The 55,735-nt window shown below is 70.7% G+C and carries 53 protein-coding genes and 1 pseudogene (1 of these 54 cut by a window edge); 35 read left to right on the plus strand and 19 right to left on the minus strand.

Annotation, left to right across the window (positions count from 1 at the left end; all coding sequences use genetic code 11):
* The 5 genes in view from B085_RS0104985 to B085_RS0105005 are tightly spaced (at most 17 nt apart) and all read left to right on the plus strand, a layout consistent with a single transcriptional unit that may run on beyond the window.
* On the plus strand, positions 1-75 hold the 3' end of the coding sequence (locus B085_RS0104985; protein WP_018557461.1) for a 4Fe-4S dicluster domain-containing protein. 1,095 nt of this gene lie to the left of the window's left edge; the window shows 75 of its 1,170 coding nt (coding positions 1,096-1,170); its start codon lies beyond the left edge, outside the window; the stop codon is at positions 73-75.
* A 17-nt stretch (positions 76-92) separates the two neighbouring features.
* Entirely contained in the window at positions 93-548 is a 456-nt protein-coding gene (locus B085_RS0104990) for a cyclic nucleotide-binding domain-containing protein (protein ID WP_018557462.1), read from the plus strand.
* Entirely contained in the window at positions 545-1,354 is an 810-nt protein-coding gene (locus B085_RS0104995; protein ID WP_018557463.1) for an FAD/NAD(P)-binding protein, read from the plus strand. Before B085_RS0104990 ends, B085_RS0104995 begins: the two co-directional genes overlap by 4 nt.
* Position 1,355: 1 nt before the next feature.
* The gene (locus B085_RS0105000) at positions 1,356-2,147 is read left to right on the plus strand and encodes an oxidoreductase (RefSeq protein ID WP_026250689.1); all 792 of its coding nucleotides are present in this window, start codon (positions 1,356-1,358) and stop codon (positions 2,145-2,147) included.
* Positions 2,144-3,508 carry a Ni/Fe hydrogenase subunit alpha gene (locus tag B085_RS0105005; RefSeq protein ID WP_018557465.1) on the plus strand — a complete coding sequence of 455 codons (1,365 nt, stop codon included), beginning with the start codon at positions 2,144-2,146 and terminating at the stop codon, positions 3,506-3,508. Before B085_RS0105000 ends, B085_RS0105005 begins: the two co-directional genes overlap by 4 nt.
* A gap of 42 nt (positions 3,509-3,550) precedes the next feature.
* On the opposite strand, the gene B085_RS0105010 is transcribed toward B085_RS0105005, so the two are convergent.
* Both B085_RS0105010 and B085_RS0105015 read right to left on the minus strand, forming a co-directional pair.
* On the minus strand, positions 3,551-5,950 hold the full coding sequence (locus B085_RS0105010) for a glycoside hydrolase family 65 protein (RefSeq protein WP_018557466.1): 2,400 nt from the start codon (positions 5,948-5,950) through the stop codon (positions 3,551-3,553).
* Positions 5,951-6,094: 144 nt separating this feature from the next.
* Positions 6,095-6,976, minus strand: coding sequence for a universal stress protein (locus tag B085_RS0105015; RefSeq protein ID WP_026250690.1), 882 nt, complete (start codon positions 6,974-6,976; stop codon positions 6,095-6,097).
* A 226-nt stretch (positions 6,977-7,202) separates the two neighbouring features.
* Between B085_RS0105015 and B085_RS0105020 the strand changes: the two genes are divergently transcribed.
* Positions 7,203-7,880 (plus strand): CBS domain-containing protein, encoded by a 678-nt coding sequence (locus tag B085_RS0105020; RefSeq protein WP_018557468.1) that lies wholly within the window; start codon positions 7,203-7,205, stop codon positions 7,878-7,880.
* 31 nt (positions 7,881-7,911) lie between these two features.
* Positions 7,912-8,292, plus strand: coding sequence for an STAS domain-containing protein (locus B085_RS0105025; RefSeq protein WP_018557469.1), 381 nt, complete (start codon positions 7,912-7,914; stop codon positions 8,290-8,292).
* Between the two features lie 32 nt (positions 8,293-8,324).
* On the opposite strand, the gene B085_RS0105030 is transcribed toward B085_RS0105025, so the two are convergent.
* Entirely contained in the window at positions 8,325-9,383 is a 1,059-nt protein-coding gene (locus tag B085_RS0105030) for a TerC family protein (RefSeq protein WP_018557470.1), read from the minus strand.
* Positions 9,384-9,453: 70 nt separating this feature from the next.
* Entirely contained in the window at positions 9,454-9,948 is a 495-nt protein-coding gene (locus B085_RS0105035) for a hypothetical protein (RefSeq protein ID WP_018557471.1), read from the minus strand.
* Positions 9,949-10,098: 150 nt separating this feature from the next.
* Here B085_RS0105035 and B085_RS0105040 point away from each other — a divergent pair, with 150 nt between their 5' ends.
* From B085_RS0105040 to B085_RS0105075, 8 genes are all read left to right on the plus strand, one after another.
* Positions 10,099-10,440 (plus strand): helix-turn-helix transcriptional regulator, encoded by a 342-nt coding sequence (locus tag B085_RS0105040; protein WP_018557472.1) that lies wholly within the window; start codon positions 10,099-10,101, stop codon positions 10,438-10,440.
* Positions 10,437-10,589: a hypothetical protein gene (locus B085_RS49135; RefSeq protein WP_018557473.1), complete on the plus strand. Its 153-nt coding sequence runs from the start codon at positions 10,437-10,439 to the stop codon at positions 10,587-10,589. Before B085_RS0105040 ends, B085_RS49135 begins: the two co-directional genes overlap by 4 nt.
* Positions 10,590-11,126: 537 nt before the next feature.
* The gene (locus tag B085_RS0105050) at positions 11,127-13,826 is read left to right on the plus strand and encodes a bifunctional GNAT family N-acetyltransferase/acetate--CoA ligase family protein (RefSeq protein ID WP_018557474.1); all 2,700 of its coding nucleotides are present in this window, start codon (positions 11,127-11,129) and stop codon (positions 13,824-13,826) included.
* Between the two features lie 27 nt (positions 13,827-13,853).
* Positions 13,854-14,561: a CBS domain-containing protein gene (locus B085_RS0105055; RefSeq protein ID WP_018557475.1), complete on the plus strand. Its 708-nt coding sequence runs from the start codon at positions 13,854-13,856 to the stop codon at positions 14,559-14,561.
* A gap of 10 nt (positions 14,562-14,571) precedes the next feature.
* Positions 14,572-14,841: an SHOCT domain-containing protein gene (locus B085_RS0105060; RefSeq protein ID WP_018557476.1), complete on the plus strand. Its 270-nt coding sequence runs from the start codon at positions 14,572-14,574 to the stop codon at positions 14,839-14,841.
* Between the two features lie 85 nt (positions 14,842-14,926).
* The gene (locus tag B085_RS41295; RefSeq protein ID WP_078619792.1) at positions 14,927-17,749 is read left to right on the plus strand and encodes a cation-translocating P-type ATPase; all 2,823 of its coding nucleotides are present in this window, start codon (positions 14,927-14,929) and stop codon (positions 17,747-17,749) included.
* A complete protein-coding gene (locus B085_RS0105070) occupies positions 17,746-18,405 on the plus strand; it encodes a potassium channel family protein (RefSeq protein ID WP_018557478.1) in 660 nt (219 codons plus the stop codon). The genes B085_RS41295 and B085_RS0105070 overlap by 4 nt, the downstream gene beginning before the upstream one ends.
* Positions 18,402-19,058, plus strand: coding sequence for a potassium channel family protein (locus B085_RS0105075; RefSeq protein ID WP_018557479.1), 657 nt, complete (start codon positions 18,402-18,404; stop codon positions 19,056-19,058). Before B085_RS0105070 ends, B085_RS0105075 begins: the two co-directional genes overlap by 4 nt.
* A gap of 230 nt (positions 19,059-19,288) precedes the next feature.
* Here B085_RS0105075 and B085_RS0105080 read toward each other — a convergent pair whose 3' ends face one another.
* Both B085_RS0105080 and B085_RS0105085 read right to left on the minus strand, forming a co-directional pair.
* On the minus strand, positions 19,289-20,722 hold the full coding sequence (locus B085_RS0105080; RefSeq protein WP_018557480.1) for a sensor histidine kinase: 1,434 nt from the start codon (positions 20,720-20,722) through the stop codon (positions 19,289-19,291).
* Entirely contained in the window at positions 20,719-21,456 is a 738-nt protein-coding gene (locus tag B085_RS0105085; protein WP_018557481.1) for a response regulator transcription factor, read from the minus strand. Before B085_RS0105085 ends, B085_RS0105080 begins: the two co-directional genes overlap by 4 nt.
* A gap of 154 nt (positions 21,457-21,610) precedes the next feature.
* On the opposite strand from B085_RS0105085, the gene B085_RS0105090 reads away from it, so the two are divergent.
* Genes B085_RS0105090 through B085_RS0105100 form a run of 3 tightly spaced genes read left to right on the plus strand, consistent with a single transcriptional unit; the run spans position 21,611 to position 24,189 of the window.
* Positions 21,611-22,975 carry a ferric reductase-like transmembrane domain-containing protein gene (locus B085_RS0105090; RefSeq protein ID WP_018557482.1) on the plus strand — a complete coding sequence of 455 codons (1,365 nt, stop codon included), beginning with the start codon at positions 21,611-21,613 and terminating at the stop codon, positions 22,973-22,975.
* Between the two features lie 10 nt (positions 22,976-22,985).
* Entirely contained in the window at positions 22,986-23,429 is a 444-nt protein-coding gene (locus B085_RS0105095; protein WP_018557483.1) for an FMN-binding protein, read from the plus strand.
* Positions 23,422-24,189 (plus strand): FAD:protein FMN transferase, encoded by a 768-nt coding sequence (locus B085_RS0105100; protein ID WP_018557484.1) that lies wholly within the window; start codon positions 23,422-23,424, stop codon positions 24,187-24,189. The genes B085_RS0105095 and B085_RS0105100 overlap by 8 nt, the downstream gene beginning before the upstream one ends.
* Before the next feature lie 49 nt (positions 24,190-24,238).
* On the opposite strand, the gene B085_RS49140 is transcribed toward B085_RS0105100, so the two are convergent.
* The 3 genes from B085_RS49140 to B085_RS0105115 all read right to left on the minus strand — a co-directional run bounded on the left by B085_RS49140 (position 24,239) and on the right by B085_RS0105115 (position 25,606).
* A complete protein-coding gene (locus B085_RS49140) occupies positions 24,239-24,394 on the minus strand; it encodes a hypothetical protein (RefSeq protein WP_018557485.1) in 156 nt (51 codons plus the stop codon).
* A gap of 127 nt (positions 24,395-24,521) precedes the next feature.
* Entirely contained in the window at positions 24,522-24,977 is a 456-nt protein-coding gene (locus tag B085_RS0105110) for a CBS domain-containing protein (protein ID WP_202470439.1), read from the minus strand.
* Positions 24,978-24,991: 14 nt separating this feature from the next.
* Positions 24,992-25,606: an OsmC family protein gene (locus B085_RS0105115; RefSeq protein WP_018557487.1), complete on the minus strand. Its 615-nt coding sequence runs from the start codon at positions 25,604-25,606 to the stop codon at positions 24,992-24,994.
* A 237-nt stretch (positions 25,607-25,843) separates the two neighbouring features.
* Between B085_RS0105115 and B085_RS0105120 the strand changes: the two genes are divergently transcribed.
* From B085_RS0105120 to B085_RS0105145, 6 genes are all read left to right on the plus strand, one after another.
* Positions 25,844-26,485, plus strand: coding sequence for a CBS domain-containing protein (locus B085_RS0105120; RefSeq protein ID WP_018557488.1), 642 nt, complete (start codon positions 25,844-25,846; stop codon positions 26,483-26,485).
* Positions 26,486-26,720: 235 nt separating this feature from the next.
* Positions 26,721-27,788: a zinc-dependent alcohol dehydrogenase family protein gene (locus tag B085_RS0105125; RefSeq protein WP_018557489.1), complete on the plus strand. Its 1,068-nt coding sequence runs from the start codon at positions 26,721-26,723 to the stop codon at positions 27,786-27,788.
* 26 nt (positions 27,789-27,814) lie between these two features.
* Entirely contained in the window at positions 27,815-28,477 is a 663-nt protein-coding gene (locus B085_RS0105130; RefSeq protein WP_018557490.1) for a helix-turn-helix domain-containing protein, read from the plus strand.
* A gap of 24 nt (positions 28,478-28,501) precedes the next feature.
* Positions 28,502-29,425, plus strand: a complete 924-nt coding sequence (locus tag B085_RS0105135) for a universal stress protein (protein ID WP_018557491.1) — start codon at positions 28,502-28,504, stop codon at positions 29,423-29,425.
* Positions 29,426-29,608: 183 nt separating this feature from the next.
* Entirely contained in the window at positions 29,609-30,073 is a 465-nt protein-coding gene (locus B085_RS0105140) for a Crp/Fnr family transcriptional regulator (RefSeq protein ID WP_018557492.1), read from the plus strand.
* Positions 30,074-30,103: 30 nt separating this feature from the next.
* A complete protein-coding gene (locus tag B085_RS0105145) occupies positions 30,104-30,736 on the plus strand; it encodes a CBS domain-containing protein (RefSeq protein WP_018557493.1) in 633 nt (210 codons plus the stop codon).
* Between the two features lie 36 nt (positions 30,737-30,772).
* Here B085_RS0105145 and B085_RS0105150 read toward each other — a convergent pair whose 3' ends face one another.
* Entirely contained in the window at positions 30,773-31,345 is a 573-nt protein-coding gene (locus B085_RS0105150; protein ID WP_026250695.1) for a hypothetical protein, read from the minus strand.
* Positions 31,346-31,559: 214 nt separating this feature from the next.
* Between B085_RS0105150 and B085_RS0105155 the strand changes: the two genes are divergently transcribed.
* A complete protein-coding gene (locus tag B085_RS0105155; RefSeq protein WP_026250696.1) occupies positions 31,560-32,228 on the plus strand; it encodes a helix-turn-helix domain-containing protein in 669 nt (222 codons plus the stop codon).
* Positions 32,229-32,339: 111 nt separating this feature from the next.
* Positions 32,340-33,038: a response regulator gene (locus B085_RS0105160; protein ID WP_018557496.1), complete on the plus strand. Its 699-nt coding sequence runs from the start codon at positions 32,340-32,342 to the stop codon at positions 33,036-33,038.
* A 176-nt stretch (positions 33,039-33,214) separates the two neighbouring features.
* Here B085_RS0105160 and B085_RS0105165 read toward each other — a convergent pair whose 3' ends face one another.
* Positions 33,215-34,927, minus strand: coding sequence for a GAF domain-containing protein (locus B085_RS0105165; protein WP_018557497.1), 1,713 nt, complete (start codon positions 34,925-34,927; stop codon positions 33,215-33,217).
* A 568-nt stretch (positions 34,928-35,495) separates the two neighbouring features.
* Here B085_RS0105165 and B085_RS0105170 point away from each other — a divergent pair.
* The 3 genes from B085_RS0105170 (at position 35,496) to ppdK (ending at position 40,046) form a co-directional block, all read left to right on the plus strand.
* The gene (locus B085_RS0105170) at positions 35,496-36,119 is read left to right on the plus strand and encodes a hypothetical protein (RefSeq protein WP_018557498.1); all 624 of its coding nucleotides are present in this window, start codon (positions 35,496-35,498) and stop codon (positions 36,117-36,119) included.
* Between the two features lie 290 nt (positions 36,120-36,409).
* Complete coding sequence (locus B085_RS0105175; RefSeq protein WP_018557499.1) at positions 36,410-37,309, plus strand: universal stress protein; 900 nt, start codon at positions 36,410-36,412, stop codon at positions 37,307-37,309.
* 43 nt (positions 37,310-37,352) lie between these two features.
* Positions 37,353-40,046 (plus strand): pyruvate, phosphate dikinase, encoded by a 2,694-nt coding sequence (gene ppdK, locus B085_RS0105180; protein ID WP_018557500.1) that lies wholly within the window; start codon positions 37,353-37,355, stop codon positions 40,044-40,046.
* Here the strand turns inward: ppdK and B085_RS0105185 are convergent.
* Positions 40,000-42,765, minus strand: coding sequence for an ATP-binding protein (locus B085_RS0105185; RefSeq protein WP_199789150.1), 2,766 nt, complete (start codon positions 42,763-42,765; stop codon positions 40,000-40,002). The two genes, ppdK and B085_RS0105185, sit on opposite strands and share 47 nt — an antisense overlap.
* Before the next feature lie 524 nt (positions 42,766-43,289).
* On the opposite strand from B085_RS0105185, the gene B085_RS0105190 reads away from it, so the two are divergent.
* On the plus strand, positions 43,290-45,512 hold the full coding sequence (locus B085_RS0105190) for a SpoIIE family protein phosphatase (RefSeq protein ID WP_018557502.1): 2,223 nt from the start codon (positions 43,290-43,292) through the stop codon (positions 45,510-45,512).
* A 236-nt stretch (positions 45,513-45,748) separates the two neighbouring features.
* Here the strand turns inward: B085_RS0105190 and B085_RS0105195 are convergent, their stop codons facing one another.
* The 3 genes from B085_RS0105195 to B085_RS0105205 all read right to left on the minus strand — a co-directional run bounded on the left by B085_RS0105195 (position 45,749) and on the right by B085_RS0105205 (position 48,336).
* Positions 45,749-46,411, minus strand: a complete 663-nt coding sequence (locus B085_RS0105195) for a Type 1 glutamine amidotransferase-like domain-containing protein (protein WP_026250698.1) — start codon at positions 46,409-46,411, stop codon at positions 45,749-45,751.
* 572 nt (positions 46,412-46,983) lie between these two features.
* Positions 46,984-47,652 (minus strand): hemerythrin domain-containing protein, encoded by a 669-nt coding sequence (locus B085_RS0105200; RefSeq protein ID WP_018557504.1) that lies wholly within the window; start codon positions 47,650-47,652, stop codon positions 46,984-46,986.
* 210 nt (positions 47,653-47,862) lie between these two features.
* Positions 47,863-48,336 carry a nuclear transport factor 2 family protein gene (locus B085_RS0105205; protein WP_018557505.1) on the minus strand — a complete coding sequence of 158 codons (474 nt, stop codon included), beginning with the start codon at positions 48,334-48,336 and terminating at the stop codon, positions 47,863-47,865.
* A gap of 218 nt (positions 48,337-48,554) precedes the next feature.
* Here B085_RS0105205 and B085_RS0105210 point away from each other — a divergent pair, with 218 nt between their 5' ends.
* Positions 48,555-49,031, plus strand: a complete 477-nt coding sequence (locus tag B085_RS0105210) for an RrF2 family transcriptional regulator (protein WP_018557506.1) — start codon at positions 48,555-48,557, stop codon at positions 49,029-49,031.
* A 129-nt stretch (positions 49,032-49,160) separates the two neighbouring features.
* Here the strand turns inward: B085_RS0105210 and B085_RS49145 are convergent, their stop codons facing one another.
* Together B085_RS49145 and B085_RS0105215 are read right to left on the minus strand one after the other, a co-directional pair.
* The gene (locus tag B085_RS49145; RefSeq protein WP_158689660.1) at positions 49,161-49,517 is read right to left on the minus strand and encodes a hypothetical protein; all 357 of its coding nucleotides are present in this window, start codon (positions 49,515-49,517) and stop codon (positions 49,161-49,163) included.
* Between the two features lie 34 nt (positions 49,518-49,551).
* A complete protein-coding gene (locus tag B085_RS0105215; protein ID WP_018557507.1) occupies positions 49,552-49,854 on the minus strand; it encodes a hypothetical protein in 303 nt (100 codons plus the stop codon).
* Positions 49,855-50,703: 849 nt separating this feature from the next.
* Here B085_RS0105215 and B085_RS0105220 point away from each other — a divergent pair.
* The 4 genes and pseudogenes from B085_RS0105220 to B085_RS0105235 all read left to right on the plus strand — a co-directional run.
* Positions 50,704-50,910, plus strand: a pseudogene (locus B085_RS0105220) (NADP-dependent oxidoreductase); the annotation flags it as partial.
* A 107-nt stretch (positions 50,911-51,017) separates the two neighbouring features.
* The gene (locus B085_RS0105225; RefSeq protein WP_018557509.1) at positions 51,018-51,479 is read left to right on the plus strand and encodes a cupin domain-containing protein; all 462 of its coding nucleotides are present in this window, start codon (positions 51,018-51,020) and stop codon (positions 51,477-51,479) included.
* A 127-nt stretch (positions 51,480-51,606) separates the two neighbouring features.
* Positions 51,607-52,065 carry a carboxymuconolactone decarboxylase family protein gene (locus B085_RS0105230; protein ID WP_018557510.1) on the plus strand — a complete coding sequence of 153 codons (459 nt, stop codon included), beginning with the start codon at positions 51,607-51,609 and terminating at the stop codon, positions 52,063-52,065.
* A 418-nt stretch (positions 52,066-52,483) separates the two neighbouring features.
* Positions 52,484-52,702, plus strand: coding sequence for a hypothetical protein (locus tag B085_RS0105235; RefSeq protein WP_018557511.1), 219 nt, complete (start codon positions 52,484-52,486; stop codon positions 52,700-52,702).
* A gap of 196 nt (positions 52,703-52,898) precedes the next feature.
* On the opposite strand, the gene B085_RS0105240 is transcribed toward B085_RS0105235, so the two are convergent.
* Together B085_RS0105240 and B085_RS49150 are read right to left on the minus strand one after the other, a co-directional pair.
* Positions 52,899-53,615 (minus strand): PIG-L deacetylase family protein, encoded by a 717-nt coding sequence (locus tag B085_RS0105240; protein WP_037731341.1) that lies wholly within the window; start codon positions 53,613-53,615, stop codon positions 52,899-52,901.
* Positions 53,616-54,282: 667 nt separating this feature from the next.
* A complete protein-coding gene (locus B085_RS49150; RefSeq protein WP_158689661.1) occupies positions 54,283-54,528 on the minus strand; it encodes a hypothetical protein in 246 nt (81 codons plus the stop codon).
* Positions 54,529-55,735: the final 1,207 nt, after the last annotated feature.

The raw sequence follows: 55,735 nt of genomic DNA on the forward strand, positions 1-55,735 counted from the left end.
CCCACCGGAATCGACCTCACGGTGGAAGCACGCGCCCTGCACGAGGAGGCCACGGGCACGGAGAGCCTTCGGTGACCCCACAAGCGCGCCCCATGGAGACCAAGGGCATCCTCGCCGCCCTCCCGGCCGAGCACCGGGACCGGCTCATGGCCCTCGCCGAGGAGGTGGCCTTCCCGACGGCGGTGCGGATCTTCGAGGAGGACGAGCCGGCGGACCGCTTCTGGATCATCCGTACGGGCAGCGTCGCACTGGACGTGCAGAACCCCGGCCGCGGCCGGGACGTCGTCGAAACCCTGGACAGCGGATCACTTCTCGGCTGGTCGTGGCTGTGCCCGCCCCGTCGGTGGCATCTCGGTGCGGAGACCCGGGAGGCCGTTACGGCTTGGCAGTTCGACGCCGCGGCCGTCCGCGGATTGTGCGCCGAGCAGCCGGCTTTCGGAATGGCGCTGGTCACCCTGGTCGCCCAGACGATCGGGCACCGGCTGCGCGCGACGCGCGACCGGCTGCTCGACCTGTACGGCCCGCGGGGAAGCGGGCCGGGGACATGAGCGACGTCGTACCCCTCCCCCACCGTGTCGTCGGCCGGCGTCGCGACACCTGCGACACGGTCACCGTCGAACTGGCTCCGGTCTCGACGGCACTCCCGCCTTTCGCTCCCGGCCAGTTCGCCATGGTCTATGCGTTCGCCGTGGGTGAGATCCCCGTCTCGGTGTCACGCATGACCGCCGGAGGACGCCTCTCGCTCACCGTCCGGTCCGTCGGGGCGGTGTCCGCCGCACTGTGCCGTGCCACCGTGGGGGCGACGGTCGGCCTGCGCGGACCATTCGGCACCGGCTGGGACACGACGGCCGCGCTCGGCCACGACCTGCTCGTCGTGGCCGGGGGGATCGGACTGGCCCCCCTGCGTCCACTGGTCCACACCGTCCTGTCCCGCCCGCAGGCCTACGGCCGGCTGAACGTCCTGATGGGTGCCCGGACCCCGCAGGATCTGCTCTACCAGGACGAGCTACCCGAGTGGCAGCAGCCTTTCGCAGCGGTCACCGTCGACCGGCCCACTCCGGACTGGAGAGGCCGGGTCGGGTTCGTCACCCGACTGCTCGGTGAGGCCCGGTTCACGCCGGATGACACCGCGGCGTTCGTCTGCGGCCCCGAGGTCATGATCCGCGCCACCGCCCGCCGGCTGATCCACCTCGGCGTACGTCCCGACCGCGTACAGATCTCCCTGGAGCGGAACATGCGATGCGCCACCGGTCACTGCGGTCATTGCCAACTCGGCCCCCTGCTGCTCTGCCGTGACGGACCCGTCGTTTCGTACGACCTGGCCCGACCGCTGCTCGCCGTACGGGAACTGTGACATGACCTCCTCCACCGCCCCGGAAAGGCCCTCCCGCCCACGACTGGGAGTGTTCAAGTTCGCCTCCTGCGACGGCTGTCAGCTGACACTCCTGGACTGCGAGGACGAACTTCTGGGCCTGGCCCACGAAATGGAGATCGCCCACTTCCTGGAAGCCTCCGGTGACGTCGGGCCGGGGCCGTACGACCTCGCACTGGTCGAAGGATCGGTGAGCACCCCCGAGGACGCGGCCCGCATCCGGCGTGTCCGTGCCGAATCGCGTCACCTCGTCACCATCGGCGCCTGCGCCACCGCGGGCGGCGTCCAGGCGCTGCGGAACTACGCGGACGCCACGGAGTACCTGACAGCGGTCTACGCCCGCCCCGACTACATCGCCACCCTCGCCACCTCCACTGCGATCTCCGCTCATGTGAGGGTCGACTTCGAGCTGCGCGGGTGCCCCATCGACCGTGGTCAGCTTCTCGAGGTCATCACCGCCTTCCTCTCCGGCCGCAAGCCGGACATCCCCAACCACAGCGTGTGCTTCTCGTGCAAGAGGCGTGGCACCGTGTGCGTCGTAGTCGCCCACGGCACGCCCTGTCTGGGTCCCGCCACCCACGCCGGTTGCGGCGCCCTCTGCCCGGCCTACGGACGTGGCTGCTACGGGTGCTTCGGTCCCGCCGGCACGACGAACCTCCCCGCGCTCATCCCGCTCCTGCGGCGCGACGGCCTGAGCGACGAGGACGCCGGACGCCTCCTGCACACCTTCAACGTCACCGCGTTCGCCAAGGTCCAAGAGGAGGACCAGCGATGAACGTGAGCGATGCCGGCGACGGGTCACGCGTCCTGCGGCTTCCCGCGCTCGCGCGCATCGAAGGCCAGGCAGCCCTGCGCCTCCTGCTCCGCCAGGGCACGGTCGCCCGAGCCCAGCTCGCGATCTACGAACCGCCACGGTTCTTCGAGGCCTTCCTGCGGGGCCGCGCGCACACCGAGCCGCCCGACCTCACCTCCCGCATCTGCGGGATCTGTCCCGTCGCCTACCAACTGACGGCGTGCAGGGCCGTCGAGGACGCGTGCGGGGTGACCGTCGACGGCCAGTTGGCCGCACTCAGACGTCTGCTCTACTGCGGTGAGTGGATCGAGAGCCAGACCCTGCACATCCATCTCCTGCACGCACCGGACTTCCTCGGCCATGACGACGTCATCGGCCTGGCCCGCGACCACCGGCAGCACGTCGAGCGCGGCCTGCGGCTGAAGCAGACCGGCAACGCCGTGATGGAGCTGCTCGGCGGGCGCTCCATCCATCCCGTCAACGTCCGGCTCGGCGGTTTCCACCGCACCCCCACGCGTGCCGAACTCCGCCCCCTCGCGGAAAGGCTGCGGGTCGCCCTCGACGACGCGTGGGACACCGTGCGATGGGTGGCGGGCTTCGACTTCCCCGACGCCGAATGCGACGCCGACCTGTTCGCCCTCGCCGAACCTGACACGTACGCCATCGAGTCCGGAGTGCCCACCGTCATGCGCTCCGGCGCGGCGGCGACGCGTGACTTCCCCGTCGCCGACTTCTGCACCCACGTCGTCGAGGAGCAGGTCCCGCACTCCACGGCGCTCCATTCACGGCTGGACGGCCGCCGGCAACTCACCGGCTCCTTGGCCCGCTACGCCGTCAGCGGCCACCTTCTGTCGCCCCTGGCCCTTCAGGCGACCCGGGAGGCCGGGCTGGCGGAACCACCTCTGCTCACCGGCGCCGGCTCCCCTCCGAACCCGTACCGCAGCATCATCGTGCGCGCCGTGGAGGTCCTGTACGCCGTGGAGGAGGCCCTGCGCATCATCGACGGCTACGAACCACCCCCGCGGCCCTGCGAGGATGTGCCGCCACGACCCGCGGTGGGGCACGGCGCCACCGAAGCACCCCGCGGACTGCTGTACCACCGCTATGCGATCGACGGCGATGGTCGTGTCACGGACGCACGTATCGTGCCGCCGACCGCCCAGAACCAAGGAGCCATCGAGGACGACCTCCGCCGCCTCGTGGAGAGGGAACTGGAACGCGGCGATGTCCCTGACGACGCGCTGGCCCGTCTGTGCGAACGCGTCATCCGCAACCACGATCCGTGCATCTCCTGCTCGGCACACTTCCTGGACGTGGACATCGCTCGCTCCTGCGGCCCGTGAAGAGGGTTTCGCGCCTTCCCGGCCTCTTGTCGCCTCGCCGTTTCATCGGGCCGGCAGGTCGAGCAGCCGGAAGCGGCCCGGTGGGATGGACCAGGTCCGGCCGTCCAGGTGGACGCGGACGGGTGCCGCGTCGGAGGCAGGGACGGTGATGCTGACATGGGTGGCGTCGACGTGGATGCGTACGCCCCAGTGGCCGCGGTAGCGGACCGTCAGGGCGAAGCGCGACAGCTGCGGCAGCGGCGCCGGATCGAGCCACAGGGCGTCCTCGCGGGCTTCCAGGCCGGTCAGGCCGCGCTGGACGAGGTCGAGGGTGCCGGCCATGGCGCCCAGATGGATGCCTTCCCCGGTGGTGCCTCCCTGGAGGTCGGTGACGTCGCCCAGCAGGGCCTCCTGCGCATACGCCCAGGCGTCGGCCCGGTGGGCCCGGGCCAGTACCCAGGCGTGCACCACTTTGCTGAGGGTGGATCCGTGGCTGGTGCGCCGCAGGTAGTAGTCGACTGTCGAGCGCCAGGTGCCCTCGTCAAGCCCGTACCCCAGCCGTTCGAAGAGGCCGCGCAGTTCGGTGGGCGGGAAGAGGTAGCCCAGCATGAGGACGTCGGCCTGTTTGGACGCCTGGTAGCGGTTGACGGAGTCCCCCTCGGCCTCCAGGATCCGGTCCAGCCGGCGGATGTCCCCGTACCGTGCGCGATAGCCCGCCCAGTCCAGTTCGTCGAGCTCGTCGTACCCGGCGAACTGGCTGATCACACCGGCGTGGCGGGGGACGTACAGCTTGCGTGAGACGTCCTCCCAGCGGTCGGTCTCCTCCGCGCCCAGGCCCGTGCGCTCGCTCAGTTCCTCGCGACGCGGGGCGGGCAGCATGCGCCATAGGTGCACGGCCCGGGTGAGCACCCACGCGGCGGTGACGTTGGTGTACGCGTTGTCGTCGACGCCGGGCGTCGCGGAGCCGGGGTAGGCGTCGTGGTACTCGTCGGGCCCGACGACACCGCGGATGCGGTACCGGCCGGTGCCATCGCACTGCGGATCCCAGGTGGCGGAGGATGCCCAGAAGCGGGCGATCTGCAGCAGCATCTCGGCGCCCTTGGTGTACAGGAACTCCGTGTCGCCGGTGGCCTGCCCGTACCGCCAGATGTTGTAGGCAACGGCGGAGCCGACGTGGTGCTGGAGCCTGGTGTGATCGGGCAGCCAGCGTCCCGAGCGCGGGTTGAGGTGGAGCGTCTGGGTCTCCTCGCGTCCGTCGCTGCCGCTCTGCCAGGGGTACATCGCCCCGGCGTACCCGGCCTGTTCCGCCGCCCGGCACGCCTCCTCCAGGCGGCGGTGGCGGTACTCCAGCAGTGACCGGGACACCTCGGGGAAGTGCAGGTCGAGGTAGGGCAGGACGAACAGTTCGTCCCAGAACACGTGGCCGCGGTAGGCCTCGCCGTGCAGTCCCCTGGCAGGCACGCCCACGTCGAGTTCGGCGGAGTGCGGGGAGAGGGTCTGCAGAACGTGGAAGGCGTGCAGCCGCAGGATCCGGCCGGCTTCGCCGGGGACGTCCAGGCCGGCGCGGCGCCACAGCCGCTCCCAGGCGGCGGAGTGCGAGTCGAGGAGGCCGGCGAAGTCCGGGGCCCGTTCGACCCGGTCGAGGGCGGCGTGCAGCGGGTCGCTGATCGCCGGGTCCCGGGAGGTGTGCAGGGCGACCGTCTTCTCGACGACCGCCGGCCGGTCCGGCCGCACGGGGACGGTCAGCCGGTGGACCACGGTGCGCTCCCCCGTTTCCAGGGAGCGTGACGCCGCAGGGCCTGTCGTGGCACGGGTGCGGGCGGCGAGCGCGATGCGGATGTCGGAGGTGGTCGTACGGCACCGCAGCCAGACCGTGTCGGGTTCCGAGGTGCCGGTGTGCATCCGGGTGAGGTGACGGCCGTTCAGGTCCCGGTAGCGGGCGACACCCGCGTTGCACACGTCGCCGTCGAGCGCGGACTCCACCTCCACGTCCCCCGACCAGTCGCCCTCCGCGCGGAAGACGGTGCGCAATGCCGCGATGTGCGGGTCGTGCATGTGCACCAGCCGGGTCTGCTCGACGGCGAGGATCCGTCCGCGCGGGTCGCGCAGCCGGAACGTCCGGGTCAGGGTGGCGTGTCGGAGGTCGAGGTCCTGCCGGTGCTCCAGCAGCGAGCCGTCGTCGGGGGTGAACCACGCCCCGCCGTCCCGGAGCCTGAACCGCAGCAGCAGCCAGTTGGGCAGGTTGACCATGTCCTCGTTGGCGACCTTCCGCCCGGCGACGGCGGAGTGGAGCCGGTTGTAGCAGCCGGCCGCGTAGGTGCCGGGGTAGTGGTGGGGGCCGGCGACGGTCTCCGGGGCGGCGCCGCGGGTGGCGAAGTAGCCGTTGCCCAGGGTGCACAGTGCCTCGCGCAGACGCTCCTCGGCGGGGTCGTAGCCCTCGTACGACCAGGTCCACTCCCCCATCCGTCACCCTTTCTGGTACCCGGTGGCCGGGCAAGGTCGCTGCACGCCTTTCCTGCGCCGGGTCGGGCGGAATGTCTGCCACACGAGCCTTCCCCGGATGCGCTGCCCGGCCCCGGGGGGCGGGGCAGGCGCTCCCTCGCGGAATCAGGTGGGCTGAGGAACGACGGCCACCGGACACGGCGCGTGGTGCAGCATCGCGTGATTGACCGGGCCGAGCTGGAGACCGAACGGGTTGTTTCGGCGGCGGGCACCTACGACCAGCAGATCCGCGTCGTCCAGCGTGGCAAGCAGGACCTTTCTGGCGTGGCCCTCGCCTGCGTACCGTCGGTAGCGGACGCCGGGGCGGGCGGTCGCCGCGGCGCGCAGGGCCTGGTCGAGATGTTCTTCGGCACGGCGATGGTGTGCCTTGACGGCCTCGTCCTCGTAGCCGGTCCATTCGGCTCCTTCGCCCGGCGGCATACGCCAGGCGTGGACGGCCCGCACGCCGCATCCGCGCAGCTCCGCCTCGTGGAAGGCGAACTCGATAGCCGCAGCGGAGTTCTCGTCCGGTCCTACACCGAGAACGATCCATCCCTGCTCGTCCTTGGTTCCCTGTTCTTCGCGGTCGCCCCTCACCACGACCACCGGGCACTGCGCACGGCCGGCCAGGGTCAGGCTGACCGATCCCAGCAGCAGGCCCGCCATGTCGCCGCGGCCGCGGTGGCCCACCACCAGTGCGGTGGCGTGGTTTCCCTCACGCAGCAGCGCGTACTGAGTGTCCTCGGTGAGGACCTCGGCCGTCATCTCAAGGCCCGGCTGCCGCAAGCGGGCCCGCTCCTCCGCGGAGCTCGCGATGTGCTGGGCGAGGATCTGCCCTTCAGGAGGTTCCCGGGTGAAGGAGGGTGCCCGTCCCTCGTACCGCTCCCACAGGGAGGCGTACACGATCCGCAGCGGCACTCCCCGCACGGCAGCCTCATCCGCGGCCCAGTCGACCGCCTTCAGGGCGGCGTCCGATCCGTCGGTACCCACGACCAGGGGAAGCGTCATGGCCTCCACCGCCTCTCATTGTTGCGGCTGCTGTATTGACGACACTGCCGAGTGCAGACCCGTGCGCGCATGGGCCGATCGGCCCGACCAGAGGGACGCCCGGCCGTGGCGGTGGCCCCACCGGCCCATGCGGGTCAGGGTGGAATCGGCCGACAGTGGGACCGGACGAGGCGAAGCCCGCCGGCGGCGGGCATGGCCTGAGACAACCGTGCAGGAGGCGGGGACGATGTACCACCGCAACGTCGGCGATCTGATGACCAAGGCGGTCGTATCGGTACGGCCGGACACGCCGTTCAAGGAGATCGCGAAGCTGCTCGCCGAACACGACGTCACCGCCCTCCCCGTCGTGGACGAAGGGAACCGCCCGGTGGGCGTGGTGTCCGAGGCGGACCTGCTGCGCAAGGAAGCGGGGCAGCCGGACCCGACCGGCCTGCTGCAGGCCCGCCACCCGCGGCCGGACGACCGCGCCCGCATCACTGCCACCACCGCGGAGGGCCTGATGAGCAGCCCGCCGGTCGTTGCACGACCCGAGTGGTCCGTGGTCGAGGCGGCCAGGGTCATGGAGCGCCGAGGGGTCAAGCGGCTGCCCGTGGTCGACGAGACGGGCCGGCTGGTGGGGGTGGTCAGCCGCGCCGACCTGCTCCGGCTCTTCCTCCGCAGGGACCGCGCCATCCGTGAGGAGATCACCGGCGAGCTGCTGGTGAGGACACTCGGACTCGCCCCGGGCGCCGTCGCCGTCCAGGTGGCCGACGGGAAGGTCACCCTCGAGGGCGTGGTGGACCGCCGCAGCCTCGTGCCGGTCGTCACGGAGCTCTGCCGCGGCGTGGACGGCGTCGTCGGCGTCGAGGCCCACCTGGGCTACAAGGCCGACGACACCGTCCGGCCGGCCCCCGCGCACCGCTGACCCCTGCGGCCGTGGTGAGAGCGGTTCGGTCATGTGCGACCGCGGAGAGCATGAGGACGGACTGCGGGAGCAGGCCGTGGACGGTGTCCTCGTCCTGGAGGTATCCGGGGAAGTCGACGTCGTCACGGCACCGCTGCTGGTCACGCGGCTCGAAGCGCTGGCCGTGGGGCCGCATCCACATGTGGTCGTGGACCTGCGCAACGTCACCTTCATGGACTGCAGTGGGCTGAGTGCCCTGTGCCGGGCACGGCGCCTCGTCACAGAACGTGACGGAAGGCTGTCGCTCGTCACGGGCGAGGGGTGGATGCCGCGACTCCTGCGGCTGGCGAACCTGGCCCACGCCTTCGACCTTCACAACGATCTCGCCGGCGCTCTGCCCCTCTCCCGGGACCCCGAGTCCGGGTGCCGCTGACGCGATGATCGGTCGGGGGGTGTGGGACGTGGTCAGGGCGATTCCTTTTCGTGTGTGCCGCGGGTTGCGGGCTGATGGGGTGCGGGGGCCGTCTTGTCGCTGCCGTGGGCGGGACCGGCCCCGGTCCGGGTCGCGGCTGGCTGATCGTCGCCGTCCGCGGTGTGGTTTCGGGTGGCGATCAGCGACCAGGCGATGGAGACGCTGATCGTGACGGTGATGACGCCGAGGGTGAGCGGGATGGGGAGCTTGCCGACAGGGGTCTCGGACAGGATGAGCTTGACGCCGGCGAAGGCCAGGAGGACCGCCAGGCCGTAGTGGAGGTAGGCGAAACGGCGCAGCAGTCCGGCGAGGCAGAAGTAGAGGCTGCGCAGGCCGAGGACGGCGAAGGCGTTGGCGGTCCACACCAGGAAGGTGCTGGTGGTGATCGCCAGGACGGCAGCGACGGAGTCGACAGCGAAGATCAGGTCGGTGGCCTCGACAGCGACCAGGACCACGAAAAGCAGCGTGGCCACGCGCTTGCCGCTGACGCGGGTGAAGAACCTGTCGCCGTGGAACGTTGGGTCGGTGGGGATCAGCTTCTTGACCAGGCGGACGATCGGGTTGCGGTCGGGGTGGACTTCCTCGTCCTTGGAGACGGCCATCTTCCAGCCGGTCCAGATCAGGAACGCGCCGAAGAGGTAGGCGGTCCAGAAGAACACCTTGAGCAGTTCGGCGCCGACGAAGATGAACACCAGCCGGGCCACGAGTGCGCCGAGGACGCCCCAGAACAGGACTTTGTGCTGGTAGTCGTCTGGGACGGCGAAGAAGGAGAAGACCAGCGCGAAGACGAAGACGTTGTCGATCGACAGGGCCTTTTCAATCAGGTAGCCGGCGTAGTAGGTGGAAGACACCTCCCCGCCCTGCCACGCCCACAGGATGAGGCCGAATCCCAGGCCGATGGCGATCCAGATGCTGCTCCAGATCGCCGCCTCTTTGAAGCCGATGACGTGGTTGTCGCGGTGGGCGATCAGGTCGACGGCGAGCATCACGCAGATGCCGCCGGTGACGGCGGCCCACGCCCACAGTGGGACGGCGAACGACAGGTCATTCATCGCGAAGCGTTTCCTCTCCAAGGGCCGGACGGCAGGTCACCCGCGGGCGGCGCGGACACGGCGAGGGCGATCACAGAGGAACCCAGGCGGCTGGGGCGATGCCGTGGACGTAGGGGCCGCCGCGCAGGGCCGCGGCCTCGATCAAGGCGTGCGCGTCGAGCCCGTGGGGCGCGCGGCGGGCGGCCACCACGTCCGGGGCCCGGTGCCGGGTCGTCAGCGCCAGCAGCTCCTTCGCCGCCGCCAGCCGCGACCCGTTGCCTGGAGGCAGGTGGAACACCTCGGGGATGTAGCCGGTGGCGTGCAGGCCGACCTTGGGCATGACCCGGGCGAGGACCGCCTGCACCGACGCGGAGGCCGGACCGAGGGAGGAACGCCCGACGTGCGGGGGCATGACGGCGATCAGCAGCAACGGCACGCGGCGGGCCAGCGCCATCCGCGCTGCGGCCCCGGCCACCGCCACATCGTCGATGCGGTCGGTCAGCACGGCCGCCACCGGCTGGACCAGTCCCGCCCGACCGGGGCGGGGAGCGCTGTCGCGTACGGGGTGGGAGCGCAGTCCGGTCATGGCACTTACCCGCCTTCCTTACCGGGAGGAATCCCCTCCAGCGTCACTCGCGAACCGGACATGCGTCAACAGTTACGCGAAAAACTTTTCGCCAATAAAGGTTCGCGCGAGGGGATGAATATGCGAACCGGACTTCGTATGATTGAGGTCATGAGCAGCTCATCGGCACGCGGCGACCAGTGGACGTTCCTGACCAATCACGCAAGGGTGCTGCTGTGGCTGGCCCGCGACCCGGAGGTCCGGCTGCGGGACGTCGCCGCCGGGATCGGGATCACCGAGCGGGCGGTGCAGATCATCGTCGCGGACCTGGAGGCGGCCGGGTATCTGACCCGGACCCGGGTCGGGCGCCGCAACCGCTACACCATCGACCCGACCGTCGCGCTGCGCCACCCGTCCGAGGCCGACCATCCCGTGGGTGACCTCCTTGGCACCTTCCTGCGCCGCGAGGAGATCCCGGACGGGCCACCCGAGGCGGAGGCGGCGACGCGGTGACACGGGAGTCGCTGCCGCCTGGGGTACGCGAGGTCCTCGCGGGCGTCGTCGACACGGTGGGTGACGGGGGCGATGCCCGGATCGACGGGCTGCTGGAGCAGCCGGTCCGTATCGGCAGCCCCGATGTCCTCTGTGAGCTGCGCGGGTAGCTTGCCCAGGGGGCGTGATCGCCGTAGAGGGCGGCGACCGGCTCCCGGGCCCGGGCCTCGCCGTTCACGTCGTGCAGCACGAAGCATCCTCCCCGGAGGCGGTCGTTCCCGGCCCTGGGCGGGGTCGTTCCTGCGTGGCTGGGGCCGGGGCGGACCGTAACGTCGTGCGTATGCGCTCCCGCGTCCCACCTCGGCGGAGGAGATGCTGACGGCCGCGTACGCCGCCCCGCTGCCCCGGGTCTCGGAGCGCGCCCGGACCATCGAGAAGTACCGCCGCGGTGGTCACGCCGGGTCGCCGGGTACAACTCGACCGTCGACATCCGCGGCATGACCAGCACCTTTCACCAGGAGCGCCTCGATGCTGCCCTCGCAAGAACCCCAGCGCCTCCCAGACTCATCGACAAATGACTTCACTGCACTGCCCACTACCGCTCGACAAAATGAGGGCCCATCGGCCCTAGCCTGGCCCCGGCGGACCCCTGGGAGTGTCTCGGCGGCCGCCCGATCGTGGAGGTGAGCCAAGGAGAGGAAACAGCGATGACGGACACGGCGCTGCGCCACCCGCGACCGGCCCATGCACTGCTGGTGGACGGCAGGACCGTGGAGATCCGGGCCGCCGGGCCGGACGACCACGACCGGGTGCAGGACCTGTACGCGCACATGTCGGCGGACAACCTGCGGCTGCGGTTCTTCTGCGTGGGCCGGCGCTCAGGGCGGCTCGCCGCCGACCGTCTTCGCGAGCCGGCCCGGCCGGGCCGGCTGACCCTGCTCGCGATTCTCGGGGATCGGCTGGTCGGTGTCGCCGAGTACGCCACCGGTCAGGACCCCGCGGCGGCCGACGTAGCGCTGGCCGTCAGCGACGACGTCCACCACACGGGCATCGGGACTCTGCTGCTGGAACACCTGGTGCACGCGGCCCGCGCCGAGGGCATCAAGGTGTTCGACGCCGATGCTCTCGCAGAAAACCACACGATGCTCAAGGTCTTCGCTGATCTGGGGCTGCGGACCGCGCGCCACTTCGACGGCCCGGACGTGCACTGCACGATCCGCCTCGACCCCGACGAGCGGTACCTGGCAGCGTGCGACGAACGGGGCCGCGGCGCCGACACGGCCAGCATGCGGCCGCTCCTGCGCCCGCGCTCGGTGGTGGTCATCGGCGCCGGCACCAAACCGTCTTCGATCGGTCGGGCAATCCTGCGCAACATGCGCCGGGGCGGCTTCACCGGCCCCCTGTACGCGGTCAACCCGCACGCCGGCGCCATTGAGAACGTCCCCGCGTACCCGACCCTGGCCGAGCTGCCGCAGGTTCCCGAGCTGGCGGTTCTCGCCGTCCCGGCCGCCGCGGTACCCGAGGTGGCACGGCAGTGCGGTGCCGCGGGGGTGCGCGCACTGGTCGTCGTCACCTCGGGACTGGACTCGGGCGAGGCCGTGGCGCTGCTGGGCGCCTGCCGCCGTCACGGCATGCGTCTGGTGGGGCCGAACTGCCTGGGCATCGCCAACACCGCAGACGACGTACGGCTGGATGCCACCTTCGCCGCGCATCGGCCGCTGCCCGGCACGGCCGGGGTCGCCGTGCAGTCGGGCGGGGTGGGCATCGCGCTGCTCGGCGGGCTGACGCGGCTCGGCATCGGCGTATCGGAATTCGTCTCGCTCGGCGACAAGTACGACGTCAGCGGCAACGACCTGCTGCAGTGGTGGGAGGGCGACGGCCGGACCGACATGGCGCTGCTGCACCTGGAGTCCTTCGGCAACCCGCGGGCCTTCTCCCGCACCGCCCGCCGGGTGGCACGCGTCATGCCCGTCCTGACCGTCGACGCGGGCCGCTCCGCGGCCGGACGGCGTGCCGCGGCCTCGCACACGGCCGCCGCCGCGACACCGACGATGACCCGGCAGGCGCTGTTCGCCCAGGCAGGCATCATCGCGACACGCACGATCGGCGAACTCCTGGAGACCGCCGCGCTCCTGCACTCCCAACCTCTGCCGGCCGGCACCCGCGTCTCCGTGGTGTCCAACGCGGGCGGCGCCGGGGTGCTGGCGGCTGACGCCTGCCAGGAGGCGGGCCTGACGGTGCCGGTACTGCCGCACTCTCTGACCCGTGAACTGCTCGATCTGCTGCCCCCAGGGGCGAGCGCGGTCAATCCCGTGGACACGACCGCCGCGGTGAGTGAAAGCGCGCTGCGTGCCTGTGTGGACCGGCTCGCCGGCCACGCCGCTGTGGACGCCGTCCTGCTGGTCCTCGTCCCCACCGCCTTGGCGGCGGCGACCGGCGACGACCCGGTACGGGCCCTCACCCGCGCCGAGCCCGCCCAACGGTCGGGGACGGTCGCCGCGGTCCTGCTCGACCAGCCCGAGGGCGTACGCCTGCTGCACACCGCCGGCGGTCGGGTGGTGCCCGCCTACAGCGATCCGCGGGCCGCGGCGCAGGCACTGGCACACGCGGCAACGCGCGCCCGCCGACTGGCCCGGCCGCAGGGCACCGTCCCCGTCCTGAAGGGCACCGACCCGGCCGCCGCGCGGGCCCTGGTGGAGGCTTTCCTCGCCGAACGCCCCGACGGGGGCTGGCTCGACCCGCGCGCCTGCGGGGAGCTGCTCGATTGTTACGGGATCTTCCGCGTGCCGCAGGCCTGGGCGGAGCACGAGCAGGCGTCCGTGGACGCCGCGGCGCGGCTCGCCGGGCCCGGCGGACGGGTGGTACTGAAGGCCCACTGGCCGGGGCTGGTCCACAAGAGCGAGCACGGGGCGGTCCTGCTCGATCTCCAGGGCGAGGAGCAGGTCCGCGCCGGATACCGCGAGCTGACCGGACGTTTCGGCGAGGTGCTGACTGGCGTGCTGGTGCAGCCGATGGCGGCCCGGGGCACCGAGTTGTTCGCGGGCGTCGTACAGGACGAGGTGTTCGGGCCGCTGGTCCTGTTCGGCCTCGGTGGCACCGCCACCGAGGTCCTGGCCGACCACGCCGCGCGCCTGGCTCCGCTCACCGACCTCGACGTCCACGACCTGATCACCGCGCCGCGGTGCGCACCGCTGCTGTTCGGTCACCGCGGCGGCGCGGCGGTCGATTTGGAAGGGCTCGAGCAACTGCTGCTGCGGCTGTCGGCGATGGCGTCCGACCTGCCGCAGCTCGCCGAGGCCGACCTCAATCCCGTGGTCGCACGTCCGGACGGCGTGGAGGCCCTCGACATCCGCGTCCGCGTGCTGCCACGGCACGCCCACGACCCGTACCTGCGCCGGTTGCGGTAACGCGGCCTCGGCGAGGAGGAGACGACGATGAAGCACCGCCAGACCGGGCACGTGATGACGGCGGACGTCGTCAGCGTCCGTGAGGGAGTCCCGTTCAAGGACGTCGTCGCATTGTTCGCACGGCACCGGATCAGCGGTCTGCCCGTGGTCGACGACGATGACAAGGTCCTCGGGGTGGTCTCCGAGACCGACCTGATGCTGCGCCAGGCATCCCGGCAGGACGGCACGAGGCGGCGTCTGCCGGCGCTGTCCCCCACCGGCCGCCGGAACGCCGCCCGCGCCCGTGCTCGGACAGCGGCGCAGCTGATGTCCAGCCCGGCTGTCACCGTCAGCGCGGGCGAATCCATCGCCGTCGCCGGCCGCACCATGGCGGAACACCGCGTCAACCGGTTGCCGGTGGTCGACGACGAGGACCGTCTCGTCGGTATCGTCACCCGCGGCGACCTGCTGCAGGTGTTCCTCCGTCCGGACCCCGACATCCGCGCCGAGATCATCGACGATGTCGTCGTCCGCACGCTGTGGCTGGCCCCGCACGCGATGGGGGTGAGCGTCCACCACGGGGTGGTCACCCTTGAGGGCCGCCTGGAGCGTCGTAGTGAGATCTCGGTCGCCGAGGGGCTGACCCGCCGGATCGACGGCGTGGTCGCCGTGGTGAACCGGCTCACCTACCGGCTCGACGACACGCACCAGCGGCCCGTCGAGCCCGCGGCCGGCGACCGGCTGCACACCTTGTGAGGAGGACGCCATGTTCGTCTACGACCACATGAACGGCTGGGGCTGGGCTCTGATGTCGCTCGGCTGGCTGGTGCTGCTGGTCCTCGTCGGCCTGGCTGTGGCGGTGCTGCTACGGCGCACCGCCGACGGCGGTCCCGGCCGGGCTGCCGACCGGCGTGACCCGAGTCCGCGGGAGCTGCTTGCGGAGCGGTACGCCCGCGGCGAGATCGACGACGAGGAGTACCGGCGCAGGCTGCAGGTACTGGAACAGGCCACCGGGCACCGGCAGGGATCGCAGTGACCGAACAAGACCGGCGGGCGCGTTCTCGTGATGGGTCACGATGTGCCGCGTCCGGTCTGCCTCCCGCGAGGTGAAGCGGTTGAAGATGACCCCCGTCGCCCCCCAGCAGTTGCCGGTTGCCGCAAGCACACGCGGCGGCGCCCCTTCGGATGTGCCCGGTCTGCCTCCGGAACAGGTGTTCACAGCGCTGGGTAGCTCGGCGCGAGGTCTCACCTCCGCACGAGCCTCCACAGACCTGGCGCACTACGGCCCCAACGAGTTGCCGGCCTCGGCCGGGCGGGGCCTGTGGCGGCGGCTGCTGTCCCAGTTCACCGATCTGTTCGCGGTCGTGCTGCTGATCGCCTCCGGTATCACGTTCCTGGCCTACGGCCTGCAGGAGCCCCGGGACGAAGGGACGCTCCAGCTCGCGTTCGCGATCGCCGCGGTGGTTCTGCTCAACGCGGTGATCGGATTCACCCAGGAGTACTCGGCCGAGCGCACCGCCGAGTCCCTTCAGGCGATGGTGCCGCGCACCTGCACCGTGCTGCGCGACGGGGAGCGGGCCGTGCTGCCGGTACGGGAACTGGTACCCGGTGATCTGCTGGTCCTCGAGGCCGGTGACGCGGTGCCCGCCGACTGCCGGCTGGTCGAGGCACGAGCGGTCGCACTGAACAACGCCGCGCTCACCGGGGAGAGCGAACCCGCACGGCGGACGGCGGACGCGGTGCCGCCCGGCCCTCTGCTTCAAGCCCGCAACTGCCTGTTCATGGGCACGGACGTGGTGGCCGGGGCCGGAAAGGCCGTGGCCTTCGCGACCGGTTCGGCGACCGAGTTCGGCCGGATCTTCAAGATGACCGCACGGGCGCCGCGTCAGCGGACCCCGTTGCAGGTGCAGGTCGCGGTGATGGCACGCCGGGTCGCTTCGGCCGCCCTGGTGATCGGCGCGCTGCTGTTCGCGATCCGGATCCCGTCGGGGCAGCCGGTGGTGGCCTCGTTCGTCTTCGCGCTCGGGGTCATGGTCGCCCTGGTTCCCGAGGGACTCCCGGCGACGCTGTCGGTGTCGCTGGCCATCGGTGTGCGGCGGATGGCCCGGCGGCACGCGCTGGTCAAAAAGCTGCTGGCGGTGGAGGCACTCGGGTCGACGACGGTGATCTGCACCGACAAGACCGGCACGCTCACCCAGGCGGAGATGACCGTGACCCGGCTGTGGGCGCGGGGGGCCTGGCATGAGGTGTCCGGCGTCGGATACGAACCTGCCGGGGCAGTGGCCGATCCCGGCCCCGTACGCGAGCTGCTGCGGGTGGCGGCTTTGTGCTGCGACGCGCGGCTGCTGCCGCCGGATGCACGGGGCGGCTGGCGTGTCCTGGGCGACACCACGGAAGGCGCTCTGCTGGTGGCGGCCGCCAAGGCCGGGGTCGACATCGCTGGAGAAGAGCAGCGGGCACCGCGCGTCATGGAGTTCCCCTTCGACTCCGACCGCAAGCTGATGACCACCGTTCACGCCCTCGCGGACGGCGACAGCGTGGTCTGTGTGAAGGGGGCGTCGCAGGAACTGCTGGCGCGCTGTACCCACGTCGACAGCGAGGGCGGCCCAGAGCCGCTGACCACTGCGACCCGGAGCACGGTGATCGAGGCCAATGACGCGATGGCAGCTCAGGGCCTGCGTGTCCTGGGGGTGGCGCGGCGTGCGCTGCCGCCCGGGCAGGTGGCCGGATCGCAGGAGGAAACCGAGGCGCACCTGGTGTTCCTGGGCCTGGCGGGCATGCAGGACCCGCCACGGCCGGAGGTCACCGACGCCGTCGCTTCCTGCCGTCGGGCGGGGATCCGCATCGTGATGGTCACCGGAGACCACCCGCTCACCGCCGAGGCGGTCGCGCGGCGGGTGGGGATCGTCCGCGATCCGGCGCCCACGGTGGTGACGGGCACGGACCTGGACGCCATGGACACGGCGGCTCTGCGCGACCTGCTGGGGCGCCCCGCCGAGCTGCTGCTGTGCCGGGTCAGCCCCGAGCACAAGATGCGAGCCGTGGCGGCACTGCAGGAGCTCGGCCAGGTGGTGGCGGTGACCGGTGACGGCGCCAACGACGCCCCGGCGCTCAAGCACGCCGACATCGGGGTGGCCATGGGGGCCGGGGGCACCGACGTGGCACGTGAGGCCGCGGAGATGGTGCTGCTGGACGACTCCTTCGCGTCGATCGCCGCGGCGGTCCGGCTCGGCCGCTCGGTCTACCGCAACATCCGCAAGTTCTTGATCTACCTGTTCAGCCACAACATCGCCGAGCTGGTCCCGATCCTGGTCGCGACGTTCGTGGGCTTCCCGCTCGTTCCGATCACCGCCGTACAGATCCTGGCGATCGACCTGGGATCGGACGTGCTGCCCGCACTCGCTCTCGGCGCCGAGCCCCCGGAACCGGACGTGATGGATCGCCCGCCGCGTCCCCGGCGCGAACCGCTGTTCTCCGCGGCCGTGGTACGACGGTTCATGTTCCTCGGCAGCATCCAGGCAGTGGGCGTGTGCGCGGTCTTCTTCTGGCACATCGGCTCCGCCGGCATCCCCTACGCGGACTTCACAACCGACAACCCTGTCTACCGGGAGGCGATCACCATGGTCCAGGCGGGCATCGTGGTCAGCCAGTTCTTCAACGCCCAGGCGGTACGCACCGACCGCGAGAGCGTCTTCCGTATCGGCCTGTGGTCCAATCCCGCGCTGATCGCCGCAGGACTGCTCGGCGTCGCCATCATGGCGGCAATCTCTTATGTGCCGTTCCTGCAGGCCGTCTTCCACACCGCGCCGCTGGACGCCGCCGACTGGGCCGTGCTCGTGGCGTTCGGGGCGCTGCTGCTGGCCGCCGAGGAACTGCGCAAGTGGTGGCTGCGGCGGTTCAGGCCGCCTGCGGCGGCTCCGCTCGCGAAAGGAGCACGACGATGAGGGTGATCATCGTGGGCTGCGGCCGCGTCGGCTCCGCACTGGCGCTCCGGCTCACCGCAGAAGACCACGACACCTGGGTCATCGACCGCCGTGCACAGGCCCGGCAGGCCCTGCCCGACGGGTTCACCGGGCACTTCCTCGAGGGCAACGGCTACAACCGTGCGGTGCTGGACGCCGCCGGGATCGCGCACGCCGACGCCCTGGTGGCCGTCACCGACCGGGACAACGGCAACATCGTCACCGCCCGCGTGGCGAGACAGACCTACCGTGTGCCGGTCGTCCTGGCCCGGATCGACGACCCGCGCAGGGCGGAGATATACCGTGGCCTGGGCATCCGCACCATCAGCAGCGTCAGCTGGACCGTCCACCGGCTGCACCGGTTGCTGTTGCACCGGCACCTCGCGCCGGAACGGGGGTTCGGCAACGGCGAGACGCTGCTGATCCGCTCCAGCCTCCCCGACTACCTCACCGGCCGGCCCCTGTCGGCGTTCGAGGTCGACGGCGAGATCCGCGTCGCGGAGGTCACCCGCGGCGGGCACTCACTCGTTCCCTCACACCACACTCTGGCCGAGCGCGGGGATGTGGTCACCTTCACCGTGGCCGCCAGCGCCCTCGGCCGTCTGCGCGGTTTCCTCGACAAGGAGCTGGGGACGTGAGAGCCATCGTCGCCGGCGCCGGACGGCTCGGCGCCCAGGTAGCCCAGGTGCTGGCTGCCGCCCGGTACGACGTCACCGTCGTCGAACGCGACGAGGCACGCGCCGCCGAACTCGGCCGGCGGCTCGCCGTCCGGATGCTGACCGGTGACGCGAGCGATCCGGACCTGCTCGAGCACGCGGGCGCGCTCAACGCCGACCTTGTCATCGCCACCACCGGGGAGGACGAGGACAACCTCGTCGTCAGCCTCCTGGCCAAGCAGCACTTCGGCGTCCCGCGGGTGGCGGCCCGTGTCAACGACGAGGACAACGCCTGGCTGTTCGACGGCAAGTGGGGGGTGGACGCCGCGGTCCCCGCCGCCACACCGCTGATCTCGCTGATCGAGGAGGCGACGGGAGCCACCGACACGGTGGCCCTGCTGCGGCTGAGCAAGGCCGGGGTCAACGTCATCGAAACCACGATCAGCGCCGCGTCCCGCGTCGCGGGCCGTTCCCTGGCCGAGGTTCCCCTACCGGATGGCACGGTGATCGCCACCGTGGTCCGCGAGGGCCGGCCGAACGTGCCGACGCCGCAGATGGTGTTGCGGCCCGGCGACGAACTCCTCGTGGTCTCTCACACAGCGACCGAACAGGAGATCCACGCGGCCGTTCAGTGAGCTGCGGAAACCCCCGCTGGACCCGTCAGGCGGCGGAAAAACCCGGCGATTCGCGCGACGGCACGTCCGTCGGATTGGACAGACCATGGCTTTCGTCCGAGGCTCCATGAGACGGCTTCCACCCCCCGTCCTTGAGGGGGCGGCTCACCGGTCCTCGCCCTCCGGTCGTGGCGCGCGCGGCCTTCGGCGTGACCTCCGCAGCGGCGGAGGCAGCGGAGGGGGAAGGAAGGTCAGCCCGGTCGGCCCCGGAGCGTCACCCGGAACGCGGTGTGTCCCGGGCGGCTGGTGAGTTCGACGGTGCCGTGGTGGGCGGTGACGATCGCGTGGACGATGGCGAGTCCGAGGCCGGTGCTGCCGGTGCTGCGTGAACGGGCCTGGTCGGCACGGACGAAGCGGGTGAAGACCTCGGGCTGGAGTTCCACGGGGATCCCGGGGCCGTTGTCGCTGACGGTGAGGCGGGCGCCGTCGGCGTCCGGGGTGAGGGCGACCGTCACTTCCGTGCCCGCGGGAGTGTGGGTGCGGGCATTGGCGAGGAGGTTGCCGAGGGCCTGCTGGAGGCGGTGGCCGTCTCCGGGCACGAGGACGGGTTCTTCGGGAAGGTCCAGGAACCAGCGGTGGCCGGGTCCCGCGGCGCGGGCGTCGTCGACGGCGTCCAGGACGAGCCGGGTCAGATCGACCTCTTCGTGCTCGAGCGGGCGTCCCGCGTCGAGACGGGCCAGCAGCAGAAGGTCGTCGACGAGGTGCGTCATGCGCTGCGACTCGGACTGGATGCGTTCGAGGGCATGGCGGATGCCGGTGGGGACCGGGCCCCGGTGGCGAAGGGCGAGTTCGGCGTGGCCGCGGATGTTCGCAACGGGGGTGCGCAGTTCGTGGCTGGCGTCGGCGGCGAAGTGCCGGAGGCGTTCCTCGCCGGCCTGGCGCCGGACCAGGGCGTCCTCCACGTGCCCGAGCATGTGGTTGAGCGCGGCGGTGACCTGGCCGACCTCGGTGTGCGGGTCGGTGTCCGGCAGGGGCCGTGGCATGGCGACCTCGCCACTGGCCAAGGGGAGGCGTGCGACAGCGGACGCGTGCTCGGTGACCCGGTGCAGGGGGCGCAGGCTGACCCGGACCCAGAGGGTCCCGGCGATGCCCGTGGCGAGGAGCGCGGCGCCGAAGACGACCGCCTCCACGGCTTCGAGGCGGTGCAGCGTCGCTTCGACGGGGTGCAGGGGAAGTCCGGTGAGCAGGATGTCGCCATCGTCGCCGCGTACCGCCGTGACGCGGTAGGCGCCGAGCGAGGCGATGCGGATGCTGTGTCCCCTTCCGTCGGCCGGGATGTCTGCCAGGGCGCGCCGGTCGTCGGCGGAGAGCGCCAGGGGACGGTCGGCCGCGTCGTCGACCACGGCGGCATGGGTGACGTCGCCGCCCAGCAGTCGGGCGCCGAAGGTCGCGTCGGCCTGCCCCCGGGTGTCGGGGCGGTTGTCCGCGTCGGGCGTCCTCTCGTGTTCCAGGCTGGCCGCGAAGCGCCCGCCGGTCGCCGTGAGCTGCTCGTCCAGTCGTCCCAGCAGGAAGCCCTTGAGCGCGAGGACGGTGGTGACGCCCACGGCGGCGCACGCCACGGCCAGCAGGACCAGGAGCCCGGCGGTGAGCTGTCCCCGCAGGGTGCGGGGAGGAAGCCGTCTCATGGTGCCTCGGACTTGAGGACGTATCCGACGCCGCGGACCGTGTGGATCATCGGGGACCGTCCGGCGTCGATCTTCTTGCGCAGATAGCTGATGTAGAGCTCGACGACATGGGCCTGGCCGCCGAAGTCGTACGCCCAGACCCGGTCGAGGATCTGGCTCTTGGACAGCACCCGGCGCGGATTGCGCATGAGGAAGCGCAGTAGTTCGAACTCGGTGCGGGACAGTTCGATCAGGGTGCCGGCACGGCGGACCTCCCGGGCTTCCTCGTCCATCGTCAGGTCGCCGACGACCAGTCTGTTCGCGTCCGTCCCCGCGGTCATCCCGGCCCTGCGGAGCAGGCCGCGCAGCCGTGCGATGACCTCCTCAAGGCTGTAAGGCTTGGTCACGTAGTCGTCGCCGCCCGCCGTGATGCCGGCGACGCGGTCCTCGACCGCGTCGCGGGCCGTCAGGAACAGCACGCACACGTGGTCGGCGTCGCGCCGCAGTTCGCGCAGGACGTGCAGGCCGTCGGCGTCGGGCAGCATCCAGTCGAGGACGACCGCGTCCGGCCGGAAGTCCCGGGCGGTCGCGAGCGCCGACGCGCCGTCGGCGGCCGTCCGCACCTGGCAGCCCTCCGCGGTCAGGGCGGCGGAAAGGACGTCTGTCACGTCCGGTTCGTCGTCGACGACCAGGACGCGCACCGGCTTCCCGTCGGGGCGGTGCAGGCCGGGAGGTGCTGTGCGGGTCTCTTCCATGGTGAGTACAGCATCCCTCGCACTGGGGCCCGGCGGCTCCCGGGAACCTCTGCGTTTCCTCTGAGTTCCCGCTGTGGTGCCCTGATCAGAGGGAACACAGAGGTTCCGTGGCGAAGCTGGGGCGCCCGACGACGATCACGCTCCGAGGAGCCCCATGGTGACCACCTCCGCCCCCGCCGTCCCCACGGGTCGTGGCCTGCACCACCGACGGCCGCGCCGCAGTACCGTCCCGGTGCTCGCGCCACTCGCGATCTGGGCGGGCGCCGCGGGGGTCCTGGCTCTGTGGTGGAGCGACACGACCTCGGTGGTCGGGCCGGCGGGGTGGCTGACCGGTGCGGGCCGCATCACCGGCCTCCTGGCCGGTTACGCCTGCGCGGTCCTGCTCGTCCTGATGGCCCGCGTCCCCCTCGTCGACCACAGCGTGGGAACCGACCGGCTCGCCCGCTGGCACGCCTGGGGCGGACGCTGCACCGTCTCGCTGGCTCTCGCCCACACGCTGCTGATCATCTGGGGCTACTCCGTCGCCTCCCACACCTCCTTCACGAGGCAGACCACGACACTCGTCCTGGACTATCCCGATCTCCTCAAGGGCACCGCCGGGTTCGTGCTGTTCGTCGCCACGGGCGCGCTCTCCGCTCGTGCCGCCCGCCGGAGGATGAGCTACGAGACCTGGCACTACCTGCACTTCGCCACCTATCTGGCGGTCTTCCTCGCCTTCGGGCACCAGCTGTCCAACGGAGCGGACTTCGTCGGCAACCGTGCCGCCCAGGCCGCCTGGTACGCCCTCTACGCCGGCGCCGCCGCCCTGGTCGCCTGGTACCGCTTCGCCGTCCCGCTCCGGCGCGGACTGCGGCACAAGCTGAGGGTCGTCGCGGTCCACCCGGAGGCACCCGGGATCGTGTCGGTCCACCTCGGCGGTGAACACCTGGACGAGCTGGGCGGAGCACCGGGACAGTTCCTGCGCTGGCGCTTCCTCACCCGCGGCCTGTGGTGGACCGCCAACCCCTACTCGCTGTCCGCCCCGGCCCACCCCCGGCACCTGCGCATCACCGTGAAGGCGGCGGGCGGGCACAGCGCCGCCCTGGCCCGGCTGGCCCCGGGCACCCGCGTGTGGGCGGAGGGCCCGTACGGCGCGTTCACCGCGGACCGGCGCACCGCACCGAAAGTGCTGCTCCTCGCGGGCGGGGTCGGCATCACCCCGCTGCGGGCCCTGTTCGAGACCCTGCCCGGCCCGGTGACCCTGGTCTACCGGGCGCGCCGGCCGGAGGACCTCGCGCTGCGCGGCGAACTCGACGCCATAGCGCACAGGCGTGGCGCCACGGTGCACTACGTGGTGGACGACCCCGCCCGTTACCACTCGCCCCTGACGGCGCAGGCGCTGTCCGCCCTGGTTCCGGGGCTGGCCGGTCACGACGTCTACCTCTGCGGACCGCCCCCCATGACGGACGCCGCCGTACGGGCCCTGCGCGAGGCGGGCGTGCCCGCCCGCCGCATCCACCACGAGTCGTTCGCGTTCTGAGGAGAACCGCATGCGCCGCGCCGTACTCACCACCACCGGGACCAGTGCCCTGATCCTCGGGATGCTCTTCCTCAAACCCCACCAGCCCTCCGTCGTGGCGGGCGGTCCCGCCCCATCCACTGCCTCGCCCCAGCCTCAGCGGTCGGAGCCGGCGTCGGCCGGCGGCCACGGCGCCGCCACCGGCACCTTCACCGGAGCCCCCGTCGCCACCCCCTACGGAACGGTGCAGGTGGCCGCCACGCTCACAGGCGGGAAGATCACCGCCGTCCGCGTGCTCCAGGCGCCCGACGAGAACGGCAGGGACCGGCAGATCGCCTCCTACGCGCTGCCCCGGCTCACACAGGAGGCGCTCGGTGCCCAGAGCGCCCGCATCGACGCCGTGTCCGGGGCGAGCTACACCAGCCAGGGGTACGTCCAGTCCCTGCAGAGCGCACTGGACCAGGCCCGTGCGTGACCCCGCCGCCGGCCTGCACCACGTCGAACACGTCATGGGCACCGTGTTCTCCTTCGACGTCCGGGACCGGGCCACGTCCGCCATCCGCCGCGCCCTCGACCGTGCCGTCCGCCATCTGCACACCGTGGACGCCGTCTTCTCCACATACCGGCCCGACAGCGCCGTCAGCAGGCTCGGCCGCGGCGAGATCGGCCTCGCCGACTGCCCGCCCGAGGTGCACGAGGTGCTGGATCTGTGCGCCCGGGCGAGCCACGACAGCGACGGCTGGTTCAGCATCACGGCGGGCGGCGCCCTCGACCCCTCGGGCCTGGTCAAGGGCTGGGCCACCGAGAACGCCTCCCGGATGCTCCACGAGGCCGGCGCACGCCACACCTGCGTCAACGGAGGCGGCGACATCCGCCTCCGGGGTAATTCGGCCCCCGGCACACCATGGCGCATCGGCGTCGCCGACCCGCTGCGCCCAGGGGTTCCGGTCGCCGTCGTGACCGCGAGCGGCGACCTGGCCGTCGCCACCTCGGGCGCCGCCGAGCGCGGCGCCCACATCGTCGACCCGTACGGTGCGGGGCCTGCCACCGAGCTGCTCTCCGTCACAGTTGTCGGCCCGGGCCTGACGATGACCGACGCCTACGCCACGGCGGCCTTCGCACGCGGCAACGGATCACGTGCCTGGCTGGAGGCACTGGACGGATACGAGGCGTTCGCCGTACTGCCCGACGGCCGCACTTGGCACACGAGGGGATTCGCCGCCCACGTCCCGTGAGCCACAGCGCCCCCCGTGCCCCGCCTCTCGGTACGGTCCGGGCGCTCTTTCACTTCGACGGGAAAATCCGCGTCTGAAGGCGCATCGCCAGGTAACCGAGTGCGGACAGGCCGCATGCGATGCCGAGGTCCGCCGCGGAGAGCGGGTCCGTACCCAGCAGTGCACGCAGCGGGGGCAGGCCGTCGTTGACGCCGTCGCCGGTCATGGCGACCACCTGTCCGGTCTGCCGCCACCGTCGAGGTGCACTGGCCGCTGGTCCCCTTCCTGGTCCGAGTGGCCCGGGTGAACGTCGTACGCCCGGTGCTGCCCCCGGCCGGCCCCGAGGGGTGGTGTCAGCCCCGCCGAGTGGTCGGCGCGGCAGCCATGAGTTCGGTCGCGCCGTCGCCGGGCGGCTCCTTCAGTACCGTCCAGGCCACTGGCCCGAGCAGGTCGGCCAGGTGCTGGAAGACGTCGAGGAAGAGGTCGTCGACGGTGAGCACCCCCACCAGTCGGTGGCCCTCCAGCACTGGCAGGCGTCGCACGCCGCAGCGCCGGAACGTTCGGTAGGCGTCGGCGATGTCATCGGTGACGTCCACCGTGGTCACCGGCGCCGACATCAGCTCCGACACCGGCGTGTCGGGGTCGGCGCCCTGTGCCAGGCAGCGCACCACCAGATCGCGGTCGGTGATGATCCCGAGCAGCCGATCGGCCTCGGTAACCAGGACGGAGCCGACGGCGGCGTCCTCCATGCGCAGCGCGGCCTGCCGGGCGGGGGTACGGGCAGACAGGGTGATGGCCGGTACGTTCATGAACTCGGCAACCTTCACTGTGTGCTCCCGGAGCCGGTGGTGAGGTCGAGGGTGACCTCGGGCGGTGCTTCCAGGGTGTTGTGGACGGTGCAGTGCCGGGCCACGGCCAGTAGTCCGGCGGTGCGCCCGGGCGGCAGTGCGGGAACCGTCACTTGCAGGGCTACGGTGCCGATGCGGACGATGGGGCCTGGCGCCTTGGTGAAGCGGGCGCTGACGCGCAACTCCTCGCCGGGCAGGTGGTGCCGGTCCAGATAGCGGCCGGCGTAATGCGCGACGCAGGAGGCGAGGGAGGCCACGAACAGTTCCACCGGCGTGGGACCTTCGTCGGTCCCCTCCGCTGTGAGCGGCTGGTCGGTGTCGATCCGGTGCCCGCGCACGACGGTCGTGTAGTGGTCGCCCTGCACCCGGTGCACCTCCAGCGGACCGTCACCCTGTCCGGCCGGTTCGTCGCGCCGTGCTACTTCCTCCTCGACGACGCGGGCCTGCGCTGTCAGCAATCCGGCCAGGCCACGTGCCTCGGCGGGCGTCAGGCTCGCCCAGCTGCGCTGATCCCCGAAGCACTCGCGCCGAAGGTCCAGGACGATCCGCCCCGAGCCGACGGGCAGCCCAGCGGGGTCGAACCGGGACACGCTGATCTCACAGCCACCCCGCGTAAGGATCGAACCCGGGCCGGTCCAAAGCCGTTCATGCAGCATCGCAGCCTCCCTCAGCCGTGCCCTCCTTCGTCCACCAGACCGCCACAGGGCCGGTCGGCAGCAGAGGGCTTTGGGCCCATTCACAGGGCCGGGTGGCCCCATGGCAGCAGGTTCGGTGCATCCGAGACTGGTGCAGGAGGACGTATCGGTCCCGCGTCGAAGGAGGCGGCCATGAACGCCAGCCGGCACCCGGCGACGGTGAGCGACGTGATGACCAGGAAGGTCGTCGCGGTCACCCTGGAAACGTCGTTCAAGGACATCGTGCGGACTCTGGAGCAGTGGAAGGTCAGCGCCCTTCCCGTGGTGGCCAAGGGCACCCGGGTCGTCGGCGTGGTCTCCGAAGCTGATCTGCTCCGCAAGGAGGAACACCGCGAGGACGACGCCCCACCGGTCGGCGCGGTCCCGGACAAAGCAGCCGCGGTCACCGCCGAGCAACTGATGACGGCCCCGGTGGTCACCGTCCGAGAGGACGCGCCTGTGGCGCAGGCGGCTCGGACGATGGCCCTGCACCGCGTGAAGCGGCTGCCCGTGGTCGACGCAGACGGCGCGCTGCAGGGCGTGGTGAGCCGGGGCGACCTGCTCAAGGTGTTCCTCCGCACCGATGAGGACATCGCCCGCGACGTGCGCGGAATCGTCATGGTCGATCTCCTCCCCGAGGCGTGGCAGTCCGTGGGCATCGACGTGGTCGACGGGATCGTGACGGTGAGCGGACTGCTTGCCGACCGGTCCCTGGTACCCGTGGTGGCACGGATGGTGCATTCCGTCGAAGGGGTCGTGGACGTGCGCTTCGACCTCACCTCGAGCCGAGTGTGACATCACCTCAGGCATCGGCTCGACAGCGGGCCGGGGCGCTGTTTCGCGACGCGGCGTGCCCATCCCGTACTCCGACATCAACCTGACGGCCTGCGACCGGGGCCGCCCCGCGCGTCAGGAGAGGTGGGGCGACCTGGTCGGACCCCGCAACGGGCCCGACCGGCCCAAGCGGCAGCCGGGCGCCGGGCACCACCCTGGCAGCAGGACACGACTCCACCCGAAGGAGGGGAAGGCCATGAAGGCGTGGGTTTTCCAGGAGCCCGGGCAGGCCCACTGGCAGGAGGTGCCGGATCCGCAGGTCAGGGACTCTGGTGACGCGATCGTCCGCGTCGACGCCGTCACCATCTGCGGCACCGACCTGCACATCCTCAAGGGAGACGTGCCCGACGTGCGCCCCGGCACCGTGCTCGGTCACGAGGCGGTCGGCGAGGTCGTCGAAACCGGTACCAGCGTCACGACGGTGCGGCCCGGGGACCGGGTTCTGATCTCCTGCATCAGCGGGTGCGGCCGATGCCGCTTCTGCCGCGAGGGCGCCTACGGGCAGTGCCTCGGGGGCGGAGGCTGGGTGCTGGGGCACCTGATCGACGGAACGCAGGCCGAGTACGTGCGCGTGCCGTTCGCCGACGTCTCCCTCCACCCGCTTCCCGCCTCGGTGAACAGCCAGGACGCGGTGCTGCTCGCCGACATCTTCCCCACGGCCTACGAGGTGGGCGTCCTCAACGGCCGCGTCCGGCCCGGCGACTGCGTCGCCGTCGTCGGCACCGGTCCCATCGGACTGGCCGCGATCGCCACGGCCCGCCTGTACTCCCCCGACCGGATCATCGCAATCGACCTGGCGGAGGCCCGTCTGGACGCGGCCAAGCGCCTGGGGGCCGAGGCGGTCGCCAACGGCGCCGAAGAGCCCGAGCGGCTTGTCCACGACCTGACCGAGGGACTCGGTGCCGACGTGGTCATCGAGGCGGTAGGGGTCCCCGAGAGCTTCGAGCTGTGCACGCGCATCGTCCGACCGGGCGGCCACCTCGCCAACGTCGGCGTCCACGGCACGCCGGCCACCCTCCACCTGGAGGACCTGTGGAACAGGAACGTGACGATCACAACGGGGCTGGTGGACACCTACTCCACCCCTACCCTGCTGCGCATGATGGCGGCCGGACGCCTTCCGGCCGCGTCCCTGGTCACCCATTCCTTCGAACTCCACGACATGGCAGAGGCCTACGACGTCTTCGGCCGGGCGGCCGACACAGCAGCGCTCAAGGTCGTGCTCGGCGCGCCGCAGCACATGACGGTGGCGCTCACCGGCTGAGCACTGAGGAAGGGACGTGACCGGTCATGACGAAGCACCCCACAACAACCGTGGCCGGGGACATCGGCCGGCGCGTCGCGATGCGCCGTGAGGAACTGGGCCTGTCCCCAGAGGACGTGGCAGCCCACGCCGGCATCGACCCGGGCTACCTGCGGTACGTGGAACAGGACTGCACCGCCGCTCCCGGCGTCGCGACGCTGCGCGGGCTGGCCATGGCGCTGGACACCAGCGTGTCCGCGCTCAGCGGCGGCGAGGCCGATCTGCCGCCCGGCCGGGGGCAGGCCGCGGGCCGCGCGGAACTGGTCGAGCTGGGAAGCGAGGAGTGCTGGAAACTGCTGTCCACACACGGGGTCGGCAGGCTCGCCCTCTCCATGCCGGACGGATTGACCGTACTGCCGGTCAACTACTGCGTCGCGGACGGCGCGATCGCCTTCCGCACCTCTCCGGCCGCCACGCCCGCGGAAGCCACCGACGGCAAGTGCGCCTTCGAGGTCGACGAGGTGGACGACGCGCTCAGCCAGGGCTGGAGCGTCCTCGTCCGCGGCATGGCGCACACCGTCACCGATCCCACGGGCGTACGGCGGCTGAACGAGCAGGCGTACACCGGGCCGTGGGCCGGTGGGGAACGCGATCTGTGGGTGCGGATCACCCCGGCGAGCGTTACGGGCCGGCGCATCGTGGTCGGCTGACAGGGCACCGATGGGAGGCCGGACATGACCGACACCGGATTCAGCCCGCACGAAGGGTTCAGCGTGCCGCGCGATGAGGTCGTCGTGGGGGTCGACGGATCCGATCCCGCCGTGCGCGCCCTGGACCGGGCGGCCGACGAGGCACACCGGCGGGACACCGTCCTGCGGATCGTGCTCGGTCTGCCGTGGCCCGATCCTGGCGAGGTCGGGTTCGGACTGGACGCCGATCGCCAGCGCCCGCCGGGCGAAGCCGCCCGGGCGATCCTGGACCTGGCCGCCAGGCGCGTGGAGGACCGACACCCGGGCTTGACCGTCGCGCTGGAGCTGTCGGCCGAACCGGCCGCATCGGCGCTGGTGCGCCTGGGCCGGAACGCCGCCCTGACCGTCGTCGGCACCCGGGGCCGCGGAGGCTTCACCGGCCTGCTCCTCGGCTCCGTCAGCCTGCGGGTCGCCGCCCACACCGCCGGCCCGCTGATGGTCGTCCGCGGTGACGACGCGGCCGCCCGGCGTGGTCTGCTGCACGACAGAGTGCTGCTCGGCCTGGAGGACGAAAGCGACGCCGAAGCAGCCCTGTTCGCCTTCGAGGAGGCCGGCCGACGCGACGCACGACTGCGGGTATTGCACACCTGGACCCACCCGCAGATCTCCATGGGCGAGTGGCCCGTTTCCCACCGCCAGGACCTGGCATCCCAGGCCCGGCAGCACAAGGAACTCGCCCGGTTCGCCGTGTCCAAGCTGACTGAGCGGTTCCCGGATGTCGCCGTGCGCGTGGACACCGCCCCAGGACACGCGGCCGCGGCCCTGGTGGAGGCGAGCCGCGCGGCGGACGTCGTGGTGGTCGGGGCCCACCGGCGGGAAGCCCGTCCACTGGGGATGCGTCTGGGCCCGGTGACGCATGCCGTGCTGCATCACGCGCACTGCCCCGTCGTTCTGGTCCCGATCGGCTGAGCGCAGGATCGAGGCAGGGCCACGTCGGCATGGCAAGCGGGTACCGGGCGGGCCCCGCAACAGGCCGGTCGGCCCCTGCTGACGGCCGTCGTCAGAGCCCAGGCTGAAGGTGAAGGGCGCCGTACGGTCGCCCGCCGAATCGACCGCCGCCACGACGGGCGGGCTCCAGCAGGGAGGGTCACGATGAGCACCGCAACCACCATCGGCCTGTTGGAGGCGCTGCCGCCGCAGGCCCGCGAACGCCTGACGCAACTGGGCCGTGAGGTGTCCTTCCCGGCCGGAGCACGCATCTTCGAAGAGGGGCAACGAGCCGACCGGTTCTGGATCATCCACACGGGGTCGGTCTCCCTGGACCTGCACGTCCCCGGTCGGCAGGCCGCTGTGCTGGAGTCTCTCGGCCACGGCGATCTGCTCGGCTGGTCGTGGCTGTTTCCCCCGTACAGCTGGCATCTGGGCGCCCAGGCGCAGAGCCCGGTACGGGCGGTGGAGTACGACGCGACGATCGTGCGCGCGCTGTGTGAGGCGGATCCAGCCTTCGGTCGGGCCGTTTCCCGCCGGGTGGCGGAGATCGTCGCCCACCGTCTGCTGCAGACCCGCACCCGTCTGCTGGACCTCTACGGGCCTGCCGGCAGCGCGACCGCCCGCTGACGCGGAACACGTGCCGTAGAGGAGGACTTCATGCATGGCAGCCCGCACATCGTGGCCGATGTGATGACCGAGGCCGTCGTCGCTGTCGGCCGGGACGCCTCGTTCAAGGAGATCGTCACAACGATGGAGCAGTGGAAGGTCAGTGCTCTGCCCGTGCTGGAGGGCGAGGGCCGCGTCGTCGGGGTGGTGTCCGAAGCCGATCTGCTGCCCAAGGAGGAGTACCGCGACGGTGCCCCAGCCCGCTATGAGCAGATGCGGCGGCTGCCGGATCTGGGCAAGGCGGGGGCCACCACCGCCGACGAGCTGATGAGCGCGCCTGCCGTGTGCGTGCACGCCGACGCCACCCTGGCTCAGGCAGCCCGGGTCATGGCCTTTCGGCATGTGAAACGGCTGCCGGTCATCGACGGCGAGGGCATGCTGCGCGGGATCGTCAGCCGGGGTGACCTGCTGAAGGTCTTCCTGCGCCCGGACGAGGAGATCGCCGAAGAGGTGAGCCGCGAGATCGTCGCCTACCTTTTCCCGGGTGAGCCTTCGCCGGTGCGGGCACGCGTCGAGGAAGGCGTGGTCCACTTCTCCGGCGCGCCAGGTGATCCCTCGCTGGTTCCGGTGGCGTCCCGGTTCGCCCGCGCGGTGGAAGGCGTCGTCGACGCCGTGTGGGACTGAACCGCCGGGCGCCGGGCGTGCCCGCCGCGCGTGCTGTCAGGCCCTTCGGTGGCCCCAGGAGGGTTCGACCTCGGCCCACTCCCTGTCCCAGGCCTGCGCACGATGGCGGTCGATGCAGACCCGGACGGCCCAGCGGCCCGCCAGGGCCAGCCCGCTCGCGCCGAGGGCGGCGAAGACACCGAACACCTGGCCCTGTATCTGAGCCTGCACCGGGGTGAGCGGGGGTTCCCGAAGCCCGTCGTCGCTGTCCACCCAGACGCCTGTGGTGGAGCCGGCCCGGGTGTTCGGGGCCACGCGGGCGCTGCCGGTGTGCTCGGATCCATCGGGGGCGGTCCACCTCACAGGGGCATGCACCTTGCCGGTGGAGCCGGTGTAGTCGTTCTCCACCGCGTCTGCGGCGTTCCCGGTCACGACAGCCGTCACCTGGTGCAATCCCTGACTTTGGTGGAGCGCGTCGTGTTCCACCGCGACAGCGGTGATGGCACCGGCCGCCGGACCGCCGACGGCGATCAGCACAGCGGCCGCCACTCCCGTCCATGCCTCCGCGACATCCGTTCCGCGTCGCAGCGGATTGCGCCTCCAGCGCCAGAGCCTCACCGAGGTACCCATGGCCGCGCCCCCTTTCCCTGCAGCGACGGTCGCACGGGGCCGGGCTGCGGACCAGGGGCCGAAGAGACCGTCCGGGTGGGCCGGGCAGGCCGTTCTGGCCGGCCTGTGGGACCGGTCGGCCCTGGTGCGGGCGCCGTAAGGGGGGACACGATCAACCAGAGGGGGTGTCGTCCTGGAACGTTGTCCAGGGCCTCGCGAGAAGGACGTGAACAGCATGGCACCGAATCCGTTTCCGGCCGCCCCCGGTGACATGGGGCGGCGAGTGGCCAAACGGCGCGACGAGCTGGGCCTGACCCGTGAGGAAGTCGCGGCCCGGGCCGGCATGGCCACCAGTTATCTGCGGTTCATCGAGGAGCAGTCCACCGCCGCTCCCGGCCCCGGGACGCTGAACACTCTCGCGGCCGTGCTCGACACGACAGTCGTGGCGCTCAACGGAGGGCAGGCGGACCTTCCGCCCGGCCGCCTCGGCCGCGCCTCGCCCCACGCACAGCTGGTGGAGCTCTCCCCCGAAGAATGCTGGGCGCACCTGGACCGTCACGGGGTGGGCCGCATCGCGGTGACCACTGCCGGCCGCGAAGCCATCCTGCCGGTCAACTACAGCGTGGTCGACCGGTCCGTCGTCTTCAGGACAGCGCCTGGCTCGGGACCTGCCGAGGTCACAGGAACGGAGGTCGTGTTCGAGGTCGACCACGTGGACGAGGCACTCAGCCAGGGCTGGAGCGTCCTGGTCCGCGGCCGGGGCCACCGGGTCGAGGCCCCAGAGGTCGTGCAAGACCTCGCAGAGCAGGTGTACAGCGGCCCGTGGCCGGGGGACGACGACCGCAGCATGTGGGTGCGGATCGACGTGGACGGGATCAGTGGGCGGCGCATCGACGTACCCTGAGGTGCCCTCCGGCGCCGATGGGTCCGTTCGGCCCTGGCGTTCGCAGGGCTTGTGGGTGACCATCGCAGAGTCATGGGACAGCAGCACAGCACACATGGGCAGGGGGCCGGGATGACCGGTGCGGGACAGTTCTCACCCCAGACGCCGATCAGGGTGTTCCTGGTCGACGACCACGAGGTGGTGCGGCGGGGCGTGCACGATCTGCTCGACGCCGAGCCGGACATCGAGGTGGTAGGCGAGGCCGGCACGGTCGATCACGCGCTGGCCCGGGGGCCTGCCCTGCGGCCGCACGTGGCGATCCTGGACGTGCGTCTCCCGGACGGTGACGGCATCGGCGTCTGCCGTGAACTGCGCTCGCGGATGCCGGAACTGGCCTGTCTGATGCTGACCTCCTTCGACGACGACGACGCGCTGCTGGACGCGATCATGGCCGGGGCCGCCGGCTACGTCCTGAAGCAGATCAAGGGCTCCGATCTGGTCTCCGCGGTCCGCACGGTGGCCTCCGGCCAGTCGATGCTCGACCCGGCGACCACCGCCCGCCTGATGAACAGCCTGCGTCAGCAGGACGAGACGCCGGAACCGCAGGACGAGACGCTGGCCGCGCTCACGCCACGCGAGCGGGAGATCCTGGAGCTCGTCGGGGAGGGGCTGACGAACCGGCAGATCGGCAAGCGGCTGTTCCTGTCGGAGAAGACGGTCAAGAACCACATCTCCCGCATGCTGGCCAAGCTCGGCGTCGAGCGCCGCATCCAGGCCGCCGTGCTCGCCACCCAGCACCAGCCCTCCGGCGGGGAGGCCGGTTCCCGCTGAGACCGTGCCACGCCCCGGTGAACGACCGGCGGTGGGCGTTGCGCAGCAACGGCGGCCCTGGGGCACGGCCACATGCTCATCCGGCTCGGATACGGCCCACAAGGCCCAGTGAGCCCGCGGGTTCCGGCAGGCAACGTCCTGGAGAGGGTGTAGCCGTCTCGAGAAGGCAGCGGTGGCTATCGGCTCACGGGCACGCGCCATTCCAGGTGGGTGCCGCCGGAGGCCCGCGCTTGAGCGGTGAACGTCCCGCCGAGCTTCTCGGCCCGTTGGGCGAGGTTGGCGAGGCCGCTGCGGCGACCGCCTTCGGACAGTCCCACACCGTCGTCGGCCACGGTCAGGGTCAGGGTGCCGGATCCGACGATCAGAGCCGCCTCGGCCGAGCCGGCGTGCGCGTGCCGGGCAACGTTGGACAGCGCCTCACCCAGCACCGCGACGACCTCGTCGGCCACCGTGGCGGGAACGTCGGTGTCGATGAGGCCTTCCATACGCAGCGACGGGGTGAACCCCAGAGCGGGCACGGCCTCCTCGACCGCCTTGGCGGTGCGCACGCGCAAACCCTGCCGGGCCGGACCCGTGTCGTGAGCGCGCAGCCCGAAGATCGTCGACCGGATGATCTTGATGGTCTCGTCCAGGTCGTCCACCGCGCGCAGCAGGCGTTCGCTCGCCTGGGGATGGTCGACGAAACGGGCCGCGCTCTGCAGGGTCATGCCGGTGGCGAACAGTCGCTGGATGGCCAGGTCGTGCAGGTCCCGGGCGATGCGGTCGCGGTCCTCGAGCTGGGCCAGTTGCTCCTCGGCACGGCGCCGCTCGGCCAGTTCCATGGCGAGCGCTGCCGATCCGGCGAACGCCAGCAGCGGCGCGGTCTCGGCGTCGGTGAAAAGCGGTCCGCCCTCGGCACGGGCCAGCAGCAGCGCGCCGCGCACCCCCTGGGGGGTGCCCATCGGGACGGCCACCGCCGGACCGAGCCCGACGAACCGTTGTGGCGGGCCGGCCGTGATACGCGAATCGTGCGCGACATCGGGACTGGTGATCGGTTCGCTGACCTCCATCGCTGCCCCCGCGAACGATCCCTCACGAGGCAGAATGAGGCCACGGTGGACGTCAGCGTCGGTACCGGTGGCGATCGCCACTTCGACGTCCGTCGTCCCGTCGGCCGGGCGTGCCACAACGCCGAGGTCCGCGCCGGTGATGCCGCGGGCGTGCTCGACGATCAGCTCCAGGACGCGCGACTCCTCCATGCCCGACAGCAGGCTGGCGGTGATCTCGGAGTTCGCCTCCAGCCACCGTTGCCTGGACCGGGCCTCCTGGTACAGGCGGGCGTTGTCGATCGCCACCCCCGCCGCCACCGCCAGGGTGGACAGCACCGTCTCGTCCTCGCCGTCGAACTCCTTGCCGCCCCGCTTCTCCGTCAGGTAGAGATTGCCGAACACCTCGTCGCGGACCCGGATCGGCACGCCGAGGAACGAGCGCATCGGGGGGTGGTTGGCGGGAAAGCCGTACGAGGCCGGGTGCTGGGAGAGTTCCTTCAGGCGCAGCGGCTCGGGGTGCCGGATCAGCTCACCGAGGATGCCGTGCCCGGACGGCAGGGGACCGATCGCCTCGGCCTCCTCGTCCGAGACCCCCACGGTCAGGAATTGGGCGAGCTTCGCGTCGTCACCGATCACCCCGAGGGCTCCGTACTCGGCGTCCACGAGCACGACCGCCGCCTCCACGATCCGCCGCAGCACGTGCGGCAGGTCCAGTTCCCGGCCGACTGACAGCACCGCCTCCAGCAGGCTGTGCACACGGTCCCGTGTCCCCCGCACCGCGTCGATGCGCACGTGCAGCTCGTCCAGCAGCTCGTCGAGCCGCAACCGGGGCAGGCGCTCCGCGCCCTCGCTGCCTTCCATCCCCACGGATCCTCCATCCGGCACAGCAGCAGCTCTGACCAGTTTCAACATAGCGGCATCCGGACCGTCTCGAACGCTCCACCGCAGCCGTTCGGCCAGATACCGGCGGCCGCGCCGCCGATTGGCCTCGGCCCCATGCCGTGCCGCCGGCAGTGGGACCGAAGGTCAGCAGCCTGTTACCGGAGGGGCGTCGCGAGGGCATCCTCCCGCCGACACCGCGGTTCTCCGGGCGTCCCCTCGCACGCCCCGGAGTACCTCGACCGTGACCGACGGCTCATCGTCCGTGCGCCTGACGATGCACCGGCGAAGCCCGGCGATCATTCGAACGGCGGCCTGCACGACACGCCTGTACCGGGCTCGACGCTGACCTGTCGGATGCGCGACCGGTTCCGTCTGGGCACGTCCTCCACGCTCCCTGACGCGGCAACCGGCCGTCACAGCAGGGACGTTCGGCCCCGTACAAGCGGGCCTTCGGCCCAAGGCGAAGCGTCCCTGTCACGCAGGACAGTGAGCACGCAACGAACTCCGCCACGTTCACGCACTCCACGGATCGGAAGGGATCGTCACCATGGCCATCCAAGGACACCCCCAGCGGCACTCCGGCTTCCGCCTCTCGGCGTGGCGCAAGGCCGACACCGCCCCCACCTCCGGTGAGGCGACGGCCACGTCCGACACGGCCGCCGGCGCGTACGCCTTCGCCGGCCTGCGCATCCTGACCGGGTTCGTCTTCCTGTGGGCCTTCGTCGACAAGACCTTCGGCCTCGGCTACGCCACCGGCTCCGGCAGGGGCTGGGTCGACGGCGGCTCGCCGACCAAGGGCTTCCTCAGCGGCGTGGCCGCAGGGCCGATGCAGGCCACATTTCATGACTGGGCGGGCGCCGGGTGGGCGGACTGGCTGTTCATGCTCGGCCTGCTCGGCGTCGGCGCCGCGGTCATAAGCGGTGTGGCGCTGCGGATCTCCGCCGTGGCCGGCACCGCGATGATGGCCCTGATGTGGGTCGCCGAATGGCCTCCGGCCCGTCACCTGGCCGACGGATCGCCCAGCATGTCGACCAACCCGTTCGCCGACTACCACCTGATCTACGCGGTCGTGCTGGTCGCCCTGGCCGCCGTCTCCGCCGGCACCACCTGGGGTCTGGGCCGCCTCTGGGCCCGGCTGCCCCTGGTCCGCGACCACGCCTGGCTCCGCTGACGCCCACCGCGACGGCCGCCACCGGCCCGGGGACTTACGGTCCCCGGGCTCGCCCGCGGCGGCCGCAGGAGAAGCTGCATGACCGTGCGCGCATCGGCATCAGGGGCTACCGCAACCGACCGTTCGACCTCACCGAGTACGTCGCCGCCCGCCTGGAGGACCCGCCTGCCGTGATGGGCCGACCGGTCCCCTGCGGGGACCTGCGGCCCATACCGCCGGCCGGGCCACCGGGGAACGCTCAAAGCAGAGGCCCTCCACCGGCCTCCGGACTCCCGCAGGAGGTCATCGTCATGGTGCGCTGTGTCATCGCCGGTGTGGACGGCTCCCCCGAGAGTCTGGCGGCCGCCGACTGGGCGGCGAGGGAGGCCGGTCTGCGCGGTCTGCCCCTGCGGTTGCTGCACGCCTGGGAGTGGCAGGCGTATGCCAACGCCCCCCTGTCCGGGCCGGTGGCCATGCGTGCCTGGGCCGCTGGTGTGCCCCGGGATGCGGCTGTCGCCCTGCGTGAGCGGTACCCGCATCTGGAGATCACCTCCGAGGAGATCGCAGGGCAGCCCGTGGCGGTTCTCGCGGCCGCCGCCGGTGAGGCCGAGGTGATGGCGCTCGGCTCCCGTGGCCTGCACGGCATCACGGGCTTCCTGGTGGGCTCTGTGGCCTTGGCGGTCATCGCGACCGTACACCACCCGGTCGTCCTGGTCAGGGCCGGGAAAACGGCCGAGGACGAGCACCTGCCGGACGCCGACGGGCTGGCCTCGGCCACCACCGGGTACCGGGACGTCGTCCTCGGCCTCGACCTGGACCGGCCCCACGAGGACCTGCTCGCCTTCGCCTTCGACGCCGCCGCGGACCGGGTCGCCCGCCTGCGGGTCGTCCATGGCTGGACCCTGCCACCCAACGTGCACGGCTCCGGCGTGGTCCTGCCGGATCTGATCAAGGAGGCCACGTCAGAACGCGACAGGGCACTCACCAAAGCCCTGCGGCCGTGGCAACTGAAGTACCCCGAGGTGGACGTCCATGCCCACCAGGTCATCGGCCGTGCGGCGGACCACTTGGTGGAAGTCTCCGCCGACGCCTGCCTGGTCGTGGTGGGCCGCCGCATCCGCCGCTCGGCGGTCGGCAGCCACATCGGTCCGGTCACGCATGCGGTCCTGCATCACAGCGCCGCGCCCGTGGCCGTCGTCGCTCATCCCTGACCCGACGCGTTCACCAGCCCGTCCCCGCTCCGGGAGGCCCATCATGCCGACGCGTGCCGGCACACCGTACGTGTACGACTTCGCCGACGGCGACCGGACCATGGCCGACCTGCTGGGCGGCAAGGGCGCGGGGCTGGCCGAGATGACCCGGATCGGTCTGCCCGTGCCGCCCGGCTTCACGATCACCACCCAGGCCTGCCGGGAGTTCCTGGCCACCGGCGCCGCACCGCCCGCACTGGCCGCCGAGGTGGTCGCTCATCTGTCCGCGCTGGAACAACGCATGGGCCGCCGGCTCGGTGACCCCCACGACCCACTGCTGCTGGCGGTGCGCTCCGGCGCCCGGCATTCCATGCCGGGCATGATGGAGACCATCCTTGACATCGGGCTGAACGACACCAGCGTGCAAGGGCTGGCCAAGTCCACCGGCAGGGAACACTTCGCCTGGGATTCCTACCGGCGCCTGATCGAAATGTTCGGCACCACGGTGCTCGGCATCGACGGTGCCCGCTTCACCGCCGCTCACGCCGCACGCCCCGACCTCGCAGATCTCCCCTTGCTGGTCAGGGAGTTCCAGTCCATCGTGCGGGACGCCACCGGCGTGGACTTCCCCCAGGACCCCGCCGTGCAGCTGGACATGGCCGTCCGTGCGGTCTTCGCCTCCTGGAACGGTGACCGGGCCCGGTTGTACCGGCGCCGTGAGCACATCTGCGACAGCCTGGGCACCGCCGTGAACATCCAGGCCATGGTCTTCGGCAACCTGGGTCACGACTCCGGCACCGGGGTGGCCTTCACCCGCGATCCGGCCACCGGCCTGCCCGGCATATACGGCGACTACCTGCCCGACGCGCAGGGCGAGGACGTCGTCTCCGGCGCCCACAACGCCGTACCCCTGTCCGAGCTCGAGCGCCTGGACCCGCTGGCCTACACCCGGCTGCGTGATCTGCTTCGGATCCTGGAGGACCACTACCGTGACCTGTGCGACGTGGAGTTCACCATCGAGCGGGGGCGGCTGTGGATGCTGCAGACCAGGATCGGCAAGCGCACGGCACAGGCTGCGTTCCTGATCGCCGCCCAGCTCGCCGACGAGGGGCTGATCTCCTGGGACGAGGCGGTTCTGCGGGTGTCCGGACAGCAGCTGGCCCAGTTGCTCTTCCCACGCTTCGACTCCGAGGCCGCGGGTACTGCTCTGGCACGCGGGGTGCCGGCGTCACCCGGCGCGGCCGTCGGCGCAGCGGTCTTCGACTCTGCGGAAGCCGTCCGCCGGGCGGCCGCCGGCCAGACGGTGGTGCTGGTCCGCCGTGAGACCACACCGGACGATCTGCCAGGCATGATCGCCGCCCGGGCTGTGCTCACCAGCCGCGGCGGAAAGACCAGCCACGCCGCCGTCGTCGCCCGGGGCATGGGTCGCACTTGTGTCTGCGGAGCGGAGGAACTCACCGTCGACGCCGCCGCGCGGCGCTTCACCACCGCCACCGGAGACGTCATCAACGAGGGCACGGTCATCTCTGTCGACGGGTTCACCGGGACCGTGCACCGCGGCTCCCTGCCGCTGGTCCAGTCCACCGTCACGGACTACTTCGAGACCGGGCAGCGCACCCCTGGCCTGGTCGACGCCGTGGCCAAGATCATGGAACACGGCGACTCCGTGCGCCGGCTGGGTGTGCGCGCCAACGCCGACACTCCCCAGGACGCCGCCCGTGCACGCCGGTTCGGCGCTTCCGGCATCGGGCTGTGCCGCACCGAGCACATGTTCCTCGGTGACCGCCGCCCGCTGATCGAGGCCGTGATCCTCGCGCGGGACGACGACGAGCGCGCTCGGGCACTGAACTTGCTGCTACCGCTGCAGCGCGCCGACTTCATCGCGATCCTGGCCGCCATGGACGGGCTGCCGGTCATCATCCGGCTCATCGACCCGCCACTGCACGAGTTCCTCCCCGACCGCACCGAGTTGGCGGTCCGTGTCGCACGCACCGAGGCCGCGGGCCGCACTCCCGACCCGCACGACCTGGAGCTGCTGGCCGCCGTCGAACGCACCCACGAGCAGAACCCGATGCTGGGACTGCGCGGCGTCCGCCTGGGCCTGCTCGTCCCCGGCCTGGTCGCCATGCAGGTCCGCGCTGTCGCCGAAGCGGTCGCCGAACGCCGGCGCGCCGGCGGCGACCCACATGCGGAGATCATGGTCCCGCTCACCGTCACCAGCGGCGAACTGCTGGCCGTACGAGCCGAAACCGAACAGATCCTCCGCGAGGTTTCCGAGGCCACCGGCACCGACGTCCGCTGCCCCATCGGCACGATGATCGAGCTCCCCAGGGCGGCCTTGACGGCCGGGGCACTGGCACAGTTCGCGGACTTCTTTTCCTTCGGCACCAACGACCTCACCCAGACCACCTGGGGCCTGTCCCGCGACGACGCCGAAGCCTCCTTCCTGCCCGCCTACCTCGACCGCGGCCTCCTCACCGGATCCCCGTTCGAGTCCCTCGACCCCGACGGCGTCGGCCGCCTGGTACGCATCGCCGTCGACGAGGGACGCGCCACCCGCCCCCGGCTGACGACCGGCGTTTGCGGAGAACACGGCGGCGACCCGGCATCGGTGCACTTCTTCCATCAGGCGGGGCTCGACTACGTCTCCTGCTCCCCCTACCGCGTCCCCGTAGCCCGCCTCGAAGCCGGCCGCGCAGCCCTGACCACCGTCAGTTCGAAGGGGGCAGAGCTGAACGGAGCTGTCGGCGATTGCTGACGCCGAGCTTGGCGAAGACATTGCCGAGGTGCCATTCCACCGTGCGCGGGCTGATGAAGAGTTGGGCCGCGATCTCGGCGTTGGTGTGGCCGTCCTTGGCCAGCCCGGCAACCTGAACCTCTTGGCCGGTGAGTTCGGAATCGGCGTGGCCCGTTCGCTTGCGCACGGTCTCCCCGGTCGCCAGAAGCTCTCTGCGAGCGCGCTCGGAGAATGCTTCGGCTCCGAAGCGGCTGAACATCTCGTATGCCGTTCTCAGTTGGGCCCGGGCCTCCTGGCGGCGGCCCTGACGTCGCAGCCACTCGCCGTACAGCAGGCGGGCGCGGGCCAGGTGGACGGTGACCCGGCACCGTTCAAGCCGCTCTACTGCTTCCCGGTAGAGCGCGTCGGCCGTCACACCCTCGCTCAGCAGGGCGTGCGAGCAGGCTTCTGTACCCAGGGCCCAGTCGGTGCTGCTCGCGCGAGTGCGTTCGGTGAGCTTCTCCAGGGCCGATACAGCGGCCTGCAGTTGCCCACTGTGGGCGGCGGCCTCGATCTTCTCGACCAGTGCCCAGCCGAAGAAGCTCAGGTCCTCGTACTGGCACGCCCGCGTCGCGGCGGCCAGCGCATCGTCATAGCGGCCGAGACTGTTGTACAGGACGGCGGTCGCGTACTCGGCGAGACCGAGTACGCGACCTTCACCGCGAGCGCGTACCTCGTCGATGGTGGTGTTGATGAGGTCCCGTGCCTGCGACTCCCGGCCTTGCCAGGCGGCGAGCACCAGGGACGCGTACATCATGGGCACGCCACCGACCGCTTCCGAGATCGCCGTCGCCTCGTCGATGAGTGCCGCCGCGGCGTCGAATTCGCCGCCGAGCACGAGGGAGCACGCGTGGTAGGTCAGCGCCATGGGGAGGACGGCGAGCGCGCCGGCTGCCCGGGCGATGTCCACGGCGCCGGTGGCCAGTTCGTGCCACGCCTCATCGTCCCACAGCTCCGGTGCGAGAGGCTCTGGCGTCACGCGGAACACAAGCCAGAGCCAGCGTCGGTCCGCGTCCGTCGCCGCGGACCGCTGCCCCTCCCGGACGGCCTGCAGGGCGCGTCTGAGACCGTCGATGCCGGCGGTGGGGCCGTCGATGATCAGGCCGGCTATGCCGTCCAGGACGATGTCGACCATCCGCGGCGGCGACGACGGCGCTGGTCCGTCACGGGTCGCCTCCGCCACCTCCTGCTGCCCGGGCCCCTCGCTGAGCCGGCCGGCGAAGATCGCCGCGCCTATCGCCTCCAGCAGAGTGTCACGGGCGAGAACGGCGTCGCCCGGCGCCAGCCGGTGTGCGGCGTCGAGGAGAAGCCGAGGCGCGTCACCGCCGCGCATCCGCGCGAATGCGAGCCGGGCCCGCAGCCGCTCCAGCTGGGCGCGCTGAAGATCGTCGAGCGGGCCGGCCTCCGCGGCCGCCAGCATGGTGTGGGTGTGGTCGGCTCCGCCGGCGTCGATATCGGCCTGAGCGGCGGCCAGCGCACGGCTGACCCGGCGTGCGGGATCGGGCGTCAGCTCCGCCGCCCGCCGCAGGAAGGAGGCCGCCGCCGCCACTCCGCCCCGGCGGCGGGCCCGGTCGGCCGAGCGTTCCAGATCGACAGCGATGCTCTCGTCGGGCCTGGCCGCGGCGTGCGCTCCATGCCACGCCCTGCGATCAGGATCAAGGAGTGGGTCGGTGGCTTCCGCCAGCGCCCGGTGCGCCGCCCGGCGGGCCGGCGCGGACGCCCTCCGGTAGACCGCCGAGCGCACCAAGGGGTGGCGGAACCGCACTCGGCTGCCGAACTCGAGCAGGCCTGCCGCCTCGGCCGGGGCCGCGGCGCCCACCGCTATGTCCTGCAGACCGGCCGCGCGCCACAGCAGATCCAGGTCACCGGTCGGATCGGCGGCGGCGGTCAGCACAAGCCGCCGGCTGTCCTCGGGAAGCGACTGGATCCGCTGGTGGAAGGCGTCCTCGATGCAGCGCGGGACTGCTCGGCCGCCGGGGAGTCCGAAGCCTCCGGCCAGCTCGGCGGGCGTGAGCGCCTGCGGTACCTGCAGAAGGGCCATGGGGTTGCCACGGGCCTCGGCGACGATCCGATCCCGTACGAGCGGGTCGAGCGGCACACGGACAGCCGAAGCCAGCAGGGCACGCGCGTCGGGCTCGCTGAGTCCCGCAACGATCAGCTCGGGCAGGCCGGCCAGCTCCTGATCGTTGTCGGAGTCCCGCAGGGCGAAGACCAGGGCTACCGCTTCGGCCTTCAATCGCCTGGCGACGAAGGCCAGCAACTGCAGGGACCCCTCGTCGAGCCATTGGGCGTCGTCAATGAGACAGGCCAGAGGCTGCTCCTCGGTGGCGCAGGCCAACAGACCGAGCACGGCCAAGCCCACCAGAAAACGGTTGGGTGCCTCGCCCTCCTGCAGTCCGAACGCGACGGACAACGCGTCGCACTGCGGTGTGGGGAGCCGGTGAAGCCGACCGAGCAGGGGGGCGCAGAGCTGGTGAAGGCCCGCGTACGGAAGCTCCATCTCGGACTCGATGCCCGCGACGGAGATGATGCGGAACCCGTCGGCGCGGCCTGCCGCGTGGTCCAGCAACGCGGTCTTGCCGATCCCCGCCTGGCCGCGCACGACCAAAACCGCGCTGCTGCCCGCCTGCGCCGTGGCCACCACGCGTTCCAAGGCGGCCAGCTCACGGTCCCGGCCCTGCAATGCGACCTGCGAATCCATGGCGGACACATCCATGCGTCGAACTTCCTAAACTCACGTTCCGTATTCACCTATTTTATTCTCGATTGCCGATTCTGGCGGTTCCGCGAGCCCAGTTGCACCCCGGGTCCGGATACCGGCAGCGCAAGTCCTGGAACAGTTGCTCGACCGCGAGGTGAAGGCCGCGCTTCGACCACCCTCGCCGGCACTCGCAACTGCCTTGCATCGCACCGACGTCGACTTCTCCCCGAGGAAATCCGAGACCTTGAACATCCCACGATGCACGGCAGCGATCCCGGTTGCGCCAAGCGCGGTAATGCCAGGCCCGTGCTGCTCGCCAGCGGCGCATGCCAGGGCAACCTCCGGCGCGACCAAATATTCCACAGGGTGCTTCAGAGCAGGCCCGAACGTCCGCCATTTATGCTCCCTCGGCATACCTGTAGGCTAAAAACGACGTAGTTCGCCACGCAACACGGGTCGTGCCGCTGTGGTGATCATCAATTTGGCCGGCCGGGTGATATTCGTCGCTTGGGACGGGGTCACGGATGAGCAGCATCGCGGGACAGAACGCTGAGGGCAGCGCTCGCTCTGTGCACCCCCTGGCGAACGCCGAGACCCTGGACAAGTTGCTGGTTGCCGCCATCCGCGAGGCGGTGGTCGAGTTCGACGCGGTGGCCGGGATTGCTTATCTCCTGGAAGCCGACGGCAAGTGGCTGAGGGCGGCAGTGGTCGGTGGCACCCCTCCGGCCGTCTTCAATATGCCGGAGCGCATGCCACTGAACGGGCAGCGTGCTTCGGCTCTGGCGTGCCGGACCGGAAGGACGGCCGTCATCGGAGAACCTGGCGTTCGTCCGGACGACGTGGGTCCCGTCCGAGCACCGTACGCAGTGGTGGCCGTACCCCTGACCGACGCGGACCACCGGTACGGGGCGCTGGCTGTCAGCCGGATCCCTTGGAGGGACGGCGTTCTCGGCAAGGAGCAGCGCAAGAGGCTTCGGCAAATGGGCGCGAACTTGACGCGCGAGCTGGCGGCCCTGGTTGCGAGCGGAAGTTCCGTACTGCCTGGGAGGCAGCCGCTGATCTTCCCTGTGTTCAAGCCACGCGGCCCCCTGACCGAACCCGCGGCCCGATGGGGACTGCCCGAGGTTCCCGGCTCGGCCGGCCTGAGCTGGACCTACCAAGTCCTCAAGCTGGCTGACGAACTGAACTCGGTCGTGACCCCGAACGAGGTCGTAGAAGCCGCCCGGTCACGAATGATGTGCACTCTCGGTGCGCAGACTCTCATCGTGACGGCCGTCGCTGACGGCAGACTGTGGGTCGTCGGACACTCAGGTCCGGCTTCGAAAGTGGTCAGGCAGCTCCATGGATCCAGCGCTGTCAGGAACAGGGCTACTCCTGTGGCCGACGTTCTGCGCGGCTCCGACCCGTACTTCTTCCCGCAGCGTACCGACCTGCTCAGGGCTTACCCCGACGCTCAGGACGACGGCAATCAGGCGTGGGCACACCTGCCCATGCGGGCGAGCGGGCACCCGGTTGGTGTCTGCTCCCTCGGGTGGGCAGAGCACCGGCTTTTCGGTGCAGAAGCGCAGGCAGTGATGATGACGATGGCCGATTCGCTTGGTCAGGCATTGGAGCGGGCTCTTCTGAGCGAGGGCGAGCACGCTCTCGCCGAGAGCCTGCAAAGGCGGCTGTTGCCCCGCGTCCTGTCCGACCTGCCGCAGGTGGTCACCACCGCTCGTTACCTGCCCGCTCCCTCCGGAGGGAGCGGTGGGGACTGGTACGACGTGGTCGCCCTGCCGTCGGGAGGCATCGGGCTGGTGATCGGTGACGTTGAGGGCCACTCCATCGAAAGCTGCGTGGTCATGGGGCAGATGCGCAGCGCAGTACTCGCGTATGTCAGCGAGGGCCACAGACCGGAAGCGGTGCTGACACGCGCCAGCAACATGCTCAGTCATTTGGAAAGCGAGCTGCTGGCCACGTGTTGTGTCGTCTATCTGGATTCGGTAGACGGGACGGCCGAGGTGGCCCTGGCCGGTCACCCGGCGCCGCTGATCCGTGGCCCTGACGGCGGTATCGAAACGCTTGACACGCTCATCGGCGTGCCCCTGGGCGTGCCGTCACCCGTGCCTTATCAGCCTTTTGAGGCGACCCTCTCAGCAGGGACGGTGCTGTTCCTGTACACCGACGGCCTCAGCAAGACACACGGGCCTGACGTGGTCACCGATGCAGGCAGGATGCTCGCCTCTGCCAGCCAGAAGGCTGACCCCTGCTTGGAGGACCTCGCGGACCGTCTCACGTCCATGGTGCCCTCCCCTCCTGAGCGCAGAGATGACGTCGCCCTTCTCTTCGCCTACTGTGCCGGCACAGGCCCACAGCACCGTGCCAACCGGATGGAGATCCAAAGGCACGATCTGCGCGGCGTCAAAGACGCCCGTAAGTTCGTCAGAGACTGCCTGAGGAGTTGGAGGTTGGAGGCGGTGGCGGATGACATGGAACTCATGGCGTCGGAAATCGTGACGAACGCCTTGACCCACGCCGACAGTTACGTAGAGCTGCGGCTGCGTCTGCATCCGGACCGGGTGCGGCTCGAGGTCCGAGATACCGACGTGACGCCACCGCTTCCGTCCTCTCTCTCAGCTTGCGAGGAGGAGAATGCTCGAGCAGAACACGGCCGCGGCCTGATCATCGTGGACGCTCTCGGCGAGTGGGGAATTTCGCCCAGCGGCCGCGGCAAGGTGGTCTGGTGTGAAATCGCCGTTCCTCGCTGAATCCTCTGCTGGCAACGACTGGGAGGCGCCGGGATCATCAGGCGCCTCAGCAGACAGGACCCCCGTTAAAACTGTCATCGACACTCGAACCCGCTACAGCTGCACCGTAGCTCCTGGCAGCGTCGGCGACGCTCTCCTGCGACTGATCAGCCGGGCCCTGTCATCGCGCACGCGCTCTGGCTGTTCGAAGCCCGGGAATGCTGCCGCGGGCGAGGGTACAGCTCGATTCCGGGTGGCTATGACCCGAACTTCTTCCATTGCCCTTCGGATACCACCTCGACAGAGCCGTCGACGACCTTGATGGCCGTCTGTTCGTCGATGGCGTAGGCCGGAACGCCGATGTCGGCGGCCCACCGTTCCGCGTCGGCCAGGGTGTTCGTTGGGAAGGCCTCCAGGTGCGGGAAGATCGAGAAGTCGACGACTCCCAGGGCGCGGTCGTCCGGCGCGGACGGCCACTCGACGAAGTACGCCCCGATACGCGGCGTCATCACCATGCTTCCGGCACTCACTCCCACCCAGACCATGTCGGGCAGCGAAGGCAGCAGATCGGCCAGCCCGGACTCCCGCATCCAGTGACACAAGTACGTCGCGTCACCGCCGTCGACGAGGAGCACGTCGACCTCACGGAGCCAGGGAACCCATCGCTCCACGCCGATGGTGGGCAGGGCGGTGAGCTCGAGGACACCGAGCGACGCCCAGCCCAGGCCCGACAGGTGCTGCCACCGGGGCTCGGCGGCCACGAACCCCCGCACGGATTCCGGACCGCACATGGGGTGACCCCACTGTGCTGTAGGGACGCAGACAGCGCGGCACTCGGCGATCGGCTTGCCGAGAAGCCGCACGAGCGCCGAGTGGATGCTCGGGTTCGTGACGCCGCCCGACGTGAGCAAGAGCTTCAAGGTGCCTCCAAATTCGCGCGCGGAAGGTCGATGTGCTTGAAGACCCGGAACCGTACTGGAACTCATCGCAGTTCGAGCACCTCTTCAGAGGCCCTCAGGTCGCCGGGTGTGATTCTCCCCGATCTCTCCACCCGGTCCTGCCCCGTACAACACGTGCACCCGACGGACGCAGCCAAGATGCACATGTCACGGCGTCCGCTCATCGGCGTTTTCATGCGCCCGGATCAGCATCTACTCCGGCGTCAGGCCCGTGCGTGCCAGAAAGACTCACCCCCCGTGCTCCGGGCTCAGTCCGTTCGTCTCTTGACCGCTCGGTCGGCGACAACGCATGCGCGCCGCGGGAGAGAAAGTGGGGCACAACACAGCGTGCCGCGCATGGCCGCGAGCCGGGCCACGGCTTTGTTTCGTGCTCTCCCGTGGATGGACGCTTGCTGGCTGGTATCACCAGTGGGCCCGAAGGAGCCGCTGAAGGCGCGCGGGACCTCGCGACGCACATGGAAGCTGCGTTCTGCGCGACATGAGGCGAACCCGGCTTGGCCGCCGGCCGCTTGTCCGGTCCTGCGCTGATGGCTTCAGAAGCCGTCTGGCCCATAGACCCTCCTGGCGTGCGACGCGAAAGCGCGTGGTCCCAGCAGGGGCATGATGATGCGGGGCACCAGGGGGGCGGTGGACAGCATCAGGCTGACGACGGCAGGCTCTGCGAGGAAGGCCAGCATGCCGAAAATAATGGGCAGCTTCTTCTTGGGAAGTCCGTTGATCGCGTGATCGCCCAGTTCGTGCCACTCCGCCGCGGTCACGTACTGGTCGACGATGGGCAGCACCTCTGCCTCTTCGACGGCCAGGTGCTCCGTCAGCGTTTCGGCAAGCGCCCGAAGGGCCGTGGCGAGTTCATCACGATCTGATGCGCCGGCGTTCCTCCGCCACCGCGCCAGCGAGGATGAGCACTCGACGAGCAAGCCGTCGATCTGCTCGTGGTGCTTCTCCATGAGTTCCAGGGCGGGAAACAGGTCATGCGCAGCCCGTGCTGCGAGCTTCGGCCACAGCAGGACGTCCTCGCCCTTGTGGTGCAGGTGCAGGAACCCCTCGATCATCTGGATGTGGTCCGCTACAACGGCGGCGCGGGCTGTGTCCCCGGGCGTGACGGCGAGGACGAGGCTGGGCATCCTGCCGTAGACCCTGCGGAAGGCCTCATGGACGACGAGCATGTCGCGGATGTCGGCGCGGTCGAGCTGGTTGGTCACAGTTCTCCTTCGGTCGGTGAGCGGTGTCCGTCCGGTCCTGCCTTGGGTCGACGGGCGGGGGGAGGTGGCGGTGGTGTCTCCGTCTCAGGGCGCGGGCGGACCCGCAGCCGGCCGGTGAACGGCGAACCGGACGGGCGGACCGGCTCGGCCCCGGTTCCGCACCGCCCCTTAGCGACCGCTGTGCGGGTGTCGGGGGCGGGCCGTGGGTGATCAGAAGACGTAGGGGATGTCATGGATGACGTCCTGGTGGCGGATGCGCCACGCTCCGTCGGTCCGGCGGAAGGTGAAGCGGTAGTACCCGGACTCGATCGGTTTGATGCTGCCCTGGGCGCCGAAGGTGCCTGCGGGCCACCCGCCCTCGGGCTTCTTGGTTCCGACAACGTCGAAGGTGATGAACTGGGTCTCGATGCCGGCTTCGTCACCATCTATGGAGACCAGGTGGTCGTAGGTGGTGTGGTGGCTCCAGCCAAGGGGCGGGTGCGGTGCCATGGCCGTGGACATGGCCTCGGCGATCTGCGCTCCTCCGGAGAGGGTTCCCAGCAGTTCCATCCCGTCGGGGCCGCGGTAGTGGATCTCGACGACTGCGTCGGCCTCGTAGAGCTTTGCCAGCGCCTCGCCGTCGCGCCAGTCCGCTGCCCGGGTGTACCGGGAAACGATCTCCCTGAGCTCGCTCTCGGTGTTCATGGTGTTCTCCGGTTCCCTGTGTGTGGGTGTCTGGGTTTCCGCGGCGGATGGCCGCCGGGGTCCTTGCGTGCCGGGCCCTCGTGCAGGTGGCTGCCAGGGCACGCAATATGCATGCGTGAAAAGTACATATTCTCGGACGGAAGTGCAACTTTGACAGTTGCTAATATGGGTGGGTCGGGAACCACCCGGACCAAGCGGTGGAAGGAAGGAGTGTGGCCATGCTGGACGTGAGGTTCTCCAGTGCGCTGAAGGCCATGCTCCTGCTCGGTCATGCTGAGGAGGAGGGCAGCCCCGTCCTCAGCTCGACCCAGCTCGCCAGGAGTCTGGACACCAACCCGAGCCTGGTGCGCAAGCTGATGGTCCCGCTGGTACGGGACGGTCTCGTCGCGTCCATCAAGGGACGCAGCGGGGGGGTTCGCCTCGGCCGACCCGCGGACCGGATCACGCTGGAAGAGATCTACCGCTCGTCCATGGGCGACAAGCCGCTGTGGGCCCCCCGTCCGGAGGGGCCGAGGGAGTGCCTGGTCACCAACCACTCCGCCGAGTACTTCGTCAGGCTCACCGACGAGACCGAGGCCGCCGTCCTGGGTGCGCTGGCAGACCGCACCCTTGCCGACAGCCTCGACGAGCTGCGAGCCATCGACCGGGCTGAGGGTGCACCCGCTTCACGCACCCGTGACGGGCGACCTGTCTGACCGCGCGCCCCGACCGGGGACGGGCGCAGCGATCCCCCAAGATCGGCAAATCGGGCCGGCTCCCAGGGCCTCGAGCTCGAAGACGGCACGCACCGTGCCGCAGCAAGGTACGTATGGCGAATTCAGAAGTCAGCCGCCCGGTGAGGTCGGCCAGGATCGCCATCGCGTCATCGAAGGCATCGTCGCTGTACTCGGCGACCGCCTTGGTGGCGATGGCGCTCGTGACGGCCAGATCAGCCATCCGCCGAACACCGGGGTGCCGTCCTTTGCGGCCCGCACGACTCGCGCCACCTCGGCGTAGTCCCCAGGCACATCCGTGAGCAGGGCGTTGGTGAGCAGATCGGCCCGTTCGCGCAGCCTGAGGGAGCCGAGCCGCTGATCGGTTGGCTGCAGTGAGGTGAGTTCCGCACCCGGGAGCGCGGTGTGAATGGCGCGGGTCAGCGACTGTGCGGTGCAGCCGTTGATGCGTTCGTCGGCGTAGGGCATGATCGTCTTATCCCCAGGGTGGCGGCAGGGCAGGTCACTCGAGGTGCTGGAGCACGGTGGTGAATTGCCAGTCGACACTGCTGTGGTCGATCGTTTCGTGCACCGGCGAGTCGCCCATCTCGCCGGTGATTCCCGCGGCTCCGGAGCGGGCGTGCTTGATGCTGTCGTAGGAGACGATGTCCAAGATCGTGCCGTCGCCGCGCAGGACGATGCGGCGCCACTGGAAGCCCGGCTGGCGTTTCAGATACTCGTTGATGTCCGCGTTGGCCGCGACGAAGTCCTCCGGCGTGAGGCCGGGCGCGGGCCTGAGTGCGGTCACTTCCAGGATCTCGGTCATGATGGGATTGCCTTTTTCCGATGATGGCTGATCATGGCCGGCCGGGTATCCCGGCCGGCGTCCCCATCAGCGTGAAGGACGGATCGCCGGGCAGGAAGGCAGCGTCTTCCTGGGTGTGGCGCACCTAGGAAGCGGGCGAGGAACGGCAAGGCGACTGAGGATCAGGCCGGCCCGACTCCGGATGCCGGATAGACCACAGCCTCCTCGCTTCGGCTCCCCGGCTCGGGCATGCCGACGAGCAGCAGTTGCCCCGGGGCGCGACGCACACATTGGTGTGCGACGAACTACTCAGGGCGCCGCCTTAACGCCGGCCTCCTGCAACCCGGGGCGACGGAGAAGGGAGCGTGCGCCGGGTCGACCACCGGGACGGACGCTCCCTCACTGTCGAGGGCGTCGCCGACATGCGCGTCACCGTCGAGTTCCCACTGACTTCGGAGAGACGACGGCCGGCCAGACCGCCACTCCGGCTCTCCGGGCGGTCGTCAGCAACCTGGTGGCCGCACTGACAGCCAAAGACGCCACCAAACCCGCCATGCTGCTGGACCCGGACGCCGTCCTCGAGGAAGTGGGCCCTGCACACCAAGGTGAGCGGCCGAAATCGGCACGACGGTTTCCCCTTTCCGAATGGCCCAAGATCTTCTCCTAGAAGTGGCCTAGGCAAAGGAGCCGCATGTGGGCCTACAGTCGAGATGTGACCACCGCTGCCGGCCACGGGCTCCCCGCTCGCTTGGCCCGTGGTGGACTCGGCGCTGGAGCATTCGGTGAGCAAGCGGTCCGTTGCCTGACGGAGATGTTCACCTTCGGCCCCGCGTCCCAGCCTCCACACCGCACCCAGCGAGGATCTGCGCAATGCGAGCCATCACCGTCCGTGACCATGACACCTGGGTCGCGGGACTGTCCCTGGCGGACATGCCCTACCCCGACGCCGCCGACAACGACGTCATCGGTCAGGTGCACGCCGCGGGGTTCACCTCGGGAAAACTCGACCGGTCGGCGACCTGGGTGAACCGTGCGGGCCGCGACCGGATGCCGAGCGTGCCGGGTCGCGAACTGTCCGTCGGAGCGGTGCGGCCGCTGTCCGTCATCCCCTCGTCCGCAACCGGCGCACTCCCGGCAAAACGATCATCCGCGTCTCGGAATACCGAATAAGGAGACCCATCGTGATGGAAATACGAATCGCCGGTGGGCTGCTCGCCGTCGCCGCGCTGGTTACGGCCACGGCCTGCTCGACCTCCGACGAGCCCGCCACTGCCAAGGTGGCAGCGACGGTCACGGCATCGACACGCCCCTCAGAAACCTTCAAGCCGCTGCTTCAGCAGGCGCTTCCGAACGTGAAGGGCAAGACGTTCACCTCGGCGATCGTCGACTTGCCGCCCAACACCAGCGCGCTTCCGCACCGGCACGGCCAGGCGTTCGTCTACGCCTACGTCCTCGAAGGCACCATTCGCAGCCAGCTCGACAGCAAGCCCGTGAGCACCTACCACCAAGGCGAGAACTGGGTCGAGCAACCGGGCGCCCACCACGTCCTCACGCAGAACACCAGCCGGACCGAGCACGCCAAGCTTCTGGTCGTCTTCGTCTCCGACACCGGAGACAAGCTCAAGCTCGACGATCCGAAGTCGTAGCCGGAGGACACAGCGGGCGGCGACGCTCCGCACCGACTCTGCCTCCTGCCGGAACTCATACCACCACCCATCACTACGCGTCCCACGACTTACACCGCACACGCCACACGAAGGAATCGAACGAACCGTGACCAACACCCAGCGGGTCAACCTCGGCAAGCAGCACCCGGCCGCCTACAAGACTCTCATCGCCCTGTCGTCAGAGGTGGAAGAGGCTGCCGCCGCAGCGGGACTCGACCCGCTCCTGGTCGAGCTGTTGAGGATCCGAACGTCTCAGATCAACGGGTGCGCGTTCTGCCTGCGCATGCACACCGGCGACGCCCTCAAGAAGGGCGAGAACCCCGACCGGATCGCCGTGCTGCCCGCATGGGACGAGACCGGCTACTTCTCCGAGACCGACCGTGCCGCCCTCCGCCTGACCGAGGCGATCACCCTCGTGCCGGACGGACACGTCCGCGACGAGGACTACGACGCCGCAGCGGCCGTACTCACCGCAGACCAGATATCGGTCGTCGCCTGGCTGGCAACGGTGATGAACGCCTTCAACCGCGTCGCGATCACCAGCCGCTACCCCGTCGGCAGCTGATTCCGAAGGTGCTACCGCGGTCACGGTCGGGGGCGCGTCCCCGACCGTGACCGCCCTGGCGCCCGCCGTCGGCACCCTCATCACCATCGCGACTGGCCCCCGTCCTCCCGAGGGCGGGCGGCCGTCTCTTCGTCGCCGAACCCGACCGCGCACTCACGGGGCCCGCCGCTCCGGCGCACGCACGTACGCCCCCATGGGAGGGGCTCTGAGGAGTGCGCGCAACGTCCGCCCGTCGCTCTGCGACCAATCCAGGCCAAGACGGACGAGCACCCACCAGCTCACCGCCCCCAGGGCGTGTGCGGCCCCTGCCACGAGCGGAAGAGCAGCCGGAAAGGGGTCGCGGTCAGCAGGGCAAGCGACCCGCCAGGCGCCGCCCCGAAAAACCCCCACACCGGGACGATGACGTGGCCCCGCGCAGGTGACGAAGCCCGCCTACCTCGTACGCCACCGCGGCGGTCAAAGCGGCGACATCCGGATCACAGACCCCGCCCTCACCCTCACCCTCGAAGGGGACTGGGCCGTCTCCGCCGACAACGGCGGTCCCGTCATGGTGATCCCCGCCGAGCTCACCGCCAGCATCGAACGGCTCGATCCTGACGACGCACCTGACCAGCCGGACGCCGGCCCGCCGTCCTGAGGAGCCCGATGGTCCGACCACACCCTTGCCGCCGAGGACTGGGGCACCCACGGCCCCACCCTCACCCCGACACCGGAACCGTCAGCGCCTTCCCCGACGACGTTCCAGAGGTCGAGACCCTCTCCCACGACGCAGCAGCCGCCCTCTCCTTCAGATGGTCCCCGGCTGAGGTGGGCGGGGCCGGCCACCCCTGCCGCTACCGCGGGTAGAGCTGGAACGCCACCGCCGGACGGTCTCCGAAGCGCCGCGCCGCGATCTCCAGGCCGCGGCCGACGACTTCGCGCGCGTAGTCGGCCGGTTCCTGGTCGGTGAGCGCCCGGATGTACGCCTGGTGCTCGGCGAGGGAGGCGACGGCCCGCTCGACGTCGGTGTCGCCGACCTCCACCGCGTGCGTGGGGTACGGCGATCCCGCGACCGCCACCCAGCGCACGCCGCCCCACGGTTCCAGCCCCTCGTCTTGGGCGAGTTCGGGGAAGATCCACCGGTTGCCCGCGTCGCCCGCCGCGTCGAGGGCGGCCCGGCCGACGGCCCGGTGGTCAGGGGTGTTCCAGACCGTGCCGCCCCAGGTGTCGTGGTGGGACAGCGTGATCAGCAGCTCGGGGCGGTACCGGCGGATCGCGGCGGCGATCTCGCGGCGCAGAGCCGGACCCCCCTCGACGACGCCGTCGCGATGATCCAGGAACTCAACGGCCTTCACGCCGACCACCCCGGCACTGGCGCGCTGCTCGGCCTCCCGTATTCGTGCCGCGTCCTCCGGGTGCACGCCGTCGATGCCGGCCTCGCCGCGGGTCGCCAGGAGGTAGCTGATCTCGCGGCCGGCCTCCGTCCAGCGGCCGATGGCCGCGGCGGCACCGTACTCCAGGTCGTCGGGATGGGCGACGACGGCGAGCGCCCGCTGCCAGTCCTCGGGCATGGGGTCGAGGTGCTGCTCGGACACGGTACTGCCTCCCTGCGGCCTGAATGGGCGTTCGACGCCATGATCATGGCACGCCCTCCGTCGCCCCCTGCTGCGGCCCCCGGCCGTCGCTGCCCCGTGCCACCGCGTCGTGGCAGGCGCCTCGCCCGGAGGCTTTGCGCCGCAGTTGCCGCCGGGGTCCGTACGGCGTCGTACGGGCCCCGGCGGCCTTGATGCCGTCCGCCATGGTGTCGATCAGCGCGTACGCCTCCGACCCGAACTCCGTGCCCGCCTCGTCCGCGTTCGTCGTGGCCTACCGGGTCCGCGCGGGCTCGACGAGTGCCTGGCATCTGGTCCCAGTACGCGTTCGGCTCCGGCTTGGGGCAACCGCCGTCCTCGTCGAACGCCGTGACCGCACCCTGGAACGCCTCGGTGCTTTGCGCGCTCACCTCCGGCGGTTTCGCGGCCGGCGTACCTGCCGCAGCCGAAGCGACGAACGGGTCTGCAGAGGCTCGTGCTCGAAGGTGGCCTGAAGGACTCGCCCAGCGCGTTGTCCGCGCTGGGCACCGTCACCGCGGAGCGATCCGCTCATGGCTCCGGCCCTGGTCCGCCGGACCGTGCCTGGACCAGGCAGTCCTTGTCGTCAGTGAGTACGGTCACGAGCACTTGTCTCGCTGGCCATCGTTTACGGGCAGGAACCAGCCTTCTGCGCGATGATGTACGCCTGCGACGGATTCTCGATCTTGACGTAGACCGGCGTGCTGGAGTTCGACCGGTCGTAGGTCATGGTCCACCTCTTCGTCAGAAGCGGGAACTCGTTCAGGAACTCGACCTTGTAGCAGTAGCCCGCGTCGACACGGAAGGCGTCCCAGTCCTGACCGCTCGGAGTCCGCTCCGTCGGGTAGATCCATTTCGTGGAACTGAGGCTCACGCAGCCCGTGCTGGCGGTAGCCGTCGTCCCGGTCGAGCAGGTCCAGTTTTGGACGGCCAGGACTCCGAGGTGGCTGCCGTTGGTGAATTCGGAGCAGCCCGTGACAGTGCACGAGCCGCCCGCCTGGGCAGTCGACACCGAGCCGAGAAGCGCAAGGGAGGTGACCGCCAACGTGGTGGCGGTTCTCCGGACCAGCTCGACAGCCTTTTCCTTGATCAAAACGACTCCCAACTAACGCCCGTGGAGCGGTCGTTGGCATGATGCATGTGATCGTTCTCGAGGCACAAGGCTTTGCGCGCTTTTCGCCGACGGATGACCTGTTCAAGACTCTGGGCGGCGACCTCGAGTGCAACACAAGTGGAATCGGCGGCCCACCGCCGTGGCGTCCTGCACAGCGCCGACACCCGCGACGCGTCCCGCGACTCGGGGCCGACCCCGAGCCCAAGCAGTCCCGTGCTTCCCGGCGGCGCAGCGTGTCGCGGTCCCGTACGCTCGCCGAGCGGAGCGCGTTCACCGACGACCCGCGGGACGCGGCGATCGCGGTCTTCGAACGTCTCGGACCCAAGCGGGCCCGGGTACAAGGAGTCTCGGTCCGCGCCGGGACCCTGGTGGACGCAGCAGACGCACCGCAGCAGCTCAGCCTCGACCCCGGCCGGGAGGTCAGCCGACTCCTGGACCCGGTCGTCGACCGTCAATGCCCGCTTCGGGCCGGGCGCTGTCACCCGGGGGCACGCTCGCCCACCGCCGCCGAAGCGCCTGACCCCGGCCGGCCCCGCGTGCACGACGAGCTGCCACCGCATGACGGCCTGCGTCGCCTCCGCACCCGTACCGGTGGCTTCTGCGCCCCTCCGGGAGCGCAGGAGGGAGCCGGCCAATACTGCCTGACATTGCCCGACGGCCGCCGTGCACCGGAAAGGCGCGGCAGCCACATCCTCAGGCTGGTGCCGACGAGCCCACCTGCCGTCGCGATACCGAGCCGGCCTCGTCGACCCCTACCGCAAGCACCTGCGCGAACACCGGGCCGAGAACCCCGCCGTCCCCGTCAAGCACCCCGAATGTGAGACAGAACCGTTTGCCGTGCACACCCGCCGGGGGTCACTGCGGCCGCGAGTATCTGTCGCGAGCCGAGTGCGACCCCACGGTGGGTCTGCATCATCGACACCAGGACCGACAGCGCCACATACTGATCCTCGTTCAAGTCTGACCA

Origin of the sequence: Streptomyces sp. BoleA5, assembly GCF_000373665.1 — a bacterium.
Lineage (GTDB): Bacteria > Actinomycetota > Actinomycetes > Streptomycetales > Streptomycetaceae > Actinacidiphila.

Excerpts from the sequence above, each read along its gene's own strand:
- B085_RS0104990 (WP_018557462.1), top strand. The coding sequence starts at position 93 with ATGGAGACCAAGGGCATCCTCGCCGCCCTCCCGGCCGAGCACCGGGAC.
- B085_RS0104995 (WP_018557463.1), top strand. The coding sequence starts at position 545 with ATGAGCGACGTCGTACCCCTCCCCCACCGTGTCGTCGGCCGGCGTCGC.
- B085_RS0105000 (WP_026250689.1), top strand. The coding sequence starts at position 1,356 with ATGACCTCCTCCACCGCCCCGGAAAGGCCCTCCCGCCCACGACTGGGA.
- B085_RS0105005 (WP_018557465.1), top strand. The coding sequence starts at position 2,144 with ATGAACGTGAGCGATGCCGGCGACGGGTCACGCGTCCTGCGGCTTCCC.
- B085_RS0105010 (WP_018557466.1), bottom strand. The coding sequence starts at position 5,950 with ATGGGGGAGTGGACCTGGTCGTACGAGGGCTACGACCCCGCCGAGGAG.
- B085_RS0105015 (WP_026250690.1), bottom strand. The coding sequence starts at position 6,976 with ATGACGCTTCCCCTGGTCGTGGGTACCGACGGATCGGACGCCGCCCTG.
- B085_RS0105020 (WP_018557468.1), top strand. The coding sequence starts at position 7,203 with ATGTACCACCGCAACGTCGGCGATCTGATGACCAAGGCGGTCGTATCG.
- B085_RS0105025 (WP_018557469.1), top strand. The coding sequence starts at position 7,912 with ATGTGCGACCGCGGAGAGCATGAGGACGGACTGCGGGAGCAGGCCGTG.
- B085_RS0105030 (WP_018557470.1), bottom strand. The coding sequence starts at position 9,383 with ATGAATGACCTGTCGTTCGCCGTCCCACTGTGGGCGTGGGCCGCCGTC.
- B085_RS0105035 (WP_018557471.1), bottom strand. The coding sequence starts at position 9,948 with ATGACCGGACTGCGCTCCCACCCCGTACGCGACAGCGCTCCCCGCCCC.
- B085_RS0105040 (WP_018557472.1), top strand. The coding sequence starts at position 10,099 with ATGAGCAGCTCATCGGCACGCGGCGACCAGTGGACGTTCCTGACCAAT.
- B085_RS0105050 (WP_018557474.1), top strand. The coding sequence starts at position 11,127 with ATGACGGACACGGCGCTGCGCCACCCGCGACCGGCCCATGCACTGCTG.
- B085_RS0105055 (WP_018557475.1), top strand. The coding sequence starts at position 13,854 with ATGAAGCACCGCCAGACCGGGCACGTGATGACGGCGGACGTCGTCAGC.
- B085_RS0105060 (WP_018557476.1), top strand. The coding sequence starts at position 14,572 with ATGTTCGTCTACGACCACATGAACGGCTGGGGCTGGGCTCTGATGTCG.
- B085_RS41295 (WP_078619792.1), top strand. The coding sequence starts at position 14,927 with ATGACCCCCGTCGCCCCCCAGCAGTTGCCGGTTGCCGCAAGCACACGC.
- B085_RS0105070 (WP_018557478.1), top strand. The coding sequence starts at position 17,746 with ATGAGGGTGATCATCGTGGGCTGCGGCCGCGTCGGCTCCGCACTGGCG.
- B085_RS0105080 (WP_018557480.1), bottom strand. The coding sequence starts at position 20,722 with ATGAGACGGCTTCCTCCCCGCACCCTGCGGGGACAGCTCACCGCCGGG.
- B085_RS0105085 (WP_018557481.1), bottom strand. The coding sequence starts at position 21,456 with ATGGAAGAGACCCGCACAGCACCTCCCGGCCTGCACCGCCCCGACGGG.
- B085_RS0105090 (WP_018557482.1), top strand. The coding sequence starts at position 21,611 with ATGGTGACCACCTCCGCCCCCGCCGTCCCCACGGGTCGTGGCCTGCAC.
- B085_RS0105095 (WP_018557483.1), top strand. The coding sequence starts at position 22,986 with ATGCGCCGCGCCGTACTCACCACCACCGGGACCAGTGCCCTGATCCTC.
- B085_RS49140 (WP_018557485.1), bottom strand. The coding sequence starts at position 24,394 with ATGACCGGCGACGGCGTCAACGACGGCCTGCCCCCGCTGCGTGCACTG.
- B085_RS0105110 (WP_202470439.1), bottom strand. The coding sequence starts at position 24,977 with ATGAACGTACCGGCCATCACCCTGTCTGCCCGTACCCCCGCCCGGCAG.
- B085_RS0105120 (WP_018557488.1), top strand. The coding sequence starts at position 25,844 with ATGAACGCCAGCCGGCACCCGGCGACGGTGAGCGACGTGATGACCAGG.
- B085_RS0105125 (WP_018557489.1), top strand. The coding sequence starts at position 26,721 with ATGAAGGCGTGGGTTTTCCAGGAGCCCGGGCAGGCCCACTGGCAGGAG.
- B085_RS0105130 (WP_018557490.1), top strand. The coding sequence starts at position 27,815 with ATGACGAAGCACCCCACAACAACCGTGGCCGGGGACATCGGCCGGCGC.
- B085_RS0105135 (WP_018557491.1), top strand. The coding sequence starts at position 28,502 with ATGACCGACACCGGATTCAGCCCGCACGAAGGGTTCAGCGTGCCGCGC.
- B085_RS0105140 (WP_018557492.1), top strand. The coding sequence starts at position 29,609 with ATGAGCACCGCAACCACCATCGGCCTGTTGGAGGCGCTGCCGCCGCAG.
- B085_RS0105145 (WP_018557493.1), top strand. The coding sequence starts at position 30,104 with ATGCATGGCAGCCCGCACATCGTGGCCGATGTGATGACCGAGGCCGTC.
- B085_RS0105150 (WP_026250695.1), bottom strand. The coding sequence starts at position 31,345 with ATGGGTACCTCGGTGAGGCTCTGGCGCTGGAGGCGCAATCCGCTGCGA.
- B085_RS0105155 (WP_026250696.1), top strand. The coding sequence starts at position 31,560 with ATGGCACCGAATCCGTTTCCGGCCGCCCCCGGTGACATGGGGCGGCGA.
- B085_RS0105160 (WP_018557496.1), top strand. The coding sequence starts at position 32,340 with ATGACCGGTGCGGGACAGTTCTCACCCCAGACGCCGATCAGGGTGTTC.
- B085_RS0105165 (WP_018557497.1), bottom strand. The coding sequence starts at position 34,927 with ATGGAAGGCAGCGAGGGCGCGGAGCGCCTGCCCCGGTTGCGGCTCGAC.
- B085_RS0105170 (WP_018557498.1), top strand. The coding sequence starts at position 35,496 with ATGGCCATCCAAGGACACCCCCAGCGGCACTCCGGCTTCCGCCTCTCG.
- B085_RS0105175 (WP_018557499.1), top strand. The coding sequence starts at position 36,410 with ATGGTGCGCTGTGTCATCGCCGGTGTGGACGGCTCCCCCGAGAGTCTG.
- ppdK (WP_018557500.1), top strand. The coding sequence starts at position 37,353 with ATGCCGACGCGTGCCGGCACACCGTACGTGTACGACTTCGCCGACGGC.
- B085_RS0105185 (WP_199789150.1), bottom strand. The coding sequence starts at position 42,765 with ATGGATTCGCAGGTCGCATTGCAGGGCCGGGACCGTGAGCTGGCCGCC.
- B085_RS0105190 (WP_018557502.1), top strand. The coding sequence starts at position 43,290 with ATGAGCAGCATCGCGGGACAGAACGCTGAGGGCAGCGCTCGCTCTGTG.
- B085_RS0105205 (WP_018557505.1), bottom strand. The coding sequence starts at position 48,336 with ATGAACACCGAGAGCGAGCTCAGGGAGATCGTTTCCCGGTACACCCGG.
- B085_RS0105210 (WP_018557506.1), top strand. The coding sequence starts at position 48,555 with ATGCTGGACGTGAGGTTCTCCAGTGCGCTGAAGGCCATGCTCCTGCTC.
- B085_RS49145 (WP_158689660.1), bottom strand. The coding sequence starts at position 49,517 with ATGCCCTACGCCGACGAACGCATCAACGGCTGCACCGCACAGTCGCTG.
- B085_RS0105215 (WP_018557507.1), bottom strand. The coding sequence starts at position 49,854 with ATGACCGAGATCCTGGAAGTGACCGCACTCAGGCCCGCGCCCGGCCTC.
- B085_RS0105225 (WP_018557509.1), top strand. The coding sequence starts at position 51,018 with ATGGAAATACGAATCGCCGGTGGGCTGCTCGCCGTCGCCGCGCTGGTT.
- B085_RS0105240 (WP_037731341.1), bottom strand. The coding sequence starts at position 53,615 with ATGCCCGAGGACTGGCAGCGGGCGCTCGCCGTCGTCGCCCATCCCGAC.